Genomic DNA, 45758 nt, shown 5'->3' on the forward strand with positions numbered 1-45758 from the left:
AGACCATGCGCTCAAGGGTAAGACCCGGTATGAGACCTCGTGTCCAAGGCGCCTCCCAGAGTGCAGGGCAGATTGCCCACGTGTTACTCACCCGTTCGCCACTGATCCACCCCGAAGGGCTTCACCGTTCGACTTGCATGTGTTAAGCACGCCGCCAGCGTTCGTCCTGAGCCAGGATCAAACTCTCCGTGAATGCTTTGGCCTCTAAATAAGGCACAGTATTCGCGCAGAGCGGCACAGCATCCGCTGGAATGAGCGGACCCGTGCACAGCGTCCTCGCTGAAATTTGTTTCTCAAAAGTAACTGGCGTTGACTTTTGGCACGCTGTTGAGTTCTCAAGGAACGAGGCGTTTTCCGCGCCGTTCTTCAGGGGTTTGTCCCGGACCGCGCCGGGCACAACGAAGAAGTTACACACCTCCTGGTCACGGAGCAAATCGGCGCTGTTCACCCACATGACGTACAGTCTCCGCAGGCGGTAGTGGTCTAGACCTCTCGCCGGACGGGCGCTCTGCCCGACCTGTCCGTAGTTGACATGATTTAGGCTGATCTCCGACGTGGGCCGACTCGGCCCACGCGCGGGTTTCTGCCACTCGACCAGGAGGCTCAACCATGACGACGACCGTCACGTCCCCGCTGGCCGGCCGGGCGATCGGGCTCGCGAACGTGCCCGACCCCGTGTTCTCGGGTGCCATGGTCGGTCCGGGCACGGCGATCGACCCGGTGCGGAGCCCCGGTGCCGCGGTCTCCCCCATTGACGGTGTCGTCGTCTCCATGCACCCGCACGCCTTCGTCGTACTGGACGACGAGGGCCACGGGGTGCTGACCCACCTCGGCATCGACACCGTTCAGCTCAACGGCCAGGGGTTCGAACTGCTCGTCAACAAGGGCGACACCGTCAAGCGCGGTCAGCCGGTCGTCAAGTGGGACCCGGCCGCCGTCGAGGCCGCCGGCAAGTCCCCGATCTGCCCGATCGTGGCCCTGGAGGCGACGGCGGACCAGCTCTCCGACCTCGCGGAGACCGGTGAGCTCGCGGCGGGCGACGCACTCTTTTCCTGGAAGTAGCAGCACCCCTTCGACGGAGACTCAAAGCGGAGACCGGTGAGATGACAGAGACCCTGCAGGGCGTGGGCGTGAGTCACGGCGTGGCGATCGGCCAGGTGCGGCACATGGGTACGGCGGTGCTGGAGCCCGAGGCCAGGCAGATTCCGGCCGAGGACGCGCCGCGCGAGCAGGCCCGGGCCCGGCAAGCGGTCGACGCCGTGGCGGCGGACCTGCAGGCGCGCGGCAACCTGGCCGGCGGTGAGGCGCAGGCGGTGCTCGAGGCACAGGCGCTGATGGCGCAGGACCCGGAGCTGATGGCGGACGTCGAGCGGCGGATCAACGTCGGCAGCTCCGCGGACCGTGCCGTCTACGACGCGTTCGCCGCCTACCGTGCGCTGCTCGCGGCGGCGGGCGACTACCTCGCCGGGCGCGTCGCTGACCTGGACGACGTGCGGAACCGCATCGTGGCGCGGCTGATGGGCGTGCCGATGCCGGGCGTGCCGGACAGCGACGAACCCTACGTACTCTTCGCCCGTGATCTGGCTCCGGCCGACACCGCGCTGCTGGACCCGACCCTGGTGCTCGGCTTCGTGACCGAGGAGGGCGGGCCGACCAGCCACAGTGCGATCCTGGCCCGCGCGCTCGGCGTCCCGGCGGTGGTGGCGCTCGCGGACGCGACGAAGACGGCCGAGGGCGTGCTGGTGGCGGTCGACGGCAGTACGGGCGCCGTCATCGTGGACCCCCCGCAGTCGACGCAGGACGCGCTGCGCGTGGAGGCGGCGGAGCGGAAGGCGGCGCTGGCGGCCTCGACCGGGCCCGGTCGGACCTCGGACGGGCACACGGTGCCGCTGCTGGCGAACGTCGGGGGTCCGGCGGACGTGCCGGCCGCGGTGGAGGCGGGCGCCGAGGGTGTCGGCCTGTTCCGCACCGAGTTCCTCTTCTTGGACGACTCGAAGAAGGCACCGTCCGAGGATGCGCAGGTCGAGGCGTACCGGAAGGTGCTGGAGGCGTTCCCGGAGGGCCGTGTGGTGGTGCGCGTCCTGGACGCGGGCGCCGACAAGCCGCTGGAGTTCCTGACCCCGGCCGACGAGCCGAACCCGGCGCTGGGTGTGCGCGGACTGCGCTCGCTGCTGGACCACCCGGAGGTGCTGGGCACACAGCTGCGGGCGCTGGCTCGCGCGGTGGAGGGCCTGCCGGTGCACCTGGAGGTCATGGCGCCGATGGTGGCCGACCGCCAGGACGCCAAGGCGTTCGCCGACGCCTGCCGCGAGGCGGGGCTGAAGGCGAAGTTCGGCGCGATGGTGGAGATCCCCTCGGCCGCGCTGCGGGCGCACTCGATCCTCCAGGAGGTCGAGTTCCTCTCGCTGGGCACCAACGACCTGGCGCAGTACACGTTCGCGGCCGACCGGCAGGTGGGCGCGGTGGCGCGGCTGCAGGATCCGTGGCAGCCGGCGCTGCTGGACCTGATCGTGATGTCGGCGGAGGCCGCGAAGGCGACGGGCAAGAGCTGCGGAGTCTGCGGCGAGGCGGCGTCCGACCCGGTGCTGGCCTGTGTGCTGACGGGGCTCGGTGTGACGAGCCTGTCCATGGGCGCGGCGTCGATCCCGTACGTGCGGGCGAAGCTGGCCAAGGTCACGCTTGCGCAGTGCGTGCGCGCCGCGGCGGCCGCCCGCGCCACGGACAGCGCGGCCGACGCGCGCGCGGCGGCGAACCAGGTGCTGTCCGGGGAGTGACCCCGGAGCTATCCCTGCGTCGGGCCCTCGTCTTTCGGGACGGGGGCCTTCGGGACGGGGGCCCGCTTGCTCCTGGCCTCGGTGCTGACGACGAGGCAGACGCCCGCGACGACGATGGCGCCGCCGAGCGCGATGGACCAGGTGACCGCCTCGGAGAGGATCAGCCAGCCCAGCAGCACGGCCACGACCGGGTTGACGTAGGCGTAGGTGGCGACGAGCGACAGCGGCGCGTTCTGCAGCAGCCAGGCGAAGGCGCTGAACGCGACGAGCGAGCCGAAGACGACGAGGTAGGCGAGCGCGAGCCAGGAGCTGGTGCTGACGGCGCCGACGTCGAGGTGCTCGTGGCGGATCAGGCCGAGCAGCAGGTCGACGAGGCCGCCGGCGAGCATCTCGTAGGCGCTGGCGGTGAAGGGGTTGGCCGGCATGGGCAGCCGGGAGGAGGCGAAGGACCCGAGCGACCAGAGCAGCGACGCGGTCAGCACCAGGACGATGCCGGTGAGCCGGACGCCGCCGGAGGTGCCGGGGAGGGTCAGCACCGCGAGCCCGCAGAAGCCGAACAGCACGCCCGCGAAGGTCGCCGCGCGTGGCCGGTCGCCGAAGGCGGTGCGCAGCACGATGACCCAGAGCGGAACGCTGGCGACGAGGAGCGCGGCGAGACCGGACGGGATGCGCGTCTCGGCGAGGACCACGAGCCCGTTGCCGCCGACCAGCAGGAGCAGTCCGACCAGCACGACGGTCGCGAGCCGGCGGCGGTCGATCTTCAGCGCGGCGGCTCCGGAGCGCCAGGCGACGATCCCGGTGAGCAGCAGCCCGGCGGTGAGGAATCGGAGCGCGGCGGAGAGGAACGGCGGCATCGTCTCGACGGTGATCCGGATGGCGAGGTAGGTCGATCCCCACACCACGTAGACGATGACCAGGCCGGTCCAGAGCATGGCCTGCGGCCGACGTTCGCCGGGGTTCGAGGTGTGGGCGGGGGCGGCGGTGGCTCCGGTGCGGGTGGAGGCGGTGGCCGCATCACGCGTCATGTGCGTACCTCTCTGACGGGTCTGTACACCGCATGGTGGCGCAGAGGGGCGTCGCCGCGCTACGGGCAGGACAACGGTGTCTCGTTCAGCGAGACAACTCTTCTCGGTGAATGAGACTTGATCTAGCGTCGAGCCGGGAGGTAGAACATGACCGAGCATCAGAACCACTACACCCATGGCTTCCACGCCTCGGTGCTGCGTTCGCACCAGTGGCGCACGGTGGAGAACTCGTCCGCGTACCTGCTGCCCGAGCTGAAGCCGGGCCAGGCACTTCTCGACGTCGGCTGCGGGCCGGGCACGATCACCGCCGGACTCGCCGAACGCGTCGGCCCCGGGCTGGTGACAGCGGTCGACAACTCCGCGGAGGTGCTGGCGCAGGCGCGCCAAGCCGTGCCGGAGTCGGCCGGGGTCCGCTTCGAGACGGCCGACGTGCACGCGCTCCCGTTCCCGGACGCGTCCTTCGACGTCGTCCACGCGCATCAGGTGCTGCAGCATGTGGCCGACCCGGTGGCCGCGCTGCGCGAGATGCACCGTGTCTGCCGTTCCGGCGGCGTCGTCGCGGTACGGGACTCGGACTACGCGGGCTTCACGTGGTACCCCGCGGTGCCGGCGCTGGACGAGTGGAACGCGTTGTACCACCGCGTCGCCCGCGCGAACGGCGGCGAGCCGGACGCGGGCCGGATGCTGCGCGCCTGGGCGCTGGCGGCCGGCTTCCCGGCCGAGCGCGTCGAGGCGTCCTCGTCGACGTGGTGCTTCGCCGCGGACGAGGACCGCGGGTGGTGGGGCGGCATGTGGGCCGAACGGATCCTCAGCTCCGGGATCGCCGACCAGGCGGTACGGGAAGGCTTCGCCACGCGCGCCGACCTGGACCGGATCAGCGCCGGCTGGCGCGCGTGGGCCGCGGACGAACGCGGCTGGTTCAGCGTCCTCCACGGCGAGCTCATCTGCCGAGCGTAAGTGATGCTCCCGCAGGTAGTTGCACCTCCCAGGAGCGCGGGGCCCCTGGGAGGTGCGATTAGCCCTCGGTCTTGCGGAACTGCTCGAAGACGCGGAGCGCGTCGGGGTTGTCGATGGAGCCGGGGTTGACCGCCTTCTCGAGGGGCGTGCCGCCGAGGATCCGCTTGACGGGGACCTCGATGCGCTTGCCGGTGAGGGTGTGCGGGATCGCCGGGACGACGATGATCTCGTCGGGGACGTGGCGCGGGGACAGCTGCGTCCGCAGGGCGTCGCGGACCGCCGCGCGGAGAGCATCGTCCAGCTCGGCGCCCTCGGCGAGGACGACGAAGAGGGGCATCCAGTAGCCGCCGTTCGGCTGCTCCAGGCCGATGACGAGGGACTCCTTGATCTGCGGGAGGCGCTCGACCACCTCGTAGATGTCGGAGGAGCCCATCCGGACGCCCTGGCGGTTCAGCGTGGAGTCGGAGCGGCCGTGGATGACGACGGTGCCGCGCTCGGTGACGGTGATCCAGTCGCCGTGCCGCCAGACGCCCGGGAACATCTCGAAGTAGCTCTCGCGGTAGCGGACGCCGTCCGGGTCGTTCCAGAAGCCGACCGGCATGGACGGGATCGGCTTGGTGATCACCAGCTCGCCGACCTCGCCGACGACGGGCTTGCCGCCGGCGTCCCAGGCCTCCACCGCGGCGCCGAGGCTGGGGGCCTGGATCTCGCCGACGTAGACCGGCAGTGTCGGCGCGCCGCCGACGAAGCAGCTGCACACGTCCGTGCCGCCGCTGACGGAGGCCAGCCAGATGTCGGAACTGATCTCGTCGTAGATCCAGCGGAAGCCGTCGGGCGGGAGCGGGGAGCCGGTGGTGCCGATCGCGCGGAGCCGGGAGAGGTCGAGGTCGGTGCCGGGGTGGGCGTCGCCCTTCTTGCAGGCCATCACGTAGGCGGCGGACGTGCCGTAGACAGTGACGCCGGTGGCCGCGGCGATGCGCCACTGCGCGTCGGTGGTCGGGTAGCCGGGGCTGCCGTCGTAGGTGACGATGCTCGCGCCCACCAGCAGGCCGGCGAGCAGGAAGTTCCACATCATCCAGCCGGTGGACGTGTACCAGAAGAAACGGTCCTGCGGCCCGAGGTCGAGATGCAGGCCCGCCTGCTTGAGGTGCTCGACCGTGATGCCGCCGTGGCTCTGGACGATCGCCTTGGGCAGACCCGTCGTGCCGGAGGAGTACAGCACCCACAGCGGGTGGTCGAACGGCACCTGCTCGAAGGAGGGCACGGCCGGTGCGGAGGTCAGCGCGTCCCACTCCAGCGTGCCCGCCGGGGCCCCGCGACCCAGCAGCGGGATGTGGACGACGTGCCGCAGCGTCGGCAGCTCGCCGCGCAGCTCGGCGACGACCTCCGTGCGGTCGTGCTCCTTGCCGCCGTAGCGGTAGCCGTCGACGGCGAACAGCAGTACGGGCTCGATCTGCTGGAACCGGTCCAGCACGCTGCGCGCGCCGAAGTCGGGGGCGCAGGAGGTCCACACCGCGCCGACGGCGGCGGTCGCCAGCATGGCGACGGCGGCCTGCGGCACGTTCGGGACGTAGGCACTGACCCGGTCGCCCGGACCGACGCCGAGCCGGCGCAGCTCCGCGGTCAGCGAGCCGACCTGACGGCGCAGCTCGGACCAGGTGGTGACGCGCGGTTCCGCGGCGCCCTCCTCCATGTGGAGGATCGCCGCGGTGTCGGCGTTCTGCGGGTCCTCACCATGGCGCAGGATGTGCTGGGCGTAGTTCAGGCGCGCCTCGGGGAACCAGGTGGCGCCGGGCATCGACGCGTCCGCGAGGACGGTGGTCGGCTGCGTGGTGAACCGCACGTCGAACCACTGGATCAGCGCGCTCCAGAAGTCCTCGAGGTGCTCGACGGACCACCGGTGGAACTGCGCGTACTCGACCTCGGGCTTGCCGTCGGGCAGCGGCTTGGGCGCGCCGTAGTACTCGGCGGCGAAGCGGTGGAAGGCAGCGAGCCGTGAAGCAGCCGCTCGTGCGGGGTCGGGCTGCCACAGGGGGGTGATCTCGTCGCTGCTCATACGCTGTGCGGGCCTCCGAGCTCGGCGCCCTGCACACCGAGGGGCAGGTGGGAACGCCTGTGCAGAATCTCCCACGAAGGCGGGGCCCCACGCCAGGCAACCCGGGTTCTCTTTGCTCGTGAGATCGGGCACGAGCATCATGCATCCTGCACGCTCAGGGTCCCGGGCGCGGCCGCGGCACCGGGTCCGGCCTGTCCCGCGACGGCCGCGGGCGCCGCCGACGGCCCCGGGCCAGCGTCGGCCGTCCGTGGACCGTTGGAGGTCAGCAGCACCGGCAGGCCCAGCGCGTCGCCGATCGCCTCGGCCCACTGCGTCGGGCGCTCCAGCCGCGCCGGGCGGGCGCGCAGCAGGTGGTCGGTGAGGCGCTGGCGGCGGTCGAAGTCGCCGGGCGGCACCGGGGTGAGGTCCCGGATCTCGCCGCCGGCGAAGTCGTAGGCGTCGCACAGCCGCAGGTCCCGCGCGCGGACGGGGGCGTCGAGATGGGTGACGGCGAGCGCGTCCGCTCCCCCGCAGGCACGCAGCGCGTAACGGTGGGCGACGGCGTCGAAGTGGCCGCGGCGGAACCGGCCCTGCCAGGGGCCGGTGGTGTTGTGGGGTTCGGGCAGCTGGGTGTGGAGGGCGGGGTCCTCCGTGACCAGCGGGCCGGGCCCGTGGCGCGTCGTGCAGGTGCGGACGACGCCCAGCCGCAGCGCGTCGTCGCCGGGCGCGCCGGACTCGTCGAGGAGGGCGACGGCGTTGGCGAACGTCGTGGTGGACCAGGTGGTGTACGGGTGGAAGCCGTGCCACTCGTCGAGCAGCACGCCTTGGGCTCCCTCGAAGACGACGCGCTCGCGGCGCAGTACGCCGCCGAGGAAGGACTCGTCGGTCAGCCGGACGGCCTGCACGAACGCCCGGTAGGCGGGCAGGCAGTCCTCCACCGGCGGCCCCAACCGCTCGGCCGGCAGCCCGAGTTGCGCGGCGAGGCGGTCCCGCAGCCGGGCCAGCCGGCCGTGCAGGCGCATCGGCACGGCGCAGTCCCCTGCCGTGGGCGCGTCGTCGGGGTGGCGGAGTGCGTAGGCGGCGGTCTCGCCGATGCCCATGCCGCAGGAACCGTGCCGACCCGCGCCGCGCGCCTGCTCGCGCAGCCGGTTGGCGCCGGCGTGGTACGGGGTAGTGAGCAGGGCGCGGCGGTCGACGGTCAGCATGCCGAGGGCGTCGGGCACACCGAGCTCGGCCAAGTGCCGGGCCTCCGCGGAGAGCGCGAGCGGGTCGACGAGCATGAAGCGGGACAGGTGTGTGCGCACGCCCGGCACGAGGGTGCCGGAGCCGAACTGCGCGAAGGTGTGGTGGCGGCCGTCGTCGGTGACCACGTTGTGGGCCGCCTGCGCACCGCCGTTGAAGCGGACCACGGTGGTCGCGCCCATCGTCCGGCACAGGCGGTCCACGGTGGCGCCCTTGCCGGCGTCGCCGAACCCCAGGTCGACGACGACGGCGTGGCGCTGACGGATGTTCACAGCCGGGTGTTCCCCGGCCCGTTGCGGCGTTCTTGGTGACGGTCCTCGCCGCGCAGCAGCGACACCTCCGAGACGGCGACCTCCCCGCCGCGCCGGGCCACCCCGGCGAGCGCCCGCCCGACGCTCGCACCGGCGCGGGAGCCGATGTCGGCCAGGTCCTCCAGGCCTTCGTCGAGGTCGATGGCGCCCTCGGCGAGGCCGATGGTGAGTGCGATGGTCTCGCAGACGGCGTCGAGGTCGTCGAGCTCGATGACGTTGTCGGCGAGCAGCGTGCGCCAGCGGCCGAGCACCTGGTCGTTGCCGACGTAGGAGGAGCCTGCCGGGAGGAGGTAGTAGACGTCCCAGCGGCGGCGCAGCTCGTCGACCAGCGCCTGCAGCGGGATGTCCTCGGTCGCGCGCTCCCCGAAGACGGCCCGCAGCTCCGTCGCGGACACCTGCCCGTAGGGGAGTTCGTCGCCGATGATGAACAGGTAGCCGCGACGGCCGCGCTTCTCGTGGCAGTCGATGGCGGTGTGGCGGGCCATCGCGTACATCGCGAGCTCGTAGGACTCGTGCATCTGACCGCCTCCCCCGCCCTCGAGGAAGATGTTGCCGAGGTTGTCGTCCATCCGGTTGTCCGACTCGAACTGCCCCAGCTGGAGCGGGACTCGGTCGCAGGTGGCGTCCCCGATCGCGCCGAAGAGGATCTGCGGGTCGCGCACGTAGCCCTTGCGCAGCAGCAGGCCGAAGAGCTCGGGCAGCTCGGTCTGCAGGACGCGCGGGACGGTGCCCATGGAGCCGGTGACGTCGAAGAGGACGGCGACGGCCTGGGAGTCCGGGTGCTCGGCGCTGTCGCGGCTCTCACGGTCGGTCAGCCCGAGCGGGTCGAGGTCCGGGTGGGCGCGCCACTCGTGGCGTGGACCGCGCCGGGCGCGGTCGCTGTAGTCGAAGGCCCCGATACCGTGCGTGGCACGGTAGTTCGCGGCGGCGGCGTAGACGTCGGTGTCCCAGCGTCCGCTTCCCATGGTGGTTCTCCCCGTTCGTGAAGCAGTGTTCGTTCAGGGCCCGCTTGTTCAGGCGGCGGGCAGGCGCAGTGGCCGGAAGGTGCGCGGGCCGTAGAGGCGTTCGAGCAGCTGGTCGAGCTCGGCGAGCAGCCGCCAGGCGTCGTGGGGGCGGCGTGGCTCGGCCGGGAGCATGCAGCCCGCGAGGAAGCCGCGCATCTGGGACGGCGCCTGATCCCCCATCAGTTCGGCGATGCAGGAGCTGGCGAGGTGGATGTCGGTGGCCTCGGTGACCGGCCTGCGGGCGGCCACCTCGGGCGGGTAACGGCCACGGTGGCGCTCGACCAGCGCCGGCGCGGGGGCGGGCACGCCGGTGGTGGCGTAGCACCAGTCGACCAGCACCAGACCGTGCTCGACGGGGTGGATCAGTACGTGCTCGGGCAGGACCGCGCCGTGCCGGACGCGGGTGCGGTGGGCGTGCCCGAGTGCGACGAGCAGCCGCCGCCAGATCCACGCGGCGTCGCGCGGGTCGAGCCCGTCGGGGAACGCGTCGCGCAGTTCCGCCAGGCTCAGGAACCCGTCGAGCCGCAGCAGCGCGTTGACGCGGCGGGGGGCGGCGCCGGGTTCGGCAGGATCCGCGTGGGTGAAGCTCTCCAGCAGCGTCGGCACGTAGTTGCGGAAGCGCGGCTCTCCGTGTCGCGCGAGCCAGGCGAGGGCATGGGCCTCACGCTCCATCAGGTCGTTGTCGGCCGGGCTGTACGGGGTCTTCAGCACCGCGTCCAGCTCCGGGCCGCGGCCCTCGCGAGCCCGGGTTCGGGCGGCACGCAGCAGGGCGACGTCGCCGGAGGCGATCCGGTCGCCGACCTGGTAAGTCCGATGACGTGTCGTCAGCAGGTCGTCAGAGACCAGTGGCTGGGCGGCGCGCAGGCGGTTCAGCGAGGCGCAGGCGGCGGTGGCCTCGGCGCGGCGTCCGGGCGGGGCGGTGTCGGGGTGCAGCAGGCGCGCGAGCCGCCGGTACCGGCGCGCGGTGACGTCCGGCGCGGCGGCCGCACCGAAGACGTCCTCGGCGCTGGTGGCCGCGGCGAGGGCGGCGAGCGCCTCGTCGAAGGTGCGGGGCCGGGGCGGATCGGACGGCCGGCTCGTCGGCCGGCGCCAGGGTGGTTCGCTCAACGGTCTCCCTCCTCGGGGTCGTACTCCTTCGCGTCGGTAGGTCGGCGGTGGGCGGACGGGCAGGATCGCGGGCGCCGGCTTGTGGGTGTCGGCTCGTCCGGGCCGGCTTCTGGGCGTGAGGCCGGTGCGCGGACTACCTGGCGTCGGGTTCCTCGGCGTCCGGTCGCAGCAGCGCGGGGTGGAGCAGCCGGGCGTCGCCGGCCCGGTAGAGACGGGCCCGGGGGCCGCCGCGGGAGCCGCCGCGTTCGGCGGTCTCGCCGGTGCTCTCCACGAAGCCGGGCGCGGAGAGCACCTTGCGGTGAAAGTTGCCGGGGTGGAGCTTCTGCCCCCAGATCTCCTCGTAGACCGCGCGCAGTTCGGGAATCGTGAACTCGGGCTCGAGGAAGGCCGCGGCCAGCGGGGTGTACTCCAGCTTGGCGCGGGCCCGTTCGAGGCCGTCGGCGAGGATCCGCCCGTGGTCGAAGGCCAACTCCCGGTCAGCCGACCCCCGTTCGGTCGAGTTCCGGCCGCCGGTCCCACCCCCGTGAGGACCGACGACCGGAGTCCATGCGGCGCGGGCGGCGTCGCCGCCGGCGCGCGGATCGGGCAGGTCGGGCGCGAAGGCCAGGTAGGCCACGGAGACGACGTGCATCCGCGGATCCCGCGCCGGCTCGCCGTACGAGCCGAGTTGCTCCAGGTGCACGCGGCGCAGCGCACCGGCGCTGAGCCCCGTCTCCTCCGCGAGCTCGCGCGCCGCGGCCTCGTCGAGGCCCTCCTGTCCTGCCTTCACGAACCCGCCCGGGAGCGCCCACTGCCCCTGGAACGGCTGCCCCGCCCGCTCGACGAGCAGCACGTTCAGGCGGCCCTCGCGCAGGGTCAGCACGACGATGTCGACCGTGAGCGCGATCGCGGGGAAGTCCCGCGGGTCGTAGGCGGCCAGGAACGCGGCTTCGTCGTCGCGGTGGGCGGGCGCCGGGCTCATCGCTTCTCCGTTGTTCTCAGCTTGAGTATTTCTCAGAACGAGAACAACGTAGCGCACAGCCGTGCGATGTGCCAGCCCCGCCCCCCTCGCTACGCGCGCAGGGAGGCCACCACGACGAGCACCTCCTCGGTCAAATCCGGCCCCACCGGCCCGTGTTGGTACATCAGCCGGTACCACATGGCCCCGAAGACCAGATCGACGACGGTCACCACCGGGACCTTCCAGCCGTCGGCGCCGTACCGCTCCAGCATCTGCGCGAGGAGCGCCCGACGGCCCGCGATGTAGCCGCGCAGCGTGCGGGCGAGCTCCGGATCGGCGAAGGCGTCGGAGAGGACGCCGAGGAGGACGTCCGTCGTCGGGGCCTTGGCAGCGAGCGCGAAGGTGCGGTCGAGGAAGAGGCGGAGGTCCGCGACGGGATCGCCGGTCGCGGGCGGCGCGCCGAGCGTCTCGCCGATCTCGCCGAGCGCCTCCAGCAGCACCGCGCCGCGCGTCGGCCACCAGCGGTAGACGGTCTGCCGGCCGACGCCGGCCTCCGCCGCGATGGCCTTCATCGTGAGCGCGGCGTATCCGTCGCGGACGCAGAGCGCGAGCGCCGCGTCGAGGATCGCACGGTGCGCGTCCGCGCTGCGCGGACGGCCGAGGGGCTTGGAGTTCATGGACCGACTTTACAAGGCACGGTGTCTCGATAAATAATCGAGGCACGGTGTCTCGTAAAGAGACGCGAGAGGGAAGAAGTGGGGACGGACATGGCACAGCACACGTCGGAGCGCGTCGTCATCCTCGGCGGCACCTCGGGGATCGGCCTCGCGACGGCGGACCTGCTGCTCGACCGGGGGTACGAGGTCGTCATCGCCGGACGCGACGAGGAGCGCCTCGCGCAGGCGCTCAAGACGCTCCACGCGAAGCAGTCCGCCCGGCCCGTCACCGGCCGGGCGGTGAACGCGACGGACGGCGAGCAGCTCGCCGCGTTCTTCGCCGAGGTGGGCGCGTTCGACCACCTCGTGGTCACGGTGACGCGCAACGGCGGCGTCACCTCGCTGGCCGACCTGGACCCGGCGGAGCTGCTCAGGCACAGCGAGGGCAAGCTGCTCGCGCACCTGCTCAGCGTCCGGGCCGCGCTCGGCACGCTGCGCGCGGCGGGGTCGGTGACGCTCGTCGGCGCGGTGAGCTCGCACCTGAGCGCGCCGGGTCTGGTACTCCTGGGGTCGATGAACGCCGCCGTGGAGACCGCGTCGCGGATCCTCGCGGCCGAGCTGGCTCCGCGCCGGGTCAACGCGGTCTCCCCCGGCGTTATCGAGACGCCCTGGTGGGACTGGATCCCGGAGGAGGCGCGGGCCGAGACCATCACCGGCGCGGCCAGTGGCGCGGCCCTCGGCCGTCCGGGCCGTGCGGAGGAGGTCGCGCACGCGATCGGATTCCTGGTCGAGAACACCTACACCACGGGCGTGGTACTGCCGGTGGACGGCGGCGCGCGGCTCGCGGTGTAGGGCCGAGCGCCGGTGCCACGCGACGGAGCCCGGGATGCGGACGCGTCCCGGGCTCCGTCGCGGCGCGGAGTTAGGGTGAACACGACAGAAGGGGCGGGGCTGCCGGAGCTCCGGGAGGACCGCCCCAACGCCGTTCCACCCGCTGGTCCGCACCGCCCGGAGGTTCCTGTGACGCCCCCTCGGATCCCGCTCGCCGCCGCGCTCGCCGAGGGCCCGGTCGTGCTGGACGGCGGCATGTCCAACGAGTTGGCGGCCGACGGGCACGACCTCTCCGACGCGCTCTGGTCCGCGCGGCTGCTGCGCGACGCCCCCGACGCCGTCGCGGCGGTACACCGCCGCTACTTCGCGGCCGGCGCACAGGTCGCCATCACGGCGAGCTACCAGGCCAGCTTCGGCGGCTTCGCCCGCGTCGGCGCCGACCGCGTGGAGTCCGAGGAGCTGCTGCGCCGCAGCGTCAGCCTGGCCCGCGAGGCGGCCGGCGACGCCGCGGACCGCTGGGTCGCCGCCTCCGTCGGCCCCTACGGCGCGGTCCTCGCCGACGGCTCGGAGTACCGCGGCCGCTACGGCCTCACCCGCGCCGAGCTGCGCGCGTTCCACGCGCCCCGGGCGGAGGTGCTGGCCTCGGCCGCGCCGGACGTGCTGGCGATCGAGACCATCCCCGACGTGGACGAGGCGATCGCCGTGCTCGACGCGGTGGCGGGGTTGGACGTGCCGGTCTGGCTCTCCTACAGCGCGGCCGAGGGACACACCCGCGCCGGGCAGCCATTGGCCGAGGCGTTCGCTGTCGCGCGCGACAACCCGCAGGTGATCGCGGTCGGCGTCAACTGCCTCGCCCCGGAGGAGGCGGTGGACGCGGTCGCCCTGGCGGCGGAGGTCTCCGGCAAGCCGGTCGTCGTCTACCCCAACAGCGGCGAGGGCTGGAACGCCACGACCCGCGCCTGGTCCGGCCCGGCCACCTTCTCCCCCACGCGCGTCTCCTCCTGGCTCTCCGCCGGCGCCCGCCTCCTCGGCGGCTGCTGCCGCGTCGGCGCGGACCAGATCAGTGCGCTGAGCAAGGAGCTGCACTAACCCGCGCCGCCGGCGTGCAGATGGTCCTCGCTGGGCCGCCGGGCAGCTGCCTCCGGTGGTTTCTCGCGCCCACGCCGGGGGCGCCTCCCGGCCGAGGGCTGGGGGCGGGGCCGCAGATCGGCACAGCCTCGCGCCCCCGGGGGATCTCACCTGCCGACAGGTTCTGGCAGACTCTGTCTCAAGCAGATCAACGTCGGCATTGTCGAACGACGTTTCCAACAGCAAGTGCGCGGAGGTATCTCGATGGCCGGGTCGATCCAGTCGCTGGAGCGGGCGGCGGCGATCCTTCGGCTGCTCGCCGGCGGGGAGCGGCGGCTCGGGTTGTCGGACGTGTCCAGCGCGCTCGGCCTGGCGAAGGGCACCGCGCACGGGATACTGCGCACCCTGCAGCAGGAGGGTTTCGTCGAGCAGGACCCGGACTCGGGCAAGTACCAGCTCGGCGCGGAACTGCTGCGGCTCGGGCAGAGCTATCTCGACGTGCACGAGCTGCGCGCCCGCGCGCTCGTCTGGGCGGACGACCTGGCCCGGGCCAGCGGCGAGACGGTGTACCTCGGCGTGCTGCACCAGCGCGGCGTGCTGATCGTGCACCATGTCTTCCGGCCCGACGACACCCGGCAGGTGCTGGAGGTCGGCAGCATGCAGCCACTGCACAGCACCGCGCTCGGCAAGGTCCTCACCGCGTTCGACCCGGTGGCGCGCGCCGAGCTCGTGGAGAGCGAGCGCGAGGCGTTCACTCCACACACCCACACCGACCTGGACGCCATAGACGCCGAGGCCGCGGCGATCCGCGAGCGCGGCTGGGCCTCGGCCGTGGAGGAGACCTGGACGGGGGTGGCTTCGATCGCCGCGCTGATCCAGGACCGGCGGCGCAACCCCGTGGGCGCGGTGGCGCTCAACGGCCCGGTGGAGCGCGTCTGCCTGCCGGAGCCGGACGGGACGGCCGGCCCGGTGCGGCCGGAGCTGGTGGTGTCCGTCCGCGAGGCGGCCCGCTCGATCTCCCGCGACCTGGGCGCGCCCCGCTTCTAGCGAACCTCCGGCACACACAGGCCTTCGCAGGCCGACGCGAGCCCGCTGCCGCAGACCACGGCGCGGGCGCTTCCGCGTGTTCACGTGCAGCGATTCGTACCTTCTGCCTAAGTTGAGCAGACAGTGGACGCAGCCTTGACGCGCGCCATACTCCCACGTAGTTTTCGCACAGCGGTCGACATTGTCGAACGTGAGCCGCAATCCGCACCCTGGGAGCCGCCGTGTCCGACACCCACATCTTCTTCGGCGAAGTCATCGGGACCGCCCTGCTGATCCTTCTCGGCGGCGGCGTCTGCGCCGCCGTGACCCTCAAGAGATCCAAGGCGGAGGGAGCCGGCTGGTTGGCCATCACCTTCGGCTGGGGTTTCGCCGTCCTCGTGGCCGCCTACGTCTCCAACAGCCTGTCCGGGGCCCACCTGAACCCCGCCGTCACCCTCTCGATAGCCGTCAAGACCGGTGACTGGAGCCACGTCCCGCTCTACCTGGCCGGTCAGTTCATCGGTGCCGCGCTCGGCGCGGTGCTCGTCTGGCTCAGCTACCTCGGCCAGTTCAACCAGAACGACGAGCCCACGCTCGGCATCTTCGCGACCGGCCCCGAGATCCGGAACCCGGCCCAGAACCTGATCACCGAGGCGATCGGCACCACCGTCCTCTGCCTGCTGATCCTCACGCAGGGCCTCAACAAGGAGCTCGGCCTCTCCGGCATGGGCATCCTGATCACCGCGCTGACCGTCGTCGGGATCGGTCTCTCGCTCGGTGGTCCGACCGGCTACGCGATCAACCCCTTCCGCGACCTCGCGCCGCGCCTGGTGCACTCGCTGCTGCCGATCCCCAAGAAGGGTGACTCCGACTGGGGTTACGCCTGGATCCCCGTCGTCGGCCCGGTCATCGGCGCCCTGATCGCCGGCGGCATCTACAACGCGGCCTTCGCGTAGGCCAGGCTTCTTCCTCAAAGAGCCCGAAGAGCCAAGAACCCGCCCCCGTCCGCCCACTCGTCAACGAGGACGCCATGACCACCAGCAACGGCCAGTACATCGCGGCCATCGACCAGGGAACGACCTCCAGCCGATGCATCGTCTTCGGTGCGGACGGCCGGATCGTCGCGGTCGACCAGCAGGAGCACAGCCAGATCTTCCCCCAGCCCGGTTGGGTGGAGCACGACGCCGAGGAGATCTGGACCCGGGTCCAGTCGGTCATCTCCGGTGCCCTGGCCAAGGCCGGGCTCACCCGCGACGACATCCGCGCCATCGGCATCACCAACCAGCGCGAGACCACCGTCCTGTGGGACAAGAACACCGGCAAGCCGGTCCACAACGCCCTGGTGTGGCAGGACACCCGCACCGAGGACCTCTGCAAGGAGCTGGGCCGCAACGTCGGTCAGGACCGCTTCCGTCGCGAGACCGGGCTCCCGCTCGCGAGCTACTTCGCCGGCCCCAAGATCCGCTGGCTGCTGGACAACGTCGAGGGCCTGCGCGAGCGCGCCGAGCGCGGCGACATCCTCTTCGGCACGATGGACACCTGGGTCATCTGGAACCTGACCGGTGGCGTCGACGGCGGCAAGCACGTCACCGACGTGACCAACGCGTCGCGCACGATGCTGATGAACCTGCACACGTTGGAGTGGGACGACAAGATCGCCGAGTCGATGGACGTGCCGATGTCCGTCCTGCCGGAGATCCGCTCCTCCGCGGAGGTCTACGGCGAGGCCGTGGGCGAGCTGGCGGGCGTGCCGGTCGCCTCCGCGCTGGGCGACCAGCAGGCGGCGCTGTTCGGCCAGACCTGCTTCGACGTCGGCGAGGCCAAGTCCACCTACGGCACCGGCACCTTCCTGCTGCTGAACACCGGCGAGAAGGTCGTCAACTCCTACCACGGGCTGCTGACCACGGTCGGCTACCGGATCGGCGACCAGGCCCCGGTCTACGCGCTCGAGGGCTCGATCGCCGTCACCGGCTCGCTGGTGCAGTGGCTCCGCGACCAGCTCGGCATCATCTCCACCGCGGCCGAGATCGAGACGCTGGCCTCGACGGTGGCGGACAACGGCGGCGCCTACATCGTCCCGGCGTTCTCCGGCCTGTTCGCGCCGTACTGGCGCTCGGACGCGCGCGGCGTGATCACCGGCCTGACCCGCTACGTGACCAAGGGTCACCTGGCCCGCGCCGTGCTGGAGGCCACCGCCTGGCAGACCCGCGAGGTCGTCGACGCGATGGAGAAGGACTCCGGCGTCACGCTCTCAGCGCTCAAGGTCGACGGCGGCATGACCAGCAACAACCTGCTCATGCAGAACATCGCCGACGTCCTGGACGTCCCGGTCGAGCGCCCGTTCGTCGCCGAGACCACCGCGCTGGGCGCCGCCTACGCGGCCGGTCTCGCGGTCGGCTTCTGGCCGGACGTCGACACCCTGCGCGCCAACTGGCACCGCGCCGCGGAGTGGACCCCGCGGATGGACGAGGAGACGCGCGAGAGCGAGTACAAGAACTGGCTCAAGGCCGTCGAACGGACCATGGGCTGGATCGAAGAGGACCAGCCGACGGGCCACTGACGTCCCGTCGTCTCACACAACTCGGGTGCGGTGGGCCCCCTCTCGGGGGGAGGGGACCCACCGCACCCCTGGGTCCGCATGGCCGGACCCAGCACCACCTCCAGGAAATTCGAGGGATCTTCCGATGCACACCATGCCGACCCTTGGGGCCAACCGCACGGCCGACCGCGCGCAGGCGCGGGCACTGCTGAGCAGTGCCACCTACGACCTGCTGATCATCGGCGGCGGCATTCTCGGCACCGCCGTGGCCTGGACGGCCGCGCAGTCGGGCCTGCGGGTCGCGATGGTGGACGCGGGCGACTTCGCCGGAGCCACCTCCAGCGCCTCCTCCAAGCTGGTCCACGGCGGTCTGCGCTACCTGCAGACCGGCGCGGTCAAGCTGGTCGCGGAGAACCACAAGGAGCGCCGCGCGCTCTCCACGGACGTCGCACCGCACCTGGTCAACCCGCTCACCTTCTTCGTCCCGGTCTACAAGGGCGGCCCGCACTCGGCGCCGAAGCTCGGCGCGGGTGTCTTCCTCTACTCCGCGCTCTCCGCCTTCCGCGACGGCATGGGCCACGTCGCCACCGCCGCCCGCGCCGGGCAGGCCGTCCCGGCGCTGAAGACCGAGGGCCTGCGCTCCGTCGCCGTCTACGGCGACCACCAGATGAACGACTCCCGCGTGGCCGTGATGACGGTCCGCGCCGCCGTCGAGTCGGGCGCGGTCGTGCTCAACCACGCCGAGGTCTCCGGCCTTCGCTTCACCGGCGGCCGGGTCACCGGCGCCGAGGTCCGCGACCGCCTGACCGGCGAGGAGTTCGGCGTCGACGCGCGCCTCGTGCTGAACGCGACCGGCCCGTGGGTGGACCACCTGCGCGCGATGGAGGACCCGAACGCCGCGCCCAGCATCCGGCTGTCCAAGGGCGCGCACGTCGTGCTCAAGCGCAAGGCGCCCTGGAAGGCCGCGCTGACAATCCCGATCGACAAGTACCGCGTCTCCTTCGCCATCCCGTGGGAGGACCACGTCCTGCTCGGCACGACCGACGAGGAGTACACCGGCGACCCGGCCGACGTCCGTGCCACCAAGGCCGACGTGGACCAGATCCTCGGCGAGGCCGCCCACGCGATCCGCGACGACCACCTGGACCGCGACCTGATCACCTACTCCTTCGCAGGTCTGCGGGTGCTGCCGGGCGGCCCCGGCCAGACCGCGGCCGCCAAGCGGGAGACCGTCGTCACCGAGGGCCGCGGCGGCATGCTGTCGGTCGCCGGCGGCAAGTGGACGACCTACCGTCACATCGGCCGGGTCGTGCTGGAGAAGCTCGCGCACGTGGCGGGGACCGGCCTCGCCGAGGACATGTCGACGATCCCGCGCACCGTCCCGCTGCCGGGCGTGGCCAGCCCGAACGCCGTCGCCCACCGCCTGCTGGTCGACCGCGAGCCCGGCGCCCGGATGGACCCGCTGGTCGCCCGCCACCTGGCCACCCACTACGGCACCCTCTCCTTCGACATCGCCCGGATGATCGACGACGACCCGTCGCTGGGCCGGCAGATCCACCCGGACGGCCCGGACGTCTGGGCCCAGGTCGCCTACGCCGTCGACCAGGAGTGGGCCGCCACCACCGACGACGTGCTGCGCCGCCGCACCACCACGACCGTCCGCGGCCTCGACACCCCAGAGGTCCGCGCCGAGGTCGACACCTTCCTGGCAACCCGCCTGCCGCAGGCCTGACACCCCGGCTCCCCCACCGCCCGGGCCCCGCCGTCGTCGACGGCGGGGCCCGGGTGTATTTTGAACGCGTTCAACAACGAGCGCCAGGGGGACGGACACGATGAAGGTCGTGCTTCCCGGCGGGACCGGGCAGGTCGGCGGAATCCTGGACCGGGCGCTGACGGCCGCCGGTCACGAGGTGGTGGTGCTGACCCGGCACCCCACCCGCGAGCGGCAGCTGGCCTGGGACGGCCGCACGCTCGGCCCCTGGGCGGCGGAGGCGATCGACGGTGCCGACCTCGTGGTCAACCTGGCCGGTCGCAGCGTCAGCTGCCGCTACACACAGGCGAACCTGCGGCAAATGATGGACTCGCGCGTCGACTCCGCCCGCGTCGTCGGCGAGGCCATCGCCGCAGCGAGGCGGCCGCCGCGCGTCTGGATGCAGATGAGCACCGCGACGATCTACGCCCACCGCTTCGACGCCCCGAACGACGAGGCCGGCGGCCTGATCGGCGGCAAGGAGCCGGACGTGCCCTGCGGCAGGCCTGGGGCATGCCCGTCGGCATCCCGGCCACCCGCTGGATGGCCGAGCTCGGCGCGTTCGCGCTGCGCAGCGACACCGAGCTGCTGCTGAAGAGCCGCCGGGTGACGCCGGGCCGCCTGCGTGAGGCGGGCTTCGCATTCGAGTGCGAGGGGTGGCCGCAGGCCGCGGACGACCTGGTCCGCCGGATGCGGCGCTGACGGCCGCGCATGGGGGTCCGGACAGCCGGGCGGCACGGGCGCAAGATCGGCCCCGGATTTCGGCGGACGGGGGAAACGATCCGTTCCCACACCAGTTCGTGGTCTACCCCGACGCGGGGCACGAGGTGGGCATGTTCCCGTACCTGCGCATGGGCCCCGCCACGGCACAGGGCGGCACCAGGTCCGGCAACGAGGCTGCCCAGAGCGCGAGTTGGGCGCGACTGTTGGTTCCTCGCGGTGGACCGCGGCTGACCGCCGCAGCGGCACGGAGACGGGCCCGGCGGCGGCCGGGCCCGTCAGTCCGTGGGGGCGGGCGTCAGCAGCTGAGGTCGATCTGCTCGAACGTCGCGTAGTGGTCGTCGGTGTAGTAGTCGATCTGGTCCGGCTGGTCCTGGACGATGCGGCGCGCGCCGCGGGTCGGGCTGCCCGGGGTGACCACGGTGTACTCGTGGTAGTAGCCGTAGGGCTCGCTCGGCAGGACGCCCTCGTTGTTGGAGAAGATCGTCCCGTCCTGGCTGTACGGGTACGGGCCGCCCTGGGCGATCAGGTTGAGCGTGTCGTCGGCCTGCGAGGGCAGCTGGCTCTGGCACACCGTGCCGCTGACGTCGGCGTGCGCGCTGGCGGCCGGCAGCAGGACGGGGCAGGTCGCGGCGAGGACGCCGGCAGCGAGGAACAGGGTCGCGGTGCGCGCGTTCCACGCGCGTAGAGAGATGCTCATGTCAATGAGTGTGCGGACGGACGAGGCAGCACGGAAGGGAACATGACATCCCTTCACGATTTGTTCGCCTGACAACCTCTGATCGAGCAGAAGATGTCCCGCGGGTGACACGACCCACCCGTTCGGAGCCCCGACGCGCGACACGGAGGGGTCCGGACGAGACTGGAGGGGCGTGATCGGACACCGACGACGAGGAGCGGCCATGCTCGCGGTCTTCCTGTTCCTGCTGCTGATCGCGGTCGTCTTCGGGTTCCTCGGCGCGATCGTGAAAGGCCTGTTCTGGCTGCTGATCATCGGCTGCGTGGTCTTCGTCCTGGCGGTGCTCTTCGTGGGCCTGCGCACGGGCCGCCGCCTCGGCCGCCGCGAGGCGGCCCGCAAGGCCAAGCACGGCGCGGCGGAGCACTGAGCCGCGAAGCGGCCGGCCCCGAGCGGCCGTCGCCTACGCTGATCTGGTGACCGACGACGCGTTGATTCCGGCCTCCGCCGTCCAGGAGGCGGTCGTGCGCTGCTCGGGCTGCGGCCGACCACTGCGCGACCCCGCCTCCCGCGCCCGCGGCCACGGACCCGTCTGCACCGAGCTCCGTCTCCCGGAGCCGCCGCGCGTCACCCAGGAGGAGACCCTCCCCGGCCTCTGAACCCCGGGGCGGCACCCCCAGCCGTAAGCCTCCGCCCGCCAGCCGGCGTCAGCCCGACACGGTCACGTGGAGCTCGAACCGCCCGGCGGCTCCCGTGCACGCTGCGGCTTCGCCGCAGGCCTGGCGGGTCGCCAACACCGTGGCACGACCCGGGCCGACCGCGGTGTAGTCGGCGGTCTGATCTCCGCAGCCGGCCATACCCATCGGCGGCGGGCAGGACGTGCTCGGGCTCGCCCAAGCCGTGGCGACCGTCCGCAGGACCTGTGACGCGCCAACCGGCTGGAAGGTCCAGAAGGCCGTAGGCAGATCCACGTGGAGCCGCTCGCCCACGTGCAGGGTCACGGTCTTGCCGTCGTCGGCGCCGCTCGCCATGACGGCGGTGGCGCCGCCGCCGGAGGGTGTACCCGGCGTCGCCGCGGCAGAGGCGGAGGCCGTCGTGGTGGGCCCCGTCGAGGGCGGAGTCCCCCCGGGCCCGGGCGACCCCGGGGAGCTCGCGGACGTGCACCCGGCCAGCGCCAGCACTGTCGCACCGGCAGCGCAGAGCAGCGAGACCTGAAGTCGATCCATCAGAGGCACCGTCCTGTTCGCCTGTTCGGTCGCCTTTCCGACGGCTGCCGGGTCACCCGGGTTCCCCGCCGCGGGCGCAGGATTGTGCGGATTTCATGGCGAATCGTTCACGACACACCCTCTGTGCGTGCCCCGCCGCCTTCCCCTAGCGTGGCCTGTCGGTCAGTGCCTCCGCCCCGGCAACTCCGGTGCGCGGCAAGCGACTTACCTAGGGGGAACCATCTTGCGCAAGATCTGGTCATTATCCGCGCGGGCCTGTGCGGGGGTGGCGGCGGCCGGGATGCTGTTGCTCGGTCTGCAAGCCACAGGCGCCGAGGCGGTGACACCGAGCGGTGCGCACCACCAACCCACCGTCGCCGCCAAGGCGATCACACCGACGGTGAGGGTTCAGGCCGGCACGTCCCGTACCGCGAACGCGCGACGGCAGACGCCGGCCGTGCCGACGTCCACGCCGCAGACGGGGCACCACCGGCCCGGCGTCTTCATGGCCTACCCGCACGGGAGCTCGTCGGTGCAGACGCCACCGCGGATCACCACGGACACGCCGTACACGCACACCCCGACGCCCGGCAGCGAAGCCGACCTGGCGAACCACGGCGGCTCGGTCATGCACGGCGTGACCGTCTCCCTCGTGTACTGGCTGCCCACCGGCGACCACTTCACCTCGGACGGCACGGACGCCGCCTACGAGAGCCTCCAGCAGCGCTGGGTCCAGGACGTCGGCGGCACACCGTACTTCAACGTCGTGAACCAGTACGCCGACAGCACCGGTCACGTACCCAACGCGGTGTCCTTCGGCGGATCCTGGACCGACACCCAGCCGTACCCGCACGCAGGGACCACCACCGACCCGCTGACGGACGGCGACATCGCCACGGAGGCATCCCACGCGGCGGCGGCCAAGGGCTGGCCCCAGGACGCGACGCACATCGTCGTCGTGTTCACCGCCTCCGGGATCCAGCAGTGCCTGAGCAGCAACCAGTGCACCTTCCCCACCGTCCCCAAGGGAGGCTGGGTCTGCGGTTACCACTCCAGCAACGGGAACAACCAGCTGTACGCCTTCATGTCGGACTCCGGTGGGGACCACGGGGCGCCCGGCAACAACTGCCTCATCCAGGACAGCGCGCCCAACGGCAACCTCGCCGCCGACAACGAAGTGAGCATCCTGTCGCACGAGATCAGCGAGACCGCCACCGACCCGTACGTGAACACGACGCCCGCCTGGACCGACTTGACCTCGCAGACGACGGGCGGCGAGATCGGCGACAAGTGCGAGGCCGGTGAGACGGGCACGCCCTACGCGCCGAAGAACGACTCAGGTGCGGACGTTTTCCTGCACGGCCACCCGTACGTCCTGCAGCAGGAGTGGAGCAACGCCGTCCACACCTGCGCGATGGACGACTGCGTCATCAGCGGCGGCACCGGCTACGTCTGCCCGCCTCAGGTGACGGCCGCCGAGACGGTCGACAACCCGAACCCGGTGGTCGGCTCCACCGTCACCTACACCGTCAAGGTGCAGAACAACGACGACACCGGCGCCGCGCTCAACGCCACCGTCAACGGCCCGCTGCCGAGCGGGTACACGTTGACAAGTCTGAGCGCGCCGAACTCCGCCTCGCAGAGCTCGACGTCGAGTTCCTTCACCGTCTCCTACGACACGCTGCCGGTCCACCAGGCCGAAAGCATCACGGTGACCGCCACCGTGCCGGTGCAGGTGGGCCAACCCGCCTCCGCATGCTCGTCGGTGGCGATGCAGGACCTGCTGAGCAAGGCGCAGCCGACGGTCCAGTCCAGCCCCTGCGGAAGCACCAACCCCGGCAAGATCCCCACTTCCGTCAGCTACACCGGCGCCACCACCGCCGACTACCACGACGCCTTCACGGCGTCCGCGAACGTCAGCGGCCAGGGCTCGCCGGTCTCCGGCGGTACGGTCAAGTTCACGCTCGGCGGCGCGAGTTGCACCGCCACGACGGACGCCTCCGGCAACGCCTCCTGCGGACTGACCCCGGTCGACCCGGCGGGCGGCGTGACGCTGCACGCCGACTACGCCGGTGACCCGACGCACGAGGCGAGTTCGACGACCGCCGCGTTCACCATCACCCACGAGGAGACCACGCTCGCCTACACCGGCCCGAAACACGTCGCCAACGGCGTGCCGGCCACGCTGTCGGGAGTGCTGAAGGAGGACGGCACCGCCGCCATCGCCGGCCGTACCGTCCAGATCGCGCTCGGCACCGGCTCGACGCAGCAGACCTGCTCCGGCACCACCGGCGGCGACGGCACCGTCAGTTGCACCATCCCGACGGTCAACCAGCCGCTCAACGACACCGCGACGGTCCCGGTCGCGGTCACCTTCGCCGGCGACGCGTACTACCTGCCGTCCAACGCCTCGGCGACGGTGCGGCTGGAGTACTACACCGGCCGGTCCTACGGCCTCTCGGCCGACGTCAACCTGCTGCTGGCGCAGCTGACCATCCCGCCCACGCCGGACACCGGCCAGATCCGCACCGCACAGGCGACCACCACCGACACCCCCTGCACGGCGACCCTCAGCACCGCGCTCATCTCGGCCGACGCGCTCTGCGCCAACGTCACCACGAAGTTGGCTCCGGGCACCTCGACTGCGACGTCGACAGTCCAGGACGCGACGATCGGGATCCCGGGCCTCCCGGTGATCGGCATTTCCGGTCTCACCGCGACCTCGGTGAGCTCCTGCACCGGGACCAGGGGCTCCGCGACGCTCACGCTCACCATCGCCGGCGCGCCGGTGACCGTCCCGACCGCGCCCAACAGCGTGATCGGTCTGCCGGGCGGCGCCCGGCTGGTGATCAACGAGCAGACGCCTGACCCGAGTGCCGACTTCGGCACCACGGTCAACGCCGTCCACCTGATCGTCCCCGGCCTGCTCGGCGGGGCGAACACCGTGGACGTGGTCGTGGGCTCCGCCACCAGCGGCGCGCACAACTGCAGTTGAGAGCGGCGAGCTGAACTGCCCTTAGCGCGCCTCCCCGCGCGGCCCTCGCGCCCGGGTCACACCGACCTGGCGCGAGGGCTCTCTCGCTCCGCCGAGGCCGGGGACGGAGACGGCGCGGGCCGGGCGAGCCCGGCCACACCGCCGGGCACACCTGCGGCGACGTAGTCCAGCACCCGCGTCAGCGGCCGCGGAATCCGCGCCGGCTCGACGGCCTCCGCCATCAGCGCGGCGTAGCGCTCCTTGCCGCCCGAGCGTCCGCCCATCAGCCGCCGCAACTGGTGCTGCAGGCTCCGCTCGCGCAGTGCCGGCTGCTTCTGGAGCGTTCGGAAGGAGCGCAACTCCCCCTCCGCCGCGACCAGCGCCTCCACGGCGTCCGGCCCGAGGGCCCGGATCAGCTCGTCCTCCAGATCGACCGAGCAACTGAAGAAGCCGAGCGACTCCAGCCAGACGCGCTGCTTGCGTTCCCCACGCTCCGGCCTCTCGTCGAGAAGACCTACCTGCCCGAGGCCGCGCACCACGAACCGCTCCTCGGCCTCGTCGTACAGCCCGGCGATCCGTTTCCCCGGCGTCGCCTCGCCGTAGCGGTAGTGGGCCAGGAAGTGTCCGATGTTGGTGATGCCGTGCATCGCCACGACGGAGACGCCGTGCGCCGCCAGGTCCATCCCGCGCCGTCGCGCCAGCACCTCCAGCGCGACCCGGTCACTGACCCCTTCGACGAGCACGACTGCCTCTGACGTCATCCCCTCATGGTGCACGCCTGACTGGACCGGCACCAACGCTTTGCCCGCGAGCGTTGCCCGGTCCCCGGCAGGTCGCCTGGTCGAGTGGCGTTCGCGCGCCGCGTGCGACGACGGGGGCGGAAATGGGTATGAATCTGGGCAGTGGTGCCAGCCAGTTCTCCCGGCATTGACGAACTCCGGAGGTAGACATGCCACAAGTGCAGCCCCTGCCCGGCGATTTCGCGGTCACATCGGTCAGGGGCCAGGTCGGGCTCCTGATCTCGGTCGGCGAGTGGCTCAACGGCTCCCGCTTCGGCCACTGGGATCACGCCTTCGTCTACGTCGGCGACGACCAACTCGTCGAGGCCGAGCCCGGCGGCGCGCGCCTGGCCAACCTCGACGAGTACCAGGGCCGCCCGGTCGCCTGGTCCACCGGCCACGTCGAACTGACGGAGGAGCAGCGCACCGCGATCGTGGCGGCGGCCCGCTCGTTCATCGGCGTCCCGTACTCCGCCGCCGACTACCTGGCCCTTGCGCTGTGGCACTTCCACCTGCGGATCGCCTGGGCCCGCACCGTGATGGCCTCCCGCAGGTCCATGATCTGCTCCGAGCTGTGCGACGCGGCCTACGACGTCGCGGGCGTCCACCTCTTCTCCGACGGCCGCGAACCCGGCGACGTCACCCCCGCGGACCTCGCCAACGTCATCGGCGCCGCCTGAGAGCGGGCCCCGGCTCCGGCGTCGGCTCCGTCGCCGGAGCCGGGGCCCCTGACTTCTACTTGAACCAGTAACGAACGCCGCGGTGGTGCGAGCAGGTGCCCGAGGAGTGCCGGCTGTACGAGACGGTGTAGTCCCGGCACTGCGCCGTCTCGTACCGGTTCACGGGCCGCTGACGGTGCGTCCAGCCGCACAGCCCGGTGGTGTGCGAGACGCAGTGGTGAGACGTGTTGGTCACCGGCAACGGGGTGCTCGCCTGCGCCGCCGCGGCCGGCACGAGAACGAGCGCGGCGGCGGTGGCGACGGCGGCTATGGAACGACGCAGCAAAGGGAACTCCCGCAGATTGTGAAGATTCTGTGTTCGGAGCTGTACTTTGCCAGATCCGGTGGGGAGTTGGCCGCCGCCGAGATGACCCGAGATGACTCTGTGACCTACGGGGAGCACGCTCGGTCACCATGGTGAGACCTTGGATCAGCACACTTCGTTGTAGTCACCGTTGTTGGTGAACTGCTCGTCGACATAGATGCGGACGCACATCCACCCCCCCGCCGTCCCAAGGGCCGTAGTACCAACTCGGGCCGTCGATCGCCTGGCTGCGGTTGCTGTCGAAGCCGACGTGGTCCACGGACATGGTGCAGTCGTTCCCGGGATTCTGCGCCTGCTCCCAGATGTGCGGCGTCACCTCCGTCGGCCCATGACGGCCGCCGCTGCCTGCCGGCGGCCAGGACCTGGAAAACCCTTTGGCTCGCCACCTGTTCGATTCGTAGGCTGAGGGCACAACGAAGGACGCCCGATCAGCGGACTTCAATGGCCTGTAGCTCAGTTGGACAGAGCGCCCGGCTACGAACCGGGAGGTGGCGGGTTCAAGTCCTGCCAGGCCAACGGCGTCGTACCCCAACGGCAGAGGGATCCGGTTCAGGACCGGAACAGTGTGCGTTCGAATCGCACCGACGCTACGCAAGGCGCTGTGGCCCAATGGGTAGAGGCGGCGGTCTGAGGGGCCGCACGGTGCAGGTTCGAATCCTGTCAGCGCTACGGAGAGATGGCCGAGTGGTAAGGCAGCGGCTTGCTAAGCCGTAGTCAGGGGCGACCCTGCGCGCGTTCGATCCGCGCTCTCTCCGCAGCAGGGGAAGCGAGGCGCGCAAGTTCGCGCATACTTCGCCTTGAAAGCCCGAAGGTCCTCCGGGTGGCTCAGTCGCGTGGGCCCCATACGATCGCCCAGAGAACCAGGGTGATCACAGCGAGCGCGACACCTACGACGATCCCGGTTGCTGCACGGTCGACCGGCTTGGCCGCCACAATCGCGAGGGCGCCGATCCCCGTGAGGCCCACCAAGAAGTACGCGGCGTCGCGACGCTGCCTGTGCTGCGGGTCACCCGGGCGCTGACGGTATTGCGCGCTGCCGCGCCGAAACTGGGCGTACTGACCGAGCGCGCCGAGAGCGGGGAGCCCGAAGAAGACCACGACCAGCAACCACGCTCGTGCCGTGTTGCCGTTGACGAACTCGTTCCAGGTGATGAGGCCGACGACGGCGAAGAACGCGACCGTGAGGGCCTGGGTTCGGCGTGGCGTCGGCGGGCGTTGACCGGATCTCCTGAGGGCCGTCACGTCTTCGACGGTACGCGGCACGGCAGTTGGCGGGAAGTGTCCGCCGCCTGGTCCGTGGAGGTGCCCCGGTGTTCCGCTGCTGGCGACGTCGGACGCGCGCCGCGCCCGGCTGGGGTGGGGGCCCTTCGCAGCCGTCTGGCCCACTTTCGGTGCCCTCGTCCGCAGACGCGAAGCGGCCCCAGTGCGTCGGGGGAACGCGCTGGGGCCGCTGCTTGCGGCGCTGGAAGCTAGATGACCAGCGAGAGCGGCAGGATCAACGCGATCGCCACCACCGAGATGACGGTCTCCATCGTCGACCAGGACTTGACCGTCTGACCGACGCTCATCCCGAAGTACTCCTTCACCAGCCAGAAGCCCGCGTCGTTGACGTGGCTGAAGAAGAGGGAGCCGGCGCCCACCGCGAGGACCAGCAGGGAGGTGTGGGTGGTGGACATGCCGGCCGCCAGCGGGGAGACGATGCCGGCCGCGGTGATCGTGGCGACGGTTGCCGAGCCCGTGGCGAGGCGAATCAGGACGGCGATCAGCCAGCCCAGCAGCAGGGCGGAGAGGTGGAGCTTGTCCGCCCAGGAGCTGATCGCGTTGCCGACGCCGACGTCGACCAGGGTCTGCTTGAAGCCACCGCCCGCGCCGACGATGAAGACGATGCCGGCGATGGGGGCCAGCGACGTCGACACGGTCGCGGAGATCTGCTCCTTGGTGAAGCCCGCGCCCCTGCCCAGGGTGAACATGGCGACCAGCACCGCCAGCAGCAGCGCGATCAGCGGCGAGCCGATGAAGTCGAAGGCGCGCTGGACCGCGTCCGTCGGCTTGTTGACGACCACGTCGACCAGCGCCTTGGCCAGCATCAGCACGACCGGAAGCAGGATCGTGGCGAGCACCGCGCGGAACGCGGGGGTGCGCTCGGGGCGTTCGGTGGTGGTCTCGGTCGGCGGCGTGGTCGCGGGGATCTCCAGCGGACCGACCCAGCGCTCGGCGACACGGGCGAACAGGGGGCCCGCGGTGATCAGCGTGGGGATGCCGACCAGGAGGCCGAGCGCGAGGGTGACGCCGAGGTCGGCGTGGAGCGCGGAGACCGCGACGAGCGGGCCCGGGTGCGGCGGGATCAGGCCGTGCAGGACGGAGAGGCCCGCGAGGGCCGGTATGCCGACCCGCAGCACGGGTATGTTGCCGCGGCGGGCGACCAGCAGCACGATCGGTATCAGCAGCACGACGCCGATCTCGAAGAAGAGCGGCAGGCCGAGCACGGTCGCGATCAGCGCCATGGCCCAGGGCAGCGTCTTCTTCGTCGAGCGCGCCAGCACCGTGTCCGCGATGACGTTGGCGCCACCGGAGTCGGCGAGCAGCTTGCCGAGCATCGCGCCGAGGCCGATGAGCAGACCGACGCTGGTGACAGTGGCTCCGAAGCCGGTGGCGAAGCTGTCGGTGAGTCTCGCGAAGGGCGCGCCGGCGACGACGGCCAGCACGATCGAGCCGAGTGTCAGCGAGAGAAAGGGGTGCACCTTCAGCTTGGTGATCAGCACCACGATGACCGCGATGCCGAGCAGCGCGGCCAGCAGCAGCTGGCCCTGGCTGTTGGTGTGGGTGAGCGGCGGGGGCGCGTCCGCGACGTAGAGCGCGGGCAGGGTTCTCACGCGAGGTCTCCGTTGACAGGCCGGAGCACGAGGGCCGCGGCGGACTCGACGAGGGTTTCGGGGCTGGGACCGATGTCCAGGACCGCGCCGTTCTCGTCCGCGGCGAGCGGCTCGAGGATGGCGAGCTGGGAGTCGAGCATCCGGGCCTTCATGAAGTGGCCGCTGCGGTGCGCGAGCCGCTCCTCGACCAGCGCGGTCGAGCCGGTCAGGTGGAGGAAGAAGGCCTCCGGGCAGGCCTCGCGCAGCAGGTCGCGGTAGCCGCGCTTGAGGGCCGAGCAGGTGATGACTCCCCCGGTGCCGGTCTCGACGCGCTCGGCGAGCCAGCCGCCGATGGCCTTGAGCCAGGGCTCGCGGTCCTTGTCGTCCAAGGGGTGGCCGGCCGCCATCTTGGCGATGTTGGCGGCGGGGTGGAAGTCGTCGGCCTCGCCGTAGGGCAGGCCGAGGCGCTCCGCGAGGGCCTTGGCGACGGTGGTCTTGCCGACCCCGGACACGCCCATCACCACGATCGCAGGGGCCGTCCGAGCCGGCCGCTGGTTCTCGACGCTGAGAGCCATTGCTGGTGCTCCGTTCTTTCCGGTCGCCCAAGTGTATGCAAAGGTATGACTTAATCAAGCCATCGAAACCAAATGGTCATACTTTCAAAACGGCCTTCGGTTACCCTCCATTCCCAGCGCCGCCGGGGGATCCCCGCCCTCGCACCCGGCGCGCCCGATCGGCCTCTAACCTGGACCAATGGACATCCAGGGCCTGCCGGGCCGCCTCCTCGCCGATCTCGGACCCGCGATCGCCTCAGGCGAGATCGCCGTGGGGTCCGTCCTGCGCATCGAGGAGCTGGAGGACCGCTTCGGCGTCTCCCGGACCGTCGTACGCGAGGCCGTCCGGATGCTGGAGTCGATGCGGATGGTGACCTCCCGCCGGCGGGTGGGCATCATCGTGCGGGCCAAGTCCGACTGGGACGTCTTCAACCCCACCCTCATCGCGTGGCGCCTCGCCGGCGCCGACCGCGGCGCCCAGCTGCGCTCCCTCGGCTCGCTCCGCGTCGCCGTCGAGCCCGCGGCGGCCGGCCTCGCCGCCGTCCACGCCACCGACGACCAGCGTCGCGCGCTCAGCTCCCTCGCCGTCGAGATGACCATGACCGGCCGCGCCGGCGACCTGGCCTCGTTCCTGCGCCACGACGCGGACTTCCACGCGACGCTGTTGCAGGCCTCGGGCAACGAGATGTTCGCCCACCTCGGCGCCACCGTGGAGGCGGTGCTCCGCGGCCGCACCGAGCACCACCTGATGCCCCATCACCCGCAGGAGTACGCGGTCCAGCTCCACCGCGAGGTCGCCGAGGCCGTCACGGCCGGCGACGCCGCCGCCGCCGAACGCGCGATGCGCGCCATCGTGACGGGCGCACTGGAGGAGCTGGACGAGGTCCTGACCTGAGGAAATCCCGTTGCCGTGGTGCGGCTCGCGCGCGTACGCTCGCCGGAACGCGTCGACGGAGACGAGTAGTCACCGGACCCGGGCAGGTCGGAGAGAGCCGCCGGCAGCTGAGAAGGCGGACCTGCCCCCGGTGGTGAAGACCCTCCCGAGCGCGGGGAGGAACGGCCCGCCGCACCCGCGGCAGCGCCCCATGCCCCGCCGGCCGGCCCCCGTCACCGGGCCGCTTCGAGGCCGCCGTCACCCGGCGGCGGCGAAAGTGCGGTGGCACCGCGAGTCCCCTTCTCGCCCGCACTCCCAAGGGATCACCAAGCACTCAGCAGAGGTTTGCGATGATCTCCCCTCCTCACTCCACTTCCACCGCGGCTCCCCCGCAGCGGCGCACGCTCGCCGCCGAGCTGCCCGGTCTGACCGGCCGCCAGGTGACCCTGCAGGGCTGGCTGCACCGGACCCGCAGCCTCAAAGCCGTGGACTTCCTGATCCTGCGCGACCGTTCCGGGCTCGCGCAGATCGTCGTCACCGAGCAGGCCGTGCGAGCGCTGGCCGCGCGACTGCCCGCGGAGTCCGTTCTCGAGGTGACCGGGCTGGCGACGGCCAGCCGTCAGGCGCCGGGCGGCGTCGAGCTGACGTCCCCGCAACTCACCGTCGTCAGCACGCCGCAAGCGGCGCCGCCGTTCGACCTGTTCCGGCCCGCCGTCCCGGCCGGGCTGCCGACGATCCTCGACCACGCGCCCGCGACGCTGCGCCACCCACGCCTACGGGCCCCGCACGCCATCGCGGCCGCCTCCGTCGCGGGCTTCCGCGCGACGCTGGACGCGCTGTCGTTCACCGAGATCCACACGCCCAAGGTGGTGGGCTCGGCCACCGAGTCCGGTGCGAACGTGTTCACCCTGGACTGGTTCGGCACGCCCGCCTATCTCGCGCAGTCCCCGCAGTTCTTCAAGCAGGCCATGGTGGGCGTCTTCGAGCGCGTCTACGAGACCGGACCCGTCTTCCGGGCCGAACCGCACGACACCGCCCGGCACTTGGCGCAGTACACCTCGCTCGACGCGGAGCTCGGCTTCGTCGCCGACCACCGCGACGTGATGCGGCTGGTGCGGGAGGTGCTGGCGGGCATGACGGCGGCGGTGCGGGAACGCGCGGGAGAAGCGTGTGCGGTACTGGAGGTCGAGCTGCCGACGGTCCCCGACAGCATCCCGGAGATCCACTTCGCCGAGGCGCAGGAACTGCTGGCCGCGCACACCGACGAGGACCCGCGCGGCGAACCGGACCTGGCGCCCGCGCACGAGCGCTGGCTCTCGGAGTGGGCGCTGCACGAGTACGGCAGCGAGTTGCTCTTCGTCACCGGCTATCCGATGGCCAAGCGCCCCTTCTACACCCACCCCGACCCGGAGCACCCGGTCTGGTCGCGCAGCTTCGACCTGCTCTTCCGCGGCCTGGAGCTGATCACCGGAGGGCAGCGGCTGCACCGGTACGAGGACTACCTGCGGGCGCTGGCCGCCCGCGGTGAGTCCCCCGAGCCGTACGGGGGATACCTGGCGGCGTTCCGCCACGGCATGCCCCCGCACGGCGGGTTCGCACTGGGGCTGGAGCGTTGGACGGCGCGACTGACCGGCGCGGACAACGTCCGCCTGGCCACGCTCTTCCCGCGCGACCTGCATCGCCTGACGCCCTAACACCCACCCGGGCCTGACCGGCGGGGATCCGCCGGTCAGGCCTCCGCAGGGAGCGCCTCCGCGGCGGGCACGTCGTCGTCCGTGCTCGGTTCGACGTGGCGCGGGAGTTCGCGCATGTGGCGCAGCGGCGAGAAGAACACGGGCAGGAAGGCCAGGAGTTGGCCGATGCCTGCGACCAGTAGCGTGCCGCGGACGCCGATCGCGGACCCCAGCAGGCCGCCGACGAGCCCGCCGAGCGGCAGGGTGCCCCAGACCAGGAACCGCATGGTGGCGTTCATCCGGCCGAGGAGGCCGGGCGGGCAGAGCGCCTGGCGGAAGCTGACCTGGGTGATGTTGTAGACGACGATGCCGATCCACATCGCCAACTCGCTGACGGCCAGCAGGCCGAGGGTCCAGTCGCGGTGCACGAACGGCGCCACGAGCGAGCACGGTCCCACCAGGGCCATGGGGACCCAGATGGCGCGGCCCTGCCCGATCCGCGCCGCGACCCGGCCGGCCACCAGCGCGCCGACCAGGCCGCCGACCGAGCCCGTCGAGGTGATCAGGCCGATCACGCCCGCCGACAGGTGGAGCTCGCGGGCCAGCAGGACGAGGAAGACGGCGTTGATCATGGCCGCGAAGAGGTTGGCCGTGGCCGTGCACGCCGAGATCGCGCGCAGCATCCGGTTGTGCAGGACGAAGCTCAGCCCCTCCCGGATCTCGCGCGACAGACTGCGATCGGTGGCCCGTTCGGGTCGAGGGGACTGCGCGCGGATCGCGCGGACCCAGCCGGCCGACCAGACGAAACTGAGCGCGTCGACCAGCAGCGCGTAGGGCGCGCCGAGCGCCTGCACCAGCAGGCCGCCGAGGCCCGGCCCGACGATCTGGCTGGTCGACTCGCTGGCCTGCAACTTGGCGTTGCCCTCGACCAGTTCCTCCCGGTTCACGAGCTGCGGAAGGTAGGACTGGTAGGCGACGTCGAAGAAGACCGTGGCCACGCCGGTGACCAGGGCGACGAGGTAGAGCTGCCAGATGCGCAGCACGCCGAGCAGCGCCGCCGTCGGGATCCACGCCAGCACTGCGGCCCGGGCGAGGTCGTTGACCACGAGCACGGAGCGGAACCGCATCCGCTCGACCCACGCGCCGGCCGGGAGCCCGACCAGGACGAAGGCCGCCGTCTGGCAGGCGGTCAGCAGCCCCACCTGGAACGTCGAGGCGTGCAACGCCAGCACCGCGACCAGGGGCAGCGCCAACTGGCTGACGGTGGAGCCGAACTGACTCACCGACTCGCCGATCCACAGGCGCCGGAAGTCGGGGTGGTGCCAGAGGCCGCCCCGGCGGGCGGTGCCCTCGGACGGGGTCTGAAGGGACGTCATGGCGACCACCGTCGCCAAGTGATTGGGTTTTGTCAATCACTTTCCTGGACGCGAGCGGTTCCCCCGAGCCCCGTTCAGTACCCTGCTGGCATGACCGAACGCAGGCCGGCGACGGACGAGGAAGCCAAGGCCCTCGCCTCGTCCCTGCGGATGCGCATCCTGCGCATCTGCCTGAGCGAGCCGCGCACCAACAAGCAGATCGCGGCGATCCTCGGCCGCGATCCGGCCAGCGTGCTGCACCACACCCGCACGCTGGTGCGCACCGGATTTCTGGAGGCCCAGCAGGAGCGACGCGGCGCCCGCGGCGCGCGCGAGATCCCCTACCTGGCGACGCGGAAGTCCTGGCAGCTGGAGGCGCCCGCGATGGACCGCGTCCTGCTCGACGCGTTCCTGGAGGAGGTCGCGCTCGCCCCCGCCGCGGACGTCGACGCGACGCGGCTCGGGCTGCGCCTCTCCCCCGAGGACATGGCGGAGTTCCGCAGCCGGTTGCAGGCACTGCTGGAGGAGTTCGCCGCCCGCCCCGACGACGCCTCAGCACCCGCGTGGTCGCTCTTCTTCGCCCTGCATCCGGACCCGAACCGGCCCTGAGCTGCGACGTCCCGGACAGGCACCGCCCCGTCCCCTCACTCGAACGGACGAGCGTCGACCCGATAGGGTCCGGGTAGCCTGCGGAGGCAGGAAGGCGCGGCCTGGGGAGGGCCAGTGAGTCAGCCGGGGATGGAGCTGAAGCCCGACGAGGCGGACGCGCTGCGCGCGTGGGCCGCGGACGAGCGGGCCAGGGCGGACAGTCTCGCCGCCGCGCTGGAGCAGATCGCGGCGAACGGGCTGCCCACCGACGAGGAGTGCGTGGACTGGGAGGAGATCCGCGAGCTGGCGCTGGCGAGGCTCGACGGCCGTGTCCCGTAGGCTCCGGCGCCGGCCGGCGCAGATCCGGTTCACCGAGGGCGCCCGCAAGCAGGTCGACGCGCTGACCGACGCGGAGGAGGTGCGCCGCCTGGACCGGGCCCTCAACGAGCTCGCAATCGACCCGGAGATGGGCGTGCCGACGCGATTCCCGCTGATCCGCGACTACCGCAACGATGCGGAGGGCGTGCGCGTCATCTACTCAGTATCGGTTCTGCGCTCGGCCATCCTGGTCGCGTACGTGGAGGCATAGGAGGCCGACGAGACATGGCACGGGTCCCCGACGAGGCCCGGCGGGCGAGAGTGCGCCTGGTGCTCTCCCTCGCCCTCACCCTGGCCGCCCTGCTCTTCACCCTGTTCGGCTCGCTCGCCGACGCCCCCTTCGTGGGCTGGGCGTTGACGGCGACGGTGGCCGGCGTGCTGGTGACCACCTGGTTCGGACTGGACGCGTGGATCACCCACCGCTCGGCGCGGGAACGCCTCTACGGCTCCGGCGGGATAACTCCTATGACGGGAGCGAAGCGCCAGCGCTGAGCTCCGCCTCCGGCTCGTCCTCCGGGCGGGGGCGGCGGAAGACGCGGGTCGCGCTGACCGCGCCGTGGATCTCCCCCTCCTCCTCGTCGAGTTGGGGCAGGCCGGGACGCAGGTGCTCCTCCACCGAGATGTACTTCAGCCCGGCGCGCAGGTCTGCGTCGTTGCGCAGACGGATGATGAGCGGGAACTCCGCGAGCGCCGTGGTGTCGAACAGGCCGGTGGTGTAGATCAGCTGGACCCCGAGCGCGTCGGCCACGGCGCGCTGGAGCTCCAGCAGGTAGGTCGCGTTGGCGCGGCCGATGGGGTTGTCGAGGAAGAGCGTGCCGGCGTGGCGCAGCTTGGCCTGGCCGCGGTCGTTGGCGCGCAGCGCGGCCATGGTGCAGTAGAGCGCGATGGCCGCGGTCAGCAGCTGACCGCCGGAGAAGACGTCGGACATCTGGCTGACCGACACCCGCTCGGCGCGCAGCACCGCGTCCGGCTTGAGGATCTCGACGGTGACGCCGCGCGGCTCCAGCGCCGCGTGGACGCCGCGCAGCAGCAGCGACATGCCGTCGCGGCGGTTCCAGTCGACCGCTCCGGAGGAGGAGTTGGCGCCCTGGCGCCTGACGGCGGCGCGGGTCGCCTCGTCGATGACCTCGCCCAGACGCTCCGTCAGCACCGCGTGGTCGGGCTCCTCGAAGCGGATCCGCAGGAACTCCTGCCCGGACCACTCGCCCAGGCCCTCGGGCAGGCGGGAGAGGCGCTGCGCCGCGCGCAGCGTCGTCAGTGAGGTCTCGACCAGGCCGCGCAGCCGGTCGACGATGCTGTCGCGGTTGCGCTCCAGTTGGTCGAGCTCGTCGGTGAGCACCCGCAGGCGCGGCGCGAAGGCGGCCGCCCACTGGGCGGCGTGCTCGGGCAGCACGGCGGCGGGCAGTTCGCGGATCTGCTGCCGCGCGGGCGTGCGGACGGCCTCGAAGCGGGTGGAGTTGGCGTGCCGGATCAGCGCGTCGCTGGCGTCCCGGACCGCGAGGTCGGCGGCCGACAACTCCGCGCTCGCGGCCCGCAGGTGGCGGCGCGCGTCGGAGGCGGCGTGCCGGGCCTCGGGCAGGGTGCCGGTGACCGGCGCGGCCTGCTCCTCGTCCTCCCCGTGCCCCGCGCCGTCCGCGGCGGGCTCGCGCAGGCCGTCGCGCACCTGGGCGGCGGTCTCCTCGAACTCGGCGGCGGCGTGCTGGGCGGCATCCAGGGTGCGCTGCAGTTCGGCGTGGGCGGCCCGGCCCGCCTCCAACGCGTCGCTGCGGGAGGCCAGTTCGGCGGTGGCGGCGCGCAGCAGCGCGCGGGCGTGCTCCTGGTCGGCCGGGACCAGATCCTCGGGCAGCTCGGTGTGGGCCTCGCCGGAGGCGGGCGCGCTCCGTTCGGCGTCGCCGCGCAGGCGGCCGAGCTGCTCGCTGGCGGCGGAGGCGCGGGCCTCGATCGTCTGCACCAGGTCCTCGGCGCGGGTGGCCGCGGCCTGGCGGGCGGGGCCGTCGGCGCCGTCGGGGCTCCCGAGCAGCTCCTCGGCGCGCACCCGGACCTTGTTGGTGAGCCGGTCCAACTCGGCACGCGCGGAGGACTCGTCGCTCTCCGCACGGGCCTGCTCGGCGCGCAGGTCCGCACCTACGCCGACCTTCTCGTAGAGCTGCGCGGCGACCCGGTGCGCCTCGCGCAGCGTGGGCAACGACGCCGTGGGCACGTCGCCGGAGGCCGCCGTGTCCGACAGGTCGTCGGGCAGGTCCGAGCTGGGCAGTTCGGCCCGCTCGGCGCGCAGGGCGCGGGCGGTGCGGCGGGCGTCGTCGGCGGCGCGCTGGGCGGCGCGGCGGTCCTCGTCGGCGGCCTGGGCCAGCTCGGTGCAGGCGTGCTGGCGCAGCTCCGCCTGGGTGGTCTCGTCGGCGACCGCACGCAGACGGGTCGTCCAGGCGGAGCGCTCGCGCAGGCGGTAGGCGAGGCCGGCGAGCGCGTCCGCGCGGCGCCGGGCCTGCTGGGCGGCCTCCAGCCGGGTCTCCCGCGTGCGGGCGGCGGTGGCGCGCTCCTGCTCGGCCTCGTCGTGCGCGGCACGGGCCGCACCCCGCTCTGCGGACGCGAACTCCAGCGCCGTGCGCGCGGCCTCGACGTCGGCGGCCAGCTCGGCCAGACGCCCGGCCGGGCAACCGGTGCGCCAGGAGGAGAGACGGCCGACCAGCAGCCGGTCCCCGCCGAGGCGCGCGGCGAGCTCGCGGATCTGCTCGTCCCGGGCGGCGGCGCGGTCGCGCAGCTGGCGGCGCTCGTCGTCGGCCGCGGACTCGTCGTGCATGGCCGGGTTCGGCGGCACGAGGAAGACGCCGTTCTCGCCCTCCGCGGACGGCTCCTGGGTGACCGGGGCGAGCAGCGCCGCGGCCGTGCCGACGGCCACCGCGGAGCGCGGCAGCAGCGCGGCGGCGGCCAGGGTCTCCCGGGCGCGGGCGAGTGAGGCCGGGTCGGTGACGATGACGCCGTCCACCAACTGAGGGCGGGCGGCGAGGATCCGCTCGTGGTCGACCGTGTCGACGGACTGGGCCAGGTAGCGCCAGCCCGGCAGGGCCGGGACGCCGTGCTCGCCGAGGTACTCGACCGTGGCCAGCACGTCCGGGCCCGGCGGCAGCAGACCGCCGTCGCCGAGCGCGGCCAGGATGCGGGAGTCGTCGGCCGCCTGGGTGCGCAGGTCGAACAGGTTGCGCTCGGCACTGGCCACGGCGTTCTCGAGCTGCTCGCGCAGCGAGTCGGCGGCGCCGTCGAGCTGCTGCGGCGTCAGTTCCCCGTCGGCCACGCCCAGCAGGGCGTTGATCCGCGGCTCGGCGGCGAGCAGGCCCGCGGTGTGCTCCTCGGCCGCCAGCGCCGTCTCGGCGGCGGCCAGCGCGTCCTGGGCGCGGGCGGCGGCGAGTTCGGCGCGGCTCTCGCGGGTGGCGGCCTCGCGTGCTCGGCCCGCCGCCTGCTCGGCGGTGGCGCGCGCCTCCTCCCAGGCCACACCGGCGAGCTTTTCGGCGTCGGCGGCCTCCAGCGCGGCGCGCGCCGGGTCGACGGCCTCCGGGCTGTCGGTGTCGCCCGTCGTGGTGTCGATCCAGCCGGCGCGCACAGCCTGCTGGGTCTCCTGCTCGACCTCGGCGAGACGCTGGCGCAGGTGATCGCCCTCGGACCGGGCCTTCTGCGCGGCGGTCACGGCGGCGGTGGCGTCGCGACGGGCGGCCTCGCCCTGGGTCTGCAGCTCGTGGGCGCGCGACTCCTCACTGTCGGCGCGCTCCTCGGCGGCCTCGGCCGCGGCCTCCAGCGCGCGGACCAGGGCGACGGCGGCCTTGGTGCGCGCGGCCAGCGCGGGCGCGGCGTCCCGCTCGGCCTCGCGGATCGCGGCGGAGACGCGCGCCGCCCGGTCCGCGGCCGCGCGGTGACGGAGCACCAGTTCCGTTGCCTGCCAGGCGGAGTGGAGCGTCCTGGCGTCCAGCAGCTCACGGCGCAGCCCGGCCGCGTCCGAGGTGGCGTCCGCCAGCGCCAGGCTGGCATGACGGTGCGTCAACTCGGCCGTGATCAGCGACTGCCGGGTCCGGGCGTCGTGCGCGACGGCCACGGCGTCGGCCGCGGCGGCGACCTGCTCCTCCAACTCGCCGACACGTGCCCGCTCCAGGCCCGCGCGGGCGGAGAGCGAACGGGCGAGCCTGCGGGCGCGGCGCTCGGCGGAACGGTGGTGCTCCCGCACGGACTCGCGGGCCGTGGCGGCCTCGGCGATCCTGTGCAGCAGATCGAGCGAGCCGCCGGTGAAGTCCCGCTCGGCGGTCAATTCGGCCCGGCGGCCCAGCTTGTTGGCGAAGCCGTGGACCAGGTCCGCCAGTCCGTCGGTGTCGCGCGTGTCGGTGACGGCCCGCAGCAGCAGGTCGGTGAAGTCCTTGTCGCTCTTGACCGCGAAGAGGCCGGCCGCCTCACCCTCGTCGGCGTTCATCTCGCGCTGGTAGCGGAAGAGTTCCGGGTCGAGGCCGAGCGCGCTCAGGTGCTCGGTCCAGCGCTCGTGGCCCTCCTCCCAGCTGACCTCCAGCTCGGGGGCGAGCTTGCCCGCCTCCATCAGCAGGTCGCGGAAGCCCTTCATGGTGCGGCGACGGCCCCGCGCGCTGACCTTCGGCGCCTCCAGGCCCGGTGCGGGCATCAGCACGGCGCGCTCGGCGACGGGCAGCGAGTCCAGACTCAGCGCCGGACCGGGCCGGAACGAGTACCACGCCTCGGCGAACTTGCGCGGGTCGGCGGAGACCTGGCGCCCACGCCACTCGCTCACCTTGCCGACGACGACGGTCTCGCCGGTGAGCGTGTGCTGCCACTCCAGCGCGACGTGCCCGCAGTCGTCCGCCAGCAGGAACTTGCGCAACACGCCGGAGCTGGCACCACCGAGGGTGTTGCGGTGGCCGGGCAGCATCACCGAGAAGATCAGCTTGAGCAGGACGGACTTTCCGCCGCCGTTCTCCAGGAACAGCACGCCCGCGGGCGCCGGGCGGCGCACCGGCCCGTTGTCCTCCTCGTCGAAGAACCCCGGCTGACGCGGCGCGGGGTCCGGCACGGCATCGCCGACGCCGCTCAGGTCGAGCACGGTGTCGGCGTACCGCGCACCGGCAGGGCCGATGGAGTACAGGCGAACCCGGTTCAGCTCGTACATGGTGCGGCGGATCTCCGATCAGAGGGTGGGGGATTCAGGCGCTGTCAGACGCTGTGGAACGGCAGGCCGGCGTCGGTGACCAGGTCGTCCGAGTCGTCCGGCGGCAGCAGCGTCGCGCTGCCGTCCGAGACGGGCACGACGCCCAGCGCGAGCAGCTCCGCCATCGCGGCGCCGCCCGCCATGTCCCGCACCTGCAGCTGGTAGCGGGCGGTGGTGCGGTAGGTGCCGCCCGAGTCGTCCGAGGTCTTCTGCAGGAAACCGGAGTCGACCAGGAACGACACCGCCTTTCCGACGATGCCGATCGTCGACCCGGCAAGCCGCCGGGCGTCCTTCGTCGCACCCGTCGCACTGCGGCGGGCGTAGACCCGCCAGGCAGCCTCCAGCCCCGGGGCGTCGCTGACCGGATCGGAGTTGTCGCCGGTCTCGTCCGCCTGCTGCTCCAGCTTGCGGCAGGCCTGCCGCACGAACGCGTCCACGCCGTTGACGGTGATCCGCCCCAGATACCCGTCGTCCGCGAGGTCCTCCGGCCGCGGGAAGGCCAGCGCGGCCACGGCGAGGTGCGCGAGCCCGTGCAGGAACCGGTCCGTGGACTCGGACGCGGCGCGCCGGGAGTACTCCCCCATCCGCACGGCGAACACGCTCTCCTCGTCGGCTGCCACGGCCATCCCCGCTCGCGCGGACACCTCCAGCACGATCAGCCCGAGGCCGGTGGCCACGGCGTCCGCGAGCCGCGCGAACGACGGGTCGTCCCGGTAGCGCCGGATCAGCTCGGCGTACTCGGCGTCACGAGCGGGCAGCAGCTTCGGCTGCAGGCCGAAGGAGACCAGCCGGGACGCGTCGGCGACGTCGGCGGGCGTGATCGGTGCGGGCCGGGACGCAGTCTCACCGGCGCTCGGTGCATCGTAGTCGTCGTCGATCATCGCTTCACTTCCGGGCCAAGGGACGTTGCAACTTCCTCAGGGGCGCGGGGAACTGCGCGAGAAACCACCCCACGCGGATGGCCCTGAACATTGAGAACCATCGGCTCGTCGGTGGCTTGTCGCGCAGTTCCTCGCGCCCCCAGGTACTGCATCAGCTCGCCTCCGTACGGTCCGCGGCCATGCCGACCGCGTCGAGGAGGGCGCTGCCGACGATCAGGTCGGCGCCGCCGAACTCGTCGTCGTGCAGGCGGGTGCCGTCGTCGACGGCGAAGAGGAGGCGCTCCTCGCCCTGGCGGTAGGCCGTGCCCACGCCGGGGCTGGCCGCGTGGACGGCGAGGAGTGCGACGAGGTAGGGGAGGTCCGGGTCGACCCGGCGCGCCTCGGCCAGCAGGCCGGAGAGCCGGCGGGGGGCGTCCGCCGGGAGGTCCAGCAGGCCGAGCGCGGCTTCCAACTGCTCGTCGGAGAAGCGGCTGTCGTCGGGGGTGGAGATCAGGTCGGGCTCCGGGAGCTCCGCTCCCAGGTGCTCGCGCTCCACCGGCGGCGTGAGCAGGACGTCGACCAGGTCCGTCAGCCGGACCGAGTACGGCGTGCGCAGCCCTATCCCCTTGCGAAAGAACGCCGTCGTCACCGCGGACGCCTGCTCCAGCGGCAGCGGCAGCACGGGGGCGAGCAACTGACCGTAGAGGTCGAGGCCGCTGCGCGCGCTCGGCGCGGCGAAGGCCTGGCGGTCCTGCTCCGCGCGGAACAGCGGGCCCGCCTCCAGCAGGCGGGTCTGCAGCTGGGTGTGGCGGCGGATGCAGTCCTTGACGATGTCGACCAGCTCCGCGGCGCGACGCTTGTGCTCGACGTCCTCCGACTCGTCGCGGGCCTTGCGGATGTTGGTGAGGATCGCGTTCTCGTGCCGGTAGCGGTCGGCGATGTGCTCCAGCGCCTCGGCGATGAGGTCGGGGACGGCCTCCATCCAGTCGACCGCGCGGACGTTGCGGCGCGTCGCCTCGAGCGCGCGGCGCAGCAGCTCGCTGTACTGGACGGTCCGGTAGCGCGCCTGCTCGGCGGCGAGCTGCGCGTCGGCGAGGCGGCCGCGCCGGATCAGCACCTCGAGCTTGACCTCGGCGGCGATCTGCGCCGAGGTGACGTCCGTGTCGAGCGCGCCGACCAGGACGTTGACCGCCTCGTCGGTGGTCCGCAGGTAGACGCCGCCGTCCGGCCCGGGGACCTCCTCGATCAGCTTGAAGTCGTAGTCCCGGCGGACGTACGAGCCGTCGGAGCCGAAGGTGCCGTAGACGGCGCGGAAGCCGCGGTCCACGCTGCCCACGTTGATCAGCGACTCGAGCACCCACTTGGAGACCCGCTCGTGCTCACGCCACTCGCGCTCGGGCGCCTGCGCGGCGACGCGCGGCAGCAGGCGGGCGAGGACCTGGTCCCGGTCGGCGCCGGTGTCGAAGTCCATGTGCAGGGTGACCAGGTCGATCGCGGCGAGCGCGACCTCGGCCATGCCGTAGACCGCGTACTCGCCGGCCAGGTTGGCCTTGCGGTTGTCGAGGTCGTGCAGCGGCGCGGTGCAGGCGAGGGCGCGCAGCCGACGGGCGAGGCCCTCGTCGGCGGCGGGGCCCGGGGCCGGGCGCGCTGCTTCGGCGGTGGTGGTCACGGGGGTTTAGCGTAGAGGCTCGGACCGACAACGTCCCAAACGGCACGGATCGCCCCGGTCTGTCCCGCGAGTTCGCGCCCGGTCGTTCGCTCCCGGTCGTTCACGCCGCCGGACCGGCCGGTGCGCCGACAGGCCACGGGAGTGGCAGGCGGTTGGTCCGCCGCCGCACCCGCGGCCTGTCGGCCACGTACTGGTCGACGCGCCGCGCCTCACCGCGGCGCGCCGCCGCCCGCTCAGTCCCGGGCCGCGACCGTCGCCGGCTCCGCGCTCGCGGCGACCGCGGCCGCCTCGTGCGCCCGGCGCAGCGTCATCCAGGCCACGCCCGCCAACGCGCCGCCCAGCAAGGGGAAGACGATGAACACCCACACCTGCCTGAGCGCCCAGCCGTGCTGGAACACCGCGGTGGCCAGCGAACGGGCGGGGTTGACCGAGGTGTTGCTGACCGGGATGGTCACCAGGTGCACCAGGCCGAGGCCGGCGCCCGCGACCAGTCCGCCCACCGCGGCCGGGAAGCCGCTGGCCGTCGTCCCCAGCACGACCAGGGCGAAGACCGCCGTCGCGACCACCTCGGCGAGCATGACCGCGCCGAGATTGTAGTGGTCGGGCGAGTGGATCCCGTAGCCGTTGGAGGCGAAGCCGGCCTCGCTGACGGAGACGATGTTCTTCTGGCCGTCCACGCCCACCGCGGTGAAGCCGGGCATGCCCTGACCGATGGACCAGATCAGCAGCGCACCGAAGAGGCCGCCGACGACCTGGCCGCCGACGTAGGCCGGGACGAGCCGGGGGTCGGTCTTCTTGACCACGGCCATGGCGGCCGTGATCGCCGGATTGATGTGGCACCCCGAGATGGGACCGATCAGGTAGGCGGCGACGGCGAGTGAGAGCCCGAAGGCCAGCGCCACGCCGAGGACCCCGGCCTTGTCGCCGTCGAAGACGGCGGTGCCCACACCGCCGATGATGAGGATCGCCGTGCCGACGGCTTCGGCGAGGAAGATCCGTGCGCTTCCCATGGGTAAACCTCCCGGTGAGCCCGGATGACGGGTTGGAGAGCAGGTGGATGCCACCCGGAGCGGGGAGGCGCACCCATCGCGACCGTAGGTCGGTGGTACGTACACGGCTTTTCGGGCGGGGCCACTCGGGTGATCTTCCCGGCGCGCCGACTGCGCCACTCCGAGCGGAGGTTTGGGCGCCGGGACCGAGGTGTGGGCGTTCCTGACGGCCACCGGGCGTGCCGCCTACGATCGTCCTGGGAGCCCTGGACGTCCCTGGTGGGCGTTCTCGCTGGAGGTGGAGATGGATCTGAACGCCGATCTCGGCGAGGGCTTCGGCCGCTGGACGCTCACCGACGACGAGGCGCTGCTGTCGGTGGTCACCAGTGCCAACGTGGCCTGTGGCTTCCACGCCGGCGACCCGGCCACCATGCGCCGCGTCTGCGAAGGCGCCGCGGTGCGGGGGGTGCGGATCGGCGCCCAGGTCTCCTACCGCGACCTCGCCGGCTTCGGGCGGCGCGCGATGGACGTGCCGCGCGTCGAGCTGGCCGCCGAACTCACGTACCAGATGGGTGCACTGGAGGTCTTCGCCCGCGCCGCGGGGGCGGGCGTGGCCTATGTGAAGCCGCACGGCGCCCTGTACAACCGCGCGGTGGCGGACGAGGAGCAGGCGGCGGCCGTCGTCAACGCGGTGACCGCCTTCGCGCGTGCCTTCGGGCGCGAGCTGCCGGTCCTCGGCCTGCCGGGCTCGGCGCTGCTGCGCCTGGCCGCCGCGGCGGGGCTGCCGACCGTGGCGGAGGCCTTCGCCGATCGCGCCTACACCCCCGCCGGAACGCTGGTTCCGCGGACGCAGGCAGGCGCGGTCCTGCACGAGCCCGACGCGGTCGTGGCGCAGGCGCTGGCCATCACCGTCAGGGGCGAGGCGGCCACGGTCACAGGCGCGAAGGTGCCGGTCGCGGCGGACTCGCTGTGCCTCCACGGCGACACACCGGGCGCCGCGGCACTGGCCCGGCGGGTACGGGCCGCCCTGGAGTCGGCGGGCGTGGCGATCGGGGCCTTCGCTTGAGCGGCGGACCTGACACCGCAGAGGCATCCCCCGTGCGACGGACGCTTGTTCGCCCGATGGGCGCGCGGGCGCTGCTGGCCGAGGTCGGCTCGGACGAGCAGGTGGCCGCACTGTTGGGCGATCTGACGCAGCGTCAACACGGAGGTCTGCTCGGCGCGGAGGTGGAGCTTGTGCCCGCCGCCCGAACCGTGCTCGTCGACGGGCTCGGCTCACCTCGTGAACGGGCGACGCTGACCGCCTGGTTGGACGCCTGGGTGCCGCACGCGGTGCGCACGGACGCCGGATCACTCGTGGAGATCCCGACCGTCTACGACGGCGAGGACCTCGCGGAGGTCGCCGCGCTGTGGGGCGTCACGCCCCAGGAGGCGGTGCGACGGCACGCCGCGTGCTCGTTCCGGGTGGCCTTCTGCGGCTTCGCACCCGGGTTCGCCTACCTGACCGGCCTGCCCCAGGAGCTCGCCGTCCCGCGTCGCGCCACCCCGCGCACCCGTGTCCCGGTCGGCTCCGTGGCCCTGGCCGGCGCCTACACCGGCGTCTACCCGAGCCCCTCGCCGGGGGGTTGGCAGCTGATCGGCCGCACCGAGCTGTGCCTGTGGGACGAGGACCGCAGCCCGGCGGCGTTGCTGACGCCCGGCACGCGCGTGCGGTTCACGGCCGTCGCGGCGGAGGCGGGATCATGACCACCCGTCAGAACGGATCGTCCGCTGCCCGGGTGTTCGAGGTGGTGCGACCGGGGCCGCTGACGACCGTGCAGGACGCGGGGCGGCGCGGGGTGGCGGCGTTGGGCGTGCCGCGCGCCGGGGCGCTGGACGGGCCCGCCCACCGCTGGGCGAACGCGCTCGTCGGCAACGCGCCGGGCGCGGCGGCGCTGGAGGCGACGCTGGGGAACCTCGCGCTGCGCGCGGTCGGCGGCGACGCGCGGGTCGCGGTCGCCGGCGCGCCCGCCCCCGTCCGGGTCGCCGGCCGGCCGGCGGCCGGAGGGGCGCCCGCGCGGCGCGCGGTCCCGCGACCCGCTCGACGTCGTCCGGTGCGCCGCCGCGGGTCGT

40 protein-coding genes, 4 tRNA genes, 1 rRNA gene and 2 pseudogenes are annotated in these 45758 nt (G+C 72.5%); 27 read left to right on the forward strand and 20 right to left on the reverse strand.

Going from position 1 to position 45758, the window contains the following annotated elements; genetic code table 11:
* Positions 1 to 193: ribosomal RNA gene (locus DN069_RS24085) — 16S ribosomal RNA — on the reverse strand; the annotation flags it as partial.
* Positions 194 to 609: 416 nt separating this feature from the next.
* Between DN069_RS24085 and DN069_RS24090 the strand changes: the two genes are divergently transcribed.
* Together DN069_RS24090 and ptsP are read left to right on the forward strand one after the other, a co-directional pair.
* A complete protein-coding gene (locus DN069_RS24090) occupies positions 610 to 1062 on the forward strand; it encodes a PTS sugar transporter subunit IIA (RefSeq protein ID WP_111504177.1) in 453 nt (150 codons plus the stop codon).
* Positions 1063 to 1103: 41 nt separating this feature from the next.
* A complete protein-coding gene (gene ptsP, locus DN069_RS24095) occupies positions 1104 to 2774 on the forward strand; it encodes a phosphoenolpyruvate--protein phosphotransferase (RefSeq protein WP_111504179.1) in 1671 nt (556 codons plus the stop codon).
* An 8-nt stretch (positions 2775 to 2782) separates the two neighbouring features.
* On the opposite strand, the gene DN069_RS24100 is transcribed toward ptsP, so the two are convergent.
* On the reverse strand, positions 2783 to 3799 hold the full coding sequence (locus tag DN069_RS24100; protein ID WP_165845620.1) for an EamA family transporter: 1017 nt from the start codon (positions 3797 to 3799) through the stop codon (positions 2783 to 2785).
* Positions 3800 to 3946: 147 nt separating this feature from the next.
* On the opposite strand from DN069_RS24100, the gene DN069_RS24105 reads away from it, so the two are divergent.
* On the forward strand, positions 3947 to 4756 hold the full coding sequence (locus tag DN069_RS24105) for a class I SAM-dependent methyltransferase (RefSeq protein ID WP_111504181.1): 810 nt from the start codon (positions 3947 to 3949) through the stop codon (positions 4754 to 4756).
* Positions 4757 to 4814: 58 nt separating this feature from the next.
* Here DN069_RS24105 and DN069_RS24110 read toward each other — a convergent pair whose 3' ends face one another.
* From DN069_RS24110 to DN069_RS24135, 6 genes are all read right to left on the reverse strand, one after another.
* The gene (locus DN069_RS24110; protein ID WP_111504183.1) at positions 4815 to 6812 is read right to left on the reverse strand and encodes an acetoacetate--CoA ligase; all 1998 of its coding nucleotides are present in this window, start codon (positions 6810 to 6812) and stop codon (positions 4815 to 4817) included.
* A gap of 137 nt (positions 6813 to 6949) precedes the next feature.
* Complete coding sequence (locus tag DN069_RS24115; RefSeq protein WP_111504185.1) at positions 6950 to 8305, reverse strand: adenylosuccinate synthetase; 1356 nt, start codon at positions 8303 to 8305, stop codon at positions 6950 to 6952.
* The gene (locus tag DN069_RS24120; protein WP_111504187.1) at positions 8302 to 9309 is read right to left on the reverse strand and encodes a hypothetical protein; all 1008 of its coding nucleotides are present in this window, start codon (positions 9307 to 9309) and stop codon (positions 8302 to 8304) included. The genes DN069_RS24115 and DN069_RS24120 overlap by 4 nt, the downstream gene beginning before the upstream one ends.
* Positions 9310 to 9357: 48 nt before the next feature.
* Positions 9358 to 10455 (reverse strand): molecular chaperone DnaJ, encoded by a 1098-nt coding sequence (locus DN069_RS24125; protein WP_111504189.1) that lies wholly within the window; start codon positions 10453 to 10455, stop codon positions 9358 to 9360.
* A 133-nt stretch (positions 10456 to 10588) separates the two neighbouring features.
* Complete coding sequence (locus DN069_RS24130; protein WP_207892252.1) at positions 10589 to 11374, reverse strand: NUDIX hydrolase; 786 nt, start codon at positions 11372 to 11374, stop codon at positions 10589 to 10591.
* A 131-nt stretch (positions 11375 to 11505) separates the two neighbouring features.
* Positions 11506 to 12072: a TetR/AcrR family transcriptional regulator gene (locus DN069_RS24135; RefSeq protein ID WP_111504193.1), complete on the reverse strand. Its 567-nt coding sequence runs from the start codon at positions 12070 to 12072 to the stop codon at positions 11506 to 11508.
* 90 nt (positions 12073 to 12162) lie between these two features.
* On the opposite strand from DN069_RS24135, the gene DN069_RS24140 reads away from it, so the two are divergent.
* The 7 genes and pseudogenes from DN069_RS24140 to DN069_RS24170 all read left to right on the forward strand — a co-directional run bounded on the left by DN069_RS24140 (position 12163) and on the right by DN069_RS24170 (position 19967).
* The gene (locus DN069_RS24140) at positions 12163 to 12903 is read left to right on the forward strand and encodes an SDR family oxidoreductase (RefSeq protein WP_111504195.1); all 741 of its coding nucleotides are present in this window, start codon (positions 12163 to 12165) and stop codon (positions 12901 to 12903) included.
* Between the two features lie 168 nt (positions 12904 to 13071).
* On the forward strand, positions 13072 to 13971 hold the full coding sequence (mmuM, locus tag DN069_RS24145) for a homocysteine S-methyltransferase (RefSeq protein ID WP_111504197.1): 900 nt from the start codon (positions 13072 to 13074) through the stop codon (positions 13969 to 13971).
* A gap of 243 nt (positions 13972 to 14214) precedes the next feature.
* On the forward strand, positions 14215 to 14997 hold the full coding sequence (locus DN069_RS24150) for an IclR family transcriptional regulator (RefSeq protein WP_111504199.1): 783 nt from the start codon (positions 14215 to 14217) through the stop codon (positions 14995 to 14997).
* Positions 14998 to 15206: 209 nt separating this feature from the next.
* The gene (locus DN069_RS24155) at positions 15207 to 15932 is read left to right on the forward strand and encodes an MIP/aquaporin family protein (RefSeq protein WP_424556319.1); all 726 of its coding nucleotides are present in this window, start codon (positions 15207 to 15209) and stop codon (positions 15930 to 15932) included.
* 74 nt (positions 15933 to 16006) lie between these two features.
* Entirely contained in the window at positions 16007 to 17536 is a 1530-nt protein-coding gene (gene glpK / locus DN069_RS24160; RefSeq protein WP_111504203.1) for a glycerol kinase GlpK, read from the forward strand.
* A gap of 124 nt (positions 17537 to 17660) precedes the next feature.
* A complete protein-coding gene (locus tag DN069_RS24165) occupies positions 17661 to 19247 on the forward strand; it encodes a glycerol-3-phosphate dehydrogenase/oxidase (RefSeq protein ID WP_111504205.1) in 1587 nt (528 codons plus the stop codon).
* A gap of 100 nt (positions 19248 to 19347) precedes the next feature.
* Positions 19348 to 19967, forward strand: a pseudogene (locus tag DN069_RS24170) (DUF1731 domain-containing protein).
* Between the two features lie 316 nt (positions 19968 to 20283).
* On the opposite strand, the gene DN069_RS24175 reads toward DN069_RS24170, so the two are convergent.
* Positions 20284 to 20685, reverse strand: coding sequence for a guanyl-specific ribonuclease (locus tag DN069_RS24175; protein WP_111504207.1), 402 nt, complete (start codon positions 20683 to 20685; stop codon positions 20284 to 20286).
* A gap of 202 nt (positions 20686 to 20887) precedes the next feature.
* Between DN069_RS24175 and DN069_RS24180 the strand changes: the two genes are divergently transcribed.
* Together DN069_RS24180 and DN069_RS24185 are read left to right on the forward strand one after the other, a co-directional pair.
* A complete protein-coding gene (locus DN069_RS24180; protein WP_111504209.1) occupies positions 20888 to 21091 on the forward strand; it encodes a hypothetical protein in 204 nt (67 codons plus the stop codon).
* A 46-nt stretch (positions 21092 to 21137) separates the two neighbouring features.
* Positions 21138 to 21320: a DUF6011 domain-containing protein gene (locus DN069_RS24185; protein ID WP_111504211.1), complete on the forward strand. Its 183-nt coding sequence runs from the start codon at positions 21138 to 21140 to the stop codon at positions 21318 to 21320.
* A 48-nt stretch (positions 21321 to 21368) separates the two neighbouring features.
* On the opposite strand, the gene DN069_RS40270 is transcribed toward DN069_RS24185, so the two are convergent.
* Positions 21369 to 21887, reverse strand: a complete 519-nt coding sequence (locus DN069_RS40270) for a hypothetical protein (RefSeq protein WP_165845621.1) — start codon at positions 21885 to 21887, stop codon at positions 21369 to 21371.
* Between the two features lie 280 nt (positions 21888 to 22167).
* Between DN069_RS40270 and DN069_RS24200 the strand changes: the two genes are divergently transcribed.
* The gene (locus tag DN069_RS24200) at positions 22168 to 24861 is read left to right on the forward strand and encodes a choice-of-anchor P family protein (RefSeq protein ID WP_133260031.1); all 2694 of its coding nucleotides are present in this window, start codon (positions 22168 to 22170) and stop codon (positions 24859 to 24861) included.
* A gap of 56 nt (positions 24862 to 24917) precedes the next feature.
* Here DN069_RS24200 and DN069_RS24205 read toward each other — a convergent pair whose 3' ends face one another.
* Positions 24918 to 25601, reverse strand: coding sequence for a TOPRIM nucleotidyl transferase/hydrolase domain-containing protein (locus DN069_RS24205; RefSeq protein WP_207892249.1), 684 nt, complete (start codon positions 25599 to 25601; stop codon positions 24918 to 24920).
* A gap of 188 nt (positions 25602 to 25789) precedes the next feature.
* On the opposite strand from DN069_RS24205, the gene DN069_RS24210 reads away from it, so the two are divergent.
* Positions 25790 to 26299: a hypothetical protein gene (locus tag DN069_RS24210; protein ID WP_111504217.1), complete on the forward strand. Its 510-nt coding sequence runs from the start codon at positions 25790 to 25792 to the stop codon at positions 26297 to 26299.
* Between the two features lie 55 nt (positions 26300 to 26354).
* Here the strand turns inward: DN069_RS24210 and DN069_RS24215 are convergent, their stop codons facing one another.
* Complete coding sequence (locus tag DN069_RS24215) at positions 26355 to 26624, reverse strand: DUF3761 domain-containing protein (RefSeq protein ID WP_243639666.1); 270 nt, start codon at positions 26622 to 26624, stop codon at positions 26355 to 26357.
* A gap of 481 nt (positions 26625 to 27105) precedes the next feature.
* On the opposite strand from DN069_RS24215, the gene DN069_RS24220 reads away from it, so the two are divergent.
* From DN069_RS24220 to DN069_RS24235, 4 genes are all read left to right on the forward strand, one after another.
* Positions 27106 to 27179, forward strand: a tRNA-Arg gene (locus tag DN069_RS24220).
* 1 nt (position 27180) lies between these two features.
* Positions 27181 to 27253: transfer RNA gene (locus DN069_RS24225), tRNA-Leu, on the forward strand.
* A 5-nt stretch (positions 27254 to 27258) separates the two neighbouring features.
* Positions 27259 to 27332: transfer RNA gene (locus DN069_RS24230), tRNA-Leu, on the forward strand.
* Position 27333: 1 nt separating this feature from the next.
* A tRNA-Ser gene (locus tag DN069_RS24235) sits at positions 27334 to 27418 on the forward strand.
* Positions 27419 to 27488: 70 nt separating this feature from the next.
* Here the strand turns inward: DN069_RS24235 and DN069_RS24240 are convergent.
* The 3 genes from DN069_RS24240 to DN069_RS24250 form a co-directional block, all read right to left on the reverse strand.
* Positions 27489 to 27905 (reverse strand): hypothetical protein, encoded by a 417-nt coding sequence (locus tag DN069_RS24240; RefSeq protein ID WP_133260032.1) that lies wholly within the window; start codon positions 27903 to 27905, stop codon positions 27489 to 27491.
* Between the two features lie 227 nt (positions 27906 to 28132).
* Positions 28133 to 29527, reverse strand: a complete 1395-nt coding sequence (locus tag DN069_RS24245) for a GntT/GntP/DsdX family permease (RefSeq protein WP_111504251.1) — start codon at positions 29525 to 29527, stop codon at positions 28133 to 28135.
* 5 nt (positions 29528 to 29532) lie between these two features.
* The gene (locus tag DN069_RS24250) at positions 29533 to 30090 is read right to left on the reverse strand and encodes a gluconokinase (RefSeq protein WP_111504221.1); all 558 of its coding nucleotides are present in this window, start codon (positions 30088 to 30090) and stop codon (positions 29533 to 29535) included.
* Positions 30091 to 30268: 178 nt separating this feature from the next.
* On the opposite strand from DN069_RS24250, the gene DN069_RS24255 reads away from it, so the two are divergent.
* Together DN069_RS24255 and aspS are read left to right on the forward strand one after the other, a co-directional pair.
* Entirely contained in the window at positions 30269 to 30964 is a 696-nt protein-coding gene (locus DN069_RS24255; RefSeq protein WP_111504223.1) for a FadR/GntR family transcriptional regulator, read from the forward strand.
* A 329-nt stretch (positions 30965 to 31293) separates the two neighbouring features.
* On the forward strand, positions 31294 to 32637 hold the full coding sequence (aspS, locus tag DN069_RS24260) for an aspartate--tRNA(Asn) ligase (RefSeq protein WP_111504225.1): 1344 nt from the start codon (positions 31294 to 31296) through the stop codon (positions 32635 to 32637).
* A 35-nt stretch (positions 32638 to 32672) separates the two neighbouring features.
* Here the strand turns inward: aspS and DN069_RS24265 are convergent, their stop codons facing one another.
* Positions 32673 to 33992, reverse strand: coding sequence for an MFS transporter (locus DN069_RS24265; protein ID WP_111504253.1), 1320 nt, complete (start codon positions 33990 to 33992; stop codon positions 32673 to 32675).
* A 90-nt stretch (positions 33993 to 34082) separates the two neighbouring features.
* Between DN069_RS24265 and DN069_RS24270 the strand changes: the two genes are divergently transcribed.
* The 4 genes from DN069_RS24270 to DN069_RS24285 all read left to right on the forward strand — a co-directional run bounded on the left by DN069_RS24270 (position 34083) and on the right by DN069_RS24285 (position 35429).
* Positions 34083 to 34580, forward strand: coding sequence for an ArsR/SmtB family transcription factor (locus tag DN069_RS24270; RefSeq protein ID WP_111504227.1), 498 nt, complete (start codon positions 34083 to 34085; stop codon positions 34578 to 34580).
* A 114-nt stretch (positions 34581 to 34694) separates the two neighbouring features.
* Entirely contained in the window at positions 34695 to 34898 is a 204-nt protein-coding gene (locus DN069_RS24275; RefSeq protein ID WP_424556318.1) for a hypothetical protein, read from the forward strand.
* Positions 34888 to 35148, forward strand: a complete 261-nt coding sequence (locus tag DN069_RS24280) for a hypothetical protein (protein ID WP_111504231.1) — start codon at positions 34888 to 34890, stop codon at positions 35146 to 35148. The genes DN069_RS24275 and DN069_RS24280 overlap by 11 nt, the downstream gene beginning before the upstream one ends.
* A gap of 14 nt (positions 35149 to 35162) precedes the next feature.
* On the forward strand, positions 35163 to 35429 hold the full coding sequence (locus DN069_RS24285; protein WP_111504233.1) for a hypothetical protein: 267 nt from the start codon (positions 35163 to 35165) through the stop codon (positions 35427 to 35429).
* On the opposite strand, the gene DN069_RS24290 is transcribed toward DN069_RS24285, so the two are convergent.
* The 4 genes from DN069_RS24290 to DN069_RS24305 form a co-directional block, all read right to left on the reverse strand.
* Complete coding sequence (locus DN069_RS24290) at positions 35401 to 40089, reverse strand: hypothetical protein (RefSeq protein ID WP_111504235.1); 4689 nt, start codon at positions 40087 to 40089, stop codon at positions 35401 to 35403. The genes DN069_RS24285 and DN069_RS24290 overlap by 29 nt on opposite strands.
* Positions 40090 to 40133: 44 nt before the next feature.
* Positions 40134 to 41009 (reverse strand): hypothetical protein, encoded by an 876-nt coding sequence (locus DN069_RS24295; protein WP_111504237.1) that lies wholly within the window; start codon positions 41007 to 41009, stop codon positions 40134 to 40136.
* A 151-nt stretch (positions 41010 to 41160) separates the two neighbouring features.
* On the reverse strand, positions 41161 to 42657 hold the full coding sequence (locus DN069_RS24300; RefSeq protein ID WP_111504239.1) for a hypothetical protein: 1497 nt from the start codon (positions 42655 to 42657) through the stop codon (positions 41161 to 41163).
* A gap of 233 nt (positions 42658 to 42890) precedes the next feature.
* On the reverse strand, positions 42891 to 43667 hold the full coding sequence (locus tag DN069_RS24305) for an aquaporin (RefSeq protein WP_111504241.1): 777 nt from the start codon (positions 43665 to 43667) through the stop codon (positions 42891 to 42893).
* A gap of 283 nt (positions 43668 to 43950) precedes the next feature.
* On the opposite strand from DN069_RS24305, the gene DN069_RS24310 reads away from it, so the two are divergent.
* The 3 genes and pseudogenes from DN069_RS24310 to DN069_RS24320 all read left to right on the forward strand — a co-directional run.
* Positions 43951 to 44712: a 5-oxoprolinase subunit PxpA gene (locus tag DN069_RS24310; protein WP_111504243.1), complete on the forward strand. Its 762-nt coding sequence runs from the start codon at positions 43951 to 43953 to the stop codon at positions 44710 to 44712.
* A 56-nt stretch (positions 44713 to 44768) separates the two neighbouring features.
* The gene (locus DN069_RS24315) at positions 44769 to 45392 is read left to right on the forward strand and encodes a 5-oxoprolinase subunit B family protein (RefSeq protein ID WP_111504245.1); all 624 of its coding nucleotides are present in this window, start codon (positions 44769 to 44771) and stop codon (positions 45390 to 45392) included.
* A pseudogene (locus tag DN069_RS24320) lies at positions 45389 to 45758 on the forward strand (hypothetical protein); the annotation flags it as partial. The gene DN069_RS24315 and the pseudogene DN069_RS24320, both read left to right, overlap by 4 nt.

It is taken from the genome of Streptacidiphilus pinicola (genome assembly GCF_003258295.1).
Classification (GTDB): Bacteria; Actinomycetota; Actinomycetes; order Streptomycetales; family Streptomycetaceae; genus Streptacidiphilus; species Streptacidiphilus pinicola.

Bases quoted from the DNA above. Each gene is read 5' to 3' on its own strand.
- DN069_RS24175 (WP_111504207.1), bottom strand. From the start codon at position 20,685: ATGAGCATCTCTCTACGCGCGTGGAACGCGCGCACCGCGACCCTGTTC.
- DN069_RS24310 (WP_111504243.1), top strand. From the start codon at position 43,951: ATGGATCTGAACGCCGATCTCGGCGAGGGCTTCGGCCGCTGGACGCTC.
- DN069_RS24265 (WP_111504253.1), bottom strand. From the start codon at position 33,992: ATGACGTCCCTTCAGACCCCGTCCGAGGGCACCGCCCGCCGGGGCGGC.
- DN069_RS24135 (WP_111504193.1), bottom strand. From the start codon at position 12,072: ATGAACTCCAAGCCCCTCGGCCGTCCGCGCAGCGCGGACGCGCACCGT.
- DN069_RS24180 (WP_111504209.1), top strand. From the start codon at position 20,888: ATGCTCGCGGTCTTCCTGTTCCTGCTGCTGATCGCGGTCGTCTTCGGG.
- DN069_RS40270 (WP_165845621.1), bottom strand. From the start codon at position 21,887: ATGGATCGACTTCAGGTCTCGCTGCTCTGCGCTGCCGGTGCGACAGTG.
- ptsP (WP_111504179.1), top strand. From the start codon at position 1,104: ATGACAGAGACCCTGCAGGGCGTGGGCGTGAGTCACGGCGTGGCGATC.
- DN069_RS24140 (WP_111504195.1), top strand. From the start codon at position 12,163: ATGGCACAGCACACGTCGGAGCGCGTCGTCATCCTCGGCGGCACCTCG.
- DN069_RS24285 (WP_111504233.1), top strand. From the start codon at position 35,163: ATGGCACGGGTCCCCGACGAGGCCCGGCGGGCGAGAGTGCGCCTGGTG.
- DN069_RS24200 (WP_133260031.1), top strand. From the start codon at position 22,168: ATGCTGTTGCTCGGTCTGCAAGCCACAGGCGCCGAGGCGGTGACACCG.
- DN069_RS24210 (WP_111504217.1), top strand. From the start codon at position 25,790: ATGCCACAAGTGCAGCCCCTGCCCGGCGATTTCGCGGTCACATCGGTC.
- glpK (WP_111504203.1), top strand. From the start codon at position 16,007: ATGACCACCAGCAACGGCCAGTACATCGCGGCCATCGACCAGGGAACG.
- aspS (WP_111504225.1), top strand. From the start codon at position 31,294: ATGATCTCCCCTCCTCACTCCACTTCCACCGCGGCTCCCCCGCAGCGG.
- DN069_RS24295 (WP_111504237.1), bottom strand. From the start codon at position 41,009: ATGATCGACGACGACTACGATGCACCGAGCGCCGGTGAGACTGCGTCC.
- DN069_RS24315 (WP_111504245.1), top strand. From the start codon at position 44,769: ATGGGCGCGCGGGCGCTGCTGGCCGAGGTCGGCTCGGACGAGCAGGTG.
- DN069_RS24205 (WP_207892249.1), bottom strand. From the start codon at position 25,601: ATGACGTCAGAGGCAGTCGTGCTCGTCGAAGGGGTCAGTGACCGGGTC.
- DN069_RS24090 (WP_111504177.1), top strand. From the start codon at position 610: ATGACGACGACCGTCACGTCCCCGCTGGCCGGCCGGGCGATCGGGCTC.
- DN069_RS24105 (WP_111504181.1), top strand. From the start codon at position 3,947: ATGACCGAGCATCAGAACCACTACACCCATGGCTTCCACGCCTCGGTG.
- DN069_RS24250 (WP_111504221.1), bottom strand. From the start codon at position 30,090: ATGGCTCTCAGCGTCGAGAACCAGCGGCCGGCTCGGACGGCCCCTGCG.
- DN069_RS24255 (WP_111504223.1), top strand. From the start codon at position 30,269: ATGGACATCCAGGGCCTGCCGGGCCGCCTCCTCGCCGATCTCGGACCC.
- DN069_RS24100 (WP_165845620.1), bottom strand. From the start codon at position 3,799: ATGACGCGTGATGCGGCCACCGCCTCCACCCGCACCGGAGCCACCGCC.
- DN069_RS24270 (WP_111504227.1), top strand. From the start codon at position 34,083: ATGACCGAACGCAGGCCGGCGACGGACGAGGAAGCCAAGGCCCTCGCC.
- DN069_RS24110 (WP_111504183.1), bottom strand. From the start codon at position 6,812: ATGAGCAGCGACGAGATCACCCCCCTGTGGCAGCCCGACCCCGCACGA.
- DN069_RS24165 (WP_111504205.1), top strand. From the start codon at position 17,661: ATGCACACCATGCCGACCCTTGGGGCCAACCGCACGGCCGACCGCGCG.
- DN069_RS24290 (WP_111504235.1), bottom strand. From the start codon at position 40,089: ATGTACGAGCTGAACCGGGTTCGCCTGTACTCCATCGGCCCTGCCGGT.
- DN069_RS24305 (WP_111504241.1), bottom strand. From the start codon at position 43,667: ATGGGAAGCGCACGGATCTTCCTCGCCGAAGCCGTCGGCACGGCGATC.
- DN069_RS24120 (WP_111504187.1), bottom strand. From the start codon at position 9,309: ATGGGAAGCGGACGCTGGGACACCGACGTCTACGCCGCCGCCGCGAAC.
- DN069_RS24150 (WP_111504199.1), top strand. From the start codon at position 14,215: ATGGCCGGGTCGATCCAGTCGCTGGAGCGGGCGGCGGCGATCCTTCGG.